Here is a 56,628-nt window from a genome sequence, read left to right as displayed (position 1 = left end):
ACAGCACTCATCGACTCGTGCAGCCGCCGTAGAGATCATCGAATCTGGTGGGCCAGCCGTGGAACTCATGATGCGGCTGTGCGCAGACCTCGCAGTGCGCCTCGTTGATGATCCGATCGTCCGGGCCGGCATCACGTTGACAACTGATACGTCGACCCTGGACACGCCGCTGCAGGATCCATACCGGGACTGGATGGGAACGTTCGAAGAACTCGCTTCGCAGGCTGAGCGGGCGGGGGAGACCAAGACTCGCGTGAAGCCCGACGCGTTGGCGCGTTTCATCATCCCTGCATTCACCGGCGTGCAGCTCGTATCTGAGACGTTCAGCGAACGAAAAGACTTACTCGAACGAGTGCATGAAATGTGGCAGGTGCTTCTCGCGGCCATTGTGGCTCCCGACGCACTTGATGACTGGCTCGCCGTGGCCGAGTCGGTGTTCACCGCACCTCAGTCTTCAACCGTCTGAGCATCGCGCTGGCAGTCAACGCAACCTGTCCCGCCTGAATGATCTCGAACCGCCCGTGGTCCCCACTGATCTGCGCGACGACTTCTGCAGGTTGGTCGAACTCGACCACCTTCTGGAAGCTGCCTTCGAAACCGAACAGGTCGACCTCAGGGCACATGGTTGCGACCTGAGCGACTTGCTTGCAGGCCTCGATCAGGGCCGTCCCAGGGATGTGGTCCAGCAGGTGATCGTAGAAGATCGGATGGCCTCGATCGACGTCGATTTCGAAGCTTCGACCTGTCTGGACGATCAGTACATCGTTTGCGCTCGCTCGACTTACTGTTGACGCTTGGACGAGTGGCCCGCGCCGGTCAAGCGGCGGTGTCGCGCCTGCTCCTGCTCCACGTGTTCGCCAATAGGCGGTGCTGCCGACAACCAACGCGTCTCCGTGGCCGGAGGCGCCAACACTGTGCAAATGGCTCAGCTCGATGTCGAGGCGCGCGCTGCGGAGTTCACCTCGCGCCGAGCGACGAATCGAGCTGCCCGCGACGCGGGCCACGAGCTCCAACGCGGAGCCGTCCGCAGCCAGCGGGACGTTCTTCCGCAAATCAAGGCCGAGACCAGTCATGAGGAACTTCATGTCCAGCGGCACCCCGTACGCAACGTGGCACACGAGGATCGTGATCTGCCGGATCGATTCCGCGACGGCTGCTGAGTCAGGAGGACTTGTTGAGAAGAATGCGTGACGACGGGGCCACTGGAGCGCGACTTCGAACCGGTCCTCATCGATGTGGGCCAAGTCAGTTGGGAAGACCTCGCTTGTCGATTGTCGATGAACGAGAGCTCGAGAAACGGGGCGCTCGAAGGACAGCACGCGTGACTCCAGGGCTCAATCAATGAAGCGAAGACCCGCTTCACCGGAGGAGGATATCATGCCGGTCGACCGGTTTCTCCACGCGAAGGAGCATCCCGGAGGCCAGAGGCCAAGCATTCGATCGTCGACGTGGCGTCACTCGGAACGCGCCAACGCGCGTGCGAATCAGATGGATAGCGCCGAGGGTATTGCTAAATACCGGTCGCACGGTATTGTTTGAGGCACATCCTCAGGCGTTGAGCTAAGGCCCACCGCGACACACGGTGCGGACGAGGTGTTGGATCGACGATGGCGCCGGTGGGGGAACCGGCACCATCGTCGATCCGTTTCTGTAACCGACCAGACACGCCGTGGAACTTCCCCCTGTGGAATGTTGAGTCTCCATTGGAGGTCGGCGTCACATCTCAGAGTGGAGAAGGAATGAAGTCAGTAGCTATTGCGGCAATGCCGGGCAAGAAACGGACGACGGTGGCCGCGGGTGTTGTGGCGCTGGCCCTGGCACTTGGAATGAGCTTGGCCGGTGCTGGCCCAGCGGAAGCCGTGTGTGTTTGGACCGGAACCAAAGGCTCGACCTGGACAGGTAGCAACCCGAACGGGTGTTCCAGTTCCTCCTACGGGCAGGCTCGCGTCTGGCGGTACATTGGCACGTCGCCCTCTGCCTACGACAGTCCGATCAAGAACAACTCATACGCCTACGTGTCGAACTCGAACGGGTCTGACGCTGGCCATGCGCATCGAGCCGGAACATCCTGCGGAATCGGCGGAACCTGCATGGATGGTTGGTCGAGTTTTTGAGCAACCGAATCTGGCACGCCCCGGCGGCACTGACGCTCGGGGCGTGCCTGCTATTGTCCGGCTGTTCCAGCCCTGCTGAAGCTGACGGTCCTTACTCTGATGCCGCGCGCGAGGCACTGGATCGAGCATCGAGCGACTTCGAGCGCGGGGTTTTTTCAGACCTGAACGTCACCCGGGCAGAGTATGAAGAAGCAGTTGACCGATATGTCCGATGCATCGAGGACGCCGGCGCTGAGGTCAAACCTGTGGACCAGGGCGGTTACTACATCTACGCGGTTGGTGGCGACACTGGGAGATACGACGCTGTGGCCGATAAGTGCTCGACCGGGACTCGCGCCCTCATCGAGCCGCTGTATCTGAATATGATTACCAACCCCGATGCTGAGGATTTTGAAGACATCGTGGTTGCGTGCTTCGAGCGCCATGGCGGCATCGATGAAACAATCTCGGGCGACGACCTTGAGCGTTACCTTCAGGCCTCCACCGACGGTGACCCTCTGCCGTTTGAGGTCGACCCGGACGTCTTCGATAGCTGCATGAGCAACCCTCAGAACTAACTTTCGCCAGGTGACGTCGATGAAGAAGAGACCTCGGTCCCCGGGAAGTGGCAGCTGGACGCCCAGCGCATTGATCGCCGTCACCGCCCTGGCGGTGGGCCTCTGCGTCGGCAGCTTGCTCGTCCCTCCGCTGCTGCCAACATCGCTGGGCTCTCCTGCGACGCCCACGACGTTGAAGATCTCCGAGTCGTCGTATCCCGATGAGCGGCAGGTCGCTCTCGAACTCACGCGCTCCTCCCCTGCGCCGCTCGCGAGCCCGCGTGGCGGGACTCTCACAAGCTATGCCTGTAGCCCAGGTGCCGAGATCACGAGTGGCACGGTGCTTGCGGCGCTCGACGAGCGCCCGATCATGGTCCTTGGAACTAGCGCACCACTCTGGAGGACGTTGGTTGGCGGAGAGCAAGGAGAAGACGTGAGGGGGGTACAAGAATCGCTGGCGGCCCTCGGCTACGCCATCGATGTCACAGGTACCTTCGACTGGCAGACACGGGTCGCCACCGAGGAGTTCTACAAGGACAGAGGAGTGCCGTCAGACGACGGAGTTCTTGATGTTGAAACCACTATCTGGATGCCCAATTACGCCGCCAATATCGAATCCTGTCCGGCCACGATTGGCGGATTTGTCGCAGCGGCTGTTCCTCTCGCTACCCTGCACAACGAGATCACGTCGGTCCGCGTGGCGCCGATACCGAAGGACCTCGTCCCAGGGGCACGCCACCTCACGGTTGGCGAGACCACGCTTGAGCTAGGGGACGCAGGAACAGCGTCGCCGGACAATGGCGACTTCACTGCGTTTGCAGCCGAGCCGGCGGTCATCGAGTATCTGTCGAGCGACAGCGACCTTGTACTGACCGGGGTGCTCACGCTCGCCGATCCAGTCCGCGTTCTCACAGTGCCTGCTTCGAGCATTTTCGGAGTAGGTGAGGCGCAATGCGTCTCGGACGGAGAAGACCTTTACCACGTGAGAATCGTGGCTTCCAGACTGGGCAGCACACTCGTGGAACCCAACGACCCCAGCCAAGTGCCGCTGCACGTCTTGGTAGACGCACCTCCGGGACAACAGTGCGAATAGAGCTCGCCGCCATCGGGCATCAGTTCGCCGATCAATGGCTCTTCCAGGGGCTCTCGCTGACGTTCGAGGCCGACAGGCTCTATGCGCTGGTCGGTCCGTCTGGTTCCGGCAAGTCGACGCTCCTCTCGATCATCGCGAGCATGATCTCCCCCACTGAGGGGTCGATCACGTTCGAGCGCGTCGACGAAGTCTTCTGGGTTTTCCAAACTGCGAATGGTGTGCCCGCGCGATCCGCCGCAGATCATGTCGCGCTTCCATTGCTTGCGCAGGGCATGGACCGGACAGTTGCCGACCCAATCGCACACGACATCCTGCATCGGTTTGGTCTCGGAGCGACCGCCGACCGTCCATTCAAATCTCTGTCCGGAGGCGAGGCGCAGCGCCTGATGCTGGCCCGAGCGATGGCGCGGGATCCGCAATGCCTCCTTATCGATGAGCCCACAGCTCAACTCGATCGCACGAGTGCCGCCTCGGTAACCACGACGCTCATCAACCTTCGCTCCTCGAGCCGCATCACGATCGTCGCGACGCACGACCAGTCGGTCATCGATGCGTGCGATTCCGTCATCGACCTCACGCCCCAGACATGAAGCTGCGAGCCATCGCGTCGGAGGCCGGAAGGAACGTCCGCTCGGGTGCGACCCGGGCGGTGACCTGGGCGTTAATCGTTCTCCTCATAGGCCTGGGGACTCTTCTTGCCGATACATATCAGGCCGTCCGAATCGTGCAATCCGCGTATGCGTTCAACGCAAGCGGCGCCTCCGTTCTCACATTGCAGACTGATGGAACCGTTGACCCAGGCCGTTGCCTTGCACTGGAGACGGTGGAGGGCGTCGAGTCGGCGATGGCCCTGCGTTTCACTGAGACCACCCTCCGTCCGATGGCACTCCCCGAAGGTCCCCTGCCAATCGTCGAAATCGCGGGCGACCCGGTTGCATTTCTCGATGGCAGTCCGGATCCGGTCAACGTCTCTGGAATCTTGCTCTCCACCGAGGTGGCCGAGCAACTCGGGATGGAAGGTGCCGACGCGCTTGAGCTCGAGTCTGGAGAGCGGGTCGCAATCCGCGGCACCTACCCATTCGCCGACGACGGACGAGACGGACGGCTAGCGAGTAGCGCGCTTTCGGTCGTGCCACCGGCGGGCCACTTCGACGAATGCTGGATCCGAGTCTGGCCTTACGAATACGCAGCGGTGGACTTGCTTGCATTTACGGCCGACCCTGCGCCCGAAGGCGCGAGCCTGCCGCAAGCCGCGCAGTTGAACATGACCCTCGGCACCGCTCCGGAGTTCCAACAAGAATTCTCGCACCGAATCACACGCATGGCGGCAGCCCTTGGCCCGCTCGCAATTGCTCTAGTCGGCTTCGCTGCGCTATGGGCGAGGCGACTAGAGCTAAGCACCGCAATGCAACTCGGCGTCCGCAAACGAGAACTCGTTCTGCAGATGCAACTCGAGACGCTCACGTGGGCTGCACCCGTCTGCTGGTTGCTCCTCGCTGGAGGCTTTGTGCTGCTCAACCACGCAGTCCTATCGGAGGACCAGCCAGCGCTCTTCGCGGGCCTTGCCAGCCAGGTGGGCGCAGCCTTGATCTGCGCACTCAGCGGTGCCGCGGCTGGCGTTCTTTGTGTGCGTCCGACTCTTCAGTACCGATATCTAAAAGCTCGGTAGCGCCGCCCATGATCGTGCACCGAATACCGGCGGGCACGTGTAGTCCGCTTAGCGTTCGCGTTTCATGGGATCTGAGGCGGCTCCGAACGCTCACAACGGTATCGCCGGGAATGTCCTCGGGCTCGAGCTGTTGCCCAGTCGTAAATTCACCATGCTCGCCAAGCGTGCTGCAGCACATCAACACGCGGTCGACATCTGGGTGTTCATCAGACTGAACGACAGATGGGTAGGCTCACCGCAGCGAACGCTTGGGCTTGCTGACCGACGAGGCGGCGGACTTCGCATGACGCCTGGATCGCCGCCTGCTCGATCGTCGCAACGGCGATGTCGAGCTCATCGAAGGTAGGCGCGGACACGGAGACGAGCCCGGTCACACGCAGCACACCGTGGCCGGCGGTGAGGTCGGCTTCCTGTTGCAGGACGTCGCCGTACTCCGCCGTGGCGGAGGCATCCTCGATCTGACCGATGCGGCTGCGCTGGTGGGCGTCGCTGATGAGTTCGGTCTTCTTCTTGCGAATGTCGCGGGCGGCTTGGTCGGCGCGCACCGGGATGTAGTGCAGGGCAAGTGTGCGGAGCACGCCGTTCGTGAAGACGATGGGCGCAAGGAAGCCGGGATAGACCTGCGAGCGGGGCCACTCGCTGATCCAGAGCACGGCGTGGTACGCGGAGTCGGTTCGGAGGCGATCCCAGGTCTCAGTGACAGCGACCGGGCCGGCGGTGGCGAGGTCCCGGCCGACATCCGGGTGGCGGTCGAGCTCCACGGCCATCGCGGGGTCGTAGGCGGTGCGCAAGGCGACGGCGAGCTCCGCAGCGGTGAGCCATCCGCTGACGATGAGGTCGGCGGTGCGCAGCGCGCTCGAGAGTGCGGTCATCTCTTGTCGTAGGACGGCGGCAGCGCCGCGCATGCCGCCGCCGTTCGCGCGGACCTGCCTCGCGGCGGCGGTCAGATCGAGCGCGAGGCTAATGGTCGTCGCGTGTCGCTCGCCAGCCGGCCCCGCTCGTTCGATGAGGTCACGATAGGTGTTCGCGGCCCATGAGTCGTCGTCGGTGCCGTGGCGTTCCCACCACTCGGCGAGGCCGGTACCGGAGTCGGGGAGCGTTCGTTCGCTGACCTGGATGCGTGCAATTCGTCCCGACCGGCAGGCGCCCGCGAGGACGCGCCCCCATCCCTGCACCCGTCGGTGCTGCTCGCCGGGGTCGATGAGCGCGAACGCCGGGTGGGAGATCGCCAAGATCGCCGTGAGCGTCTGCTCGTGTGGGTCGTGGATCATCACGGCGCCCGATTCGGGATCGTGCCATTCGCGGAGTGCGGCCGCGTCGCCGGGCAGCGCGAGTGTGCCGACCGGGCGGGGGCGGAGGATCCGACGCCGGTAGGTGAGCTGGCCGCGCGCGGCGCGATGCATCCACTTCGTCGTGATCGGCACCCATTCCACGAGCTTTCGGCCGCCGAGTGGGAAAACAGCGATGAGTGCTGCAGAGCCCCAGATCGGTGACGTCCATGCGACGCCAGATGCGCCGGCTGTGTAGAGCGCGCTCACGAGTACCAGGATCGCGATTCCGAGCGCGACGAGCTGCGGTGCCGACATCCCCATCAGGATGCCGCGCTTGGTCAGACGCGAGAACTGGACAGGCGCGAGCCTGGTGTCGGTCGGGGCTGTGGCGGTGTGCATGGTCAGGCGTCCTTTCGTGCAGTTGGCGGTGGCACGGGCACGCTCGGTTCGGGTGGTCGCGGGCGCATTGCAGTTGATGGTGCAGGGGGCGCATGCCCGTTCGCTAGGCTGGATTTCAGGCGGAATCGAATCGGGGTTGGATGGTTCAGCAGGAACGTGCGCGCGTCACGCGTGAGAACATCATGCTCGGCGCTGCGGATGTGATCAGGCGTGTTGGCTACGCGAACGCAACGCTCGGGGATATCGGAGAAGCGGCAGGCGTCACCAAAGGCGCCCTCTACTTTCACTTTCAGTCCAAAGAGGACATTGCTCGGGCGCTTATCGACGAGCAACACGCGACCACCCGTGCAGCTGCGATCGAGATCATTGAGTCGGGTGGGCCAGCCGTCGAGCTGATGATGCGGCTTTGCGCGGACCTCGTGGTTCGCCTGATCGATGACCCGATCGTTCGTGCAGGAATCCGACTGACCACGGACAGCTCGACGTTCGACGCGCCGATACAGGATCCGTACAAAGATTGGATGACTACGTTCGAGCAACTCGCGGCGCAGGCGGCGGGTGCCGGCGAAACCAGAGCTCGAGTGGAGCCGGCGATCCTGGCCCGATTCATCATCCCAGCCTTCACAGGCGTGCAACTCGTCTCTGAAACCTTCAGCGAACGTAAGGACCTTCTCGAACGGGTGCACGAGATGTGGCAAGTGCTTCTCGCCGCGATCGTCCCGCCTGACACCCTCGACGATTGGTTCGAGGCGGCTGATCGCATCTTCATCGTGCACGCAACTGCGGTGCGTTGAGCGCCGCACTCGCGACCAACGCGACCCGCCTGTCCTGAGTGATAGTGCACGTTGCCAGGTTCTGCTCGACGTGGACTCGGACCTGCGCGGGCTCGTCGAACTCCACGACCCGTTGAAAGTCGCCGTCGAACGCACATAGATCAGCGTCGGGCCGCCCCGTTGCGACCTGAACCGCTTGCTTGCACGCCTCGATTAGGGCGGTCCCTGGAACATGGTCAAGTAGGTGGTCGAAGAAGATCGGGTGCCCGCGATCGACGTCGATCTCGAGGCCGCGTTCCGTTTGCAGAAGCAGCACGTCGTTCGGGCTGGACCGACCGACCGCCGACGCCGCGATAAGCGGGGCACGCCGGGTTGGCCGCGGCTCAGCCTCGACGGCAGCTCCACGCGTTCGGTTGTAGGCGCCCATGCTGAGCAGCAACGCATCCCATGCCCGGTCGCGACGACTCCATGTTCGCCATGCAGTTCGAGATCGAATCTGCCGCCCCGGAGATCGCCACGAGCAGTGCGCCGGATCGATCCTCCCGTCACATGGGCCACGAGTTCCAAGGCAACGCCGTCCGCGGGCTCGGGTAGTCCATCACGCAGTTTGAACCCCAAACCGGTCATGAGGAACTTCATGTCGAGCGGCACGTTGTATCCGACATGGCAGACAAGGATCGTGATCTGACGGACGGATTCCGCGACGAGAGCGGAATCGACTGGGTGCGTCCGGAAAAACCCATGTCGGCGGGGCCACTGAATCGCTACATCAAACCGGTCCTCGGCGATCATCACCAAATCCGTTGGAAAGACCTCACTCGTCGATTGCCGGTGTACGAGAGCGCGGGTTACAGGGCGCTCGAAGGACAGCACACATGACTCCACAGTTTGAAAGACGAAGCGTCGCCCGCCTCACTCGAGGACCATATCATGCCGGTTGACCGGTTTGTGTCGTTCCCATATGCTCTCGCGTTGGAAGGGCCAAGGTGGCCTCGAGAGGACGACATGAAACTTGCGATGAATGTCCGGCGACGTCTGGTTGCCGCTGCAGCGGTGGCTGCGCTTGGAGCGGCAGTGCTAACCGGAGGCGCGTTGGCGAGTCCGTCTGAGTCGGCCCAAGCGGGCACGTGCTACAACACGCAGCGCGATGCGACGTACAACAAGCCCGGGTGCTTTACTGTCAGGCACTGGGTTACCCGCACCTCCACAGGAACGACCCGAACCTACGGGGCCTGGGTGGGCATTGGCGGTACCAGCGCAGTGATCAGCTATGTGGACTGGAAGTCCTCGGGTACGCAGGTCTCATAGTGCGAAGACGCATTATCGTCGCCGTCGTCCTCCTCGCGGTCCTCACCGGGTGCTCCCCGCAGGCCACGATCGGGGGCGGCGGCGCCGTGCCCCAACTCGATGACCCCGGATGGCAGGACAACTTCGCCGCCCTGCGCGAAGCCGCAACCACGGATCTTGAACTCCAGATCCTGGAAGACGGCCAGATCACGGACGAAGAACGTGTCGCTCAGGAGGACGCATTCGTGTCCTGCACGGCGGCCGCTGGCTTTACGGTCACCGAGTTCACCAGCGAGGGCGGGTACACGATCGACGGGCCGTTCTCTGATGATGGTCCTCCGGCGCTCACAGCATGCGAAGGACCGTTCAATCGCATTTCCGGGACATATTGGCAGGTGAAACGCAATCCAGCGGGGGAGGACGAGATTCAACTCATGCTTGCGTGCCTCATCCGCGCCGGCGTCATTGATCACGACTTCACTGCGGCGGACTACATGGCGGGTCTCGGTGAATCCCCACTCTCAATCTCATCGCCCGAGTTCAGCAGGTGCAACGCCGAGCCAACGACGGCGTTCAAGCAATGAGCAAGGCTGGATGGCCCGTCCTTAGCGTCCTCGTCATCGGGGCGGCAGCTCTTGGTGCTTGTATCGCTTTCCTCGTCCTTCCGGTCCCCAAGCCAGCAGCGGTTGGCTCGCCAGCAATGCTCGGCACGATTGAGGTCGTGAACCGTGGTTTCACGGACGAGCGGCCAGTCACGCTTCATGCGTTCCCGGCGGAACCGACCATCCTCACCTCGCCAGCGTCGGGACGGATCACAGCCACCACCTGCCGAAAAGATTCGACCATCACCTCTGGCTCAGCACCGTTCTCGGTGAACGGGCGTGCGATTGTGGCTCTCAAGACCGCCGTACCCCTGTGGAGGGAGCTCGCTGTTGGCGATTCCGGATCTGACGTGCGGGCGCTGCAGGAAGAACTCCAGAGGCTTGGGTTCTCCGTCGCTGCCGACGGAACGCTCGGAAACACCGGTATCGGTGCGGTCAACACGCTGCGCGGTGCACCAGAGGACGACACATCCTCGCTCCTTGCTGCCGACGTGCTTTGGATCCCAGACGTGACGAACCAAGTATTGGAGTGCTCCGGAGAACTCGGGCGTTTCGTTGCTGCGGGGGATCCGCTCGCAACCCTTCGGTCGGGCGACGGATCAGCAGCCGTCGTGGATTCGCCTTCGAACCTCATTCCTGGTCCCCGTGCTCTTCGAATCGGAGAGGTGTCGGCCCCAGTGAGTGACGACGGTCGCGTGACAGACGAAAAGCTCTTAAGGGCAATCTCGGAGGCTGCAGGCGCGGTCGATCCCGACGCGAGCGGTGCACGCGCAGTCGTGGCTGCGTCACTTCTTCTCGAGCCGGTGACGGTCGGGGTGGTGCCAGCTAGTGCGCTCGTAGCTATCGAAGGTGATCGCGCTTGCGTCGTCGGGCCAGATGGACCAGCGCAGGTCCGGCTCGTGTCCTCGCAACTCGGTGAGACATATGTCTTGCCCTCTTTACATGGCGAACTCCCCGCTCGAGTTGAGATTCAGCCGGACCAGACCACCACATGCGGTTGACACTCAACGAGGTCACCCATGAATTCTCGCCTGGCCGTGCGCTCTTTCGACCGGTGACTGGCACCTTCGTGGCGGGCGAGACCGTGGCCCTCATGGGTCCGTCCGGCGCCGGGAAGTCAACACTGCTGGCGATTATGGGCGGCCTTGTGGTGCCTTCCGGTGGGTCGGTTGCCCGCGACGGCGAAGGCAGGGCATGTTGGGTCACTCAGAACCCGCACGGAGTCTCCGCACGGCTTGCTCGCGACCACGTCGTGCTTCCGCTTCTCGCGCGGGGATCGAGCCGGCGCGAGGCCGAGGTGCGTTCCGATCGCATCCTGGATGAGTTCGGGCTTTCCGATATCGGCGATCAGCCATTCAGTACGCTTTCAGGAGGACAGGCGCAGCGTCTTATGCTCGCCCGCGGCGTAGCCGCCAACCCTGCCCTTCTGCTCGTCGATGAACCGACGGCGCAACTTGACCAAGAGACTGCTGCCGAAGTCGAGCACTCTCTACAGCGTCTCGCCGACCGCGGAATACTCGTCTTCGTCGCCACGCATAGCGCGAGCACACAGGCAGCATGCCAACGCGGAGTGCACTTGGAGCGGGTGTCGTCGAATGTCTGAACCGGGAATGCGCGTACGTGAGATCGCAACGGAGGCCTGGCGGAACGTCTGGACAGGAGCGAGTCGGACGGCACTCCTCGGAGGCATGCTCGCCGTCTTCGCGGTGAGTTTGGTGATCGCTGACGGGATTGCCATTCGAGCATCACTTGATGATGCATACGCGTATCGACAATCTGGCGCGTCCACCAAGACCATCACCGCGGTCGGCGCGATCGACTCGCGCGAATGTGGCGCTATCGCAGTTGCTGAGGGAGTTCGCGGGGCCGGCGCAATCCGAAAGGCGAGTGATCCTCTTCGGCCCCTCGCCCTGCCCGCTGGGTCCATACCGGTGTACGAGGTCACATCGTCGTTCGCCGCTTTGGTCGCCGCCCCGACCGAAGCAACTGGAATCTACTTGGCGGCATCCGTCGCCCAGCGTCTCGGGGTAGGTGTCGGCGATGAGATCCCGCTGACAGTTGGATCGGCGCACATCGCCGGAATCTACAACTGGCCGGACGATGGGCGACGCTCAGACCTCGGATACGCTGCCTTGCTGCCGGTAACGGCCGATGGTGTATTCGACGAGTGTTGGGCGGAAGCATGGCCAGAACCGCCGGCCCTCCCAACTGCGCTCCGAGCGACTGTGATGCCAGAACGGGTCGACTCGTCGAACTCCCCGGAGGGAGGCGCGGTCAACAAGACCTTCGGAACGCAGTTTCGCGGTGAGGAGCGATACGAGGCACGGGTTACAAGCTTCGCGCCGTACTTTGCGGTTCTGGTTTCTGCGCTTCTCACCGCCTTCGCCATTTGGCTGCGTCGGCTTGAACTCGCCGCGGCACTCCATGTCGGTGTCAGGAGAGTAGATCTCCTCGCGACGATCCTGATCGAGATTGCGATGCTACTCGTGGTTCCGATCACGCTAGGCTCTGCGGCCGCGGCAGGCTTTGCCCGCGCCGATCCGGACGAATTCACTCCGCTCCTACTCATTGGCCTTCGCCCGCTCGTCGGGATCATTGTTGGCACGACCGTAGGAGCTACCGTCGCCACACTGTCCATCCACGAAAGGAATCTGCTGCGCTACTTCGCCCGACGTTGAGCGGGTGTCAGCGAAGGCCGGTCACGCGGGACCATAGGTGGAAGCAATCATGGCCGAAGGGTGACTTGGGTTCAGATGCTGTGTTCGGGGACCGGGACTTGAACCGTCAACGTTTATCCAACGTTTATTCGATCCGAGCCCTGTCGAGCTGCGTCGAGGCTTCGCGAGTAGTGTGGAACTCGTAATTTCAGGATCGGCGAGAAATCCCCGGTCAGGTCGAGATCAGTCGAGCAGCCACCGAGATTCGAAATCCGATGGAGTAGCCCCTGGCGAGTCCATCGGTCACGGGTTCAAGTCCCGTCCGCCCTACTTCGTGGATTCACGATCTGATCAGGGATTTGCCGACCCCTCCCATTGCGTCAGATTGCTGGCGTCGTTCTGCTGTTCGTGCTGGACTTCGAGCTGATCAGGTGTTTCTCGGCCGAGTGTGTCCAGAATGCCGATGTTTCGAGCTCAAATCTCGATGGCGTTGGAAACACCTGCTGATCAGGGTGTTTACCGACTCGCGTGGCTCGCGAGTGCCGCGATTCCGTTTATTCGGCGCAAATGAGGCTCCGTGGACGGGGTGCTCGTGCATTCTGGGTTCATCTCGGAGTATCTCGGCTGAGCTGGACATGGTGGCCAGTTCCCGCGAGCTGGCGGTCTGTTCCAAGCGCAACTTGTCGGTGTTGGTCGTTCCATACTTAGCTTCTTTGCTGATGAAGCGCTGCCCGAATTGGCAGCATTCACTTACCCGCCCGCATAGGGATCGGCATGCGGTGCTCAAGGTCTGAACTGGTCGAGCGCGGTGCTGAAGGCGTCGGCGTCGGCGCGGGTCTCGTCAGTAATGAGTAGGGCGTGCGGTCCGATGACTCTGGTGAACGATCCGCGGCATGGGATCGTCACGATTTTCGTGAGACCGTGTCGCCATGCGGTGATGAGCGCGTCAAGGGAGCGGCGCTCGGGTTGCTCCTCTGCCGAGGTGGGAAGACCGGCCGTCCGTCTGCGGAACTGTGAGGCCACAGGGGAACACGCTCAGAATCGCATCATCTTCAAGCAACTCCTGCAGTCGGGTGCGATCGGTTTCATGCAGATCGACGCCGCCCGGGTCGGGGGAGTGAACGAGAACATCGCCAATCTTCTCCTCGCCGCGAAGTTCGGCGTTCCGGTCTGCCCGCACGCCGGCGGCGTCGGCCTCTGCGAGTTGGTGCAGCATCTCTCGATGTTCGACTTCGTCGCAGTTTCGGGATCACGCGAGGGACGCGTGATCGAATATGTCGACCATCTCCATGAACACTTCGCCGTACCCGTCGTGATTGAGGACGGGTCCTACCAGGCGCCACTCGCGCCCGGTTCAGGAGCGGAGATGCTCGCCGCATCGATCGCTGCGTACACGTGGACGGGGAGCCCCGAGCCGATGGCGGCCGCCTGACATCGATACGGATGGCGTTGAGCGAGTTTGCTCATTCCACTCGGGCGTGAGGGTCTGAATTCCTTCGCAGTGAAACGTACTCATTCACCTCGCCGAATCTCGATGCGGCCGTGGAACCGGCGCAACATGCGGGTGGACTATGGGCGTGCGGTCGTTCCATGGTCCATTGGCGGATCGTGGAGACCACCGCGGTGGCGTCGAGTGAGGCCATGAGTGCAGGTCAGCTTTCTGTCGAGTCCGTACCGCCGTTGTGGGAGGGGCCGGGTTCACTGGCCATGCGTGGAAACCCGCGCTCGCACGGTAGTGACTATGCTCGGAACTGAGTATGATCAGATTCTTCTCCCGGAAGGAGCCCCGGATGGCGGTTTCTCCTCCTGCTGCGACGACTCCGGTGGGGCGACGAGAGCGGAACAAGCAGGCCAAGCTCGAGCGGATCATCGCTGCCGCGAGCGGACTGTTCGCCGAGTACGGTGTCGACGAGGTCACCACGCAGCAGATCGCCGACGAGGCCGACATCGGAGCCGGCACGCTGTTCCTGTATGCCAAGACCAAGGGCGAGTTGCTGCTCATGGTCCAGAACGCGCACTATGCCGAAGCGCTCGGGGAGGGGCGGGTCGCGGCGGATGCCGAGGCCGATACCCTCGACGCGCTGATGGCCATCGTCAGGCCGATCGTGTCGTGCAATCGTGCACACGTCGAGAACGGCCGCACGTACCTGCGCGAGATGCTCTTCGGCGACCCTACCGAACCTCATCATGCGGAGGCGCTCACCATCGTCGGTGAGACCGAGACGGCAATGGCCGGCGTCCTTCGGCGCGACACGACGTTCAGCCCGGCGGACGCGGCCACGCTGGCCAGGATGGTGTCCTCCGCGATGTTCCTGACGATGGCCGCGACCGTCAACGTCTCCCTTGCCGAGTCGGCGGTCGTCACCGACATCCGCGATCAGGTCCGTCTCCTCCTGCGTTGACCGCTCGGAGCCCTTCGATCGTCTCGGCGAGGGATGACGCGTGCTCTCGGCCCCGCGCTACCAGGTGTTGATGTGGACGACGTCGTCGAGCGGGCCGCGCGGCGCTGGTCTGAAGTCCACGCCCATGGAGTACGCGACGGGCAGGAGGACGCCCTGGTGCACGGTCGAGGGGATGCCGAGCGCTTCGGCCACCTCGCGTTCGTACCGCAGGTGGAGGGTGGTCCAGGCCGAGCCGAGACCACGCGCGCGCAGGGCGAGGGCGAGGTTCCATGCTGCGGGAAGGACCGATCCCCAGAGCCCTGCCTGGTTGCCGGTCGGGAGTTCGGTCTCGCCGGTGTCGATGGCGCCGATGATGAGGACCGGTACCTGCGCCAGGATGTCGGCGAGGTAGTCCGAGCTCGAGATGATCTTCGCGCGCTCCGCGGAGGGGGCCGAGGGTTGTTGAGACGCGTAGGCGCGGTACGAGGCCGCGTAGTGCTCGGCGACGATCCTGCGCCGTTCGGGATCGGTGATCACGATCCAGTGCCACTTCTGACGGTTTCCGCCTGAGGGTGCCTGAAGTGCGACGCCGAGGGCCTCCTTCACGAGTTCGATGGGCACCGGGCGTTCGAGGTCGAGACGCTTGCGCACGGCACGGGTGGTAGTCAGTAGCTCATCGGGGTTCAGGGGGAGGAGTTCGGTCATAACGTGCCCTCTCGTCGAGTCGGCGTCGGTAGCGGCCGAGTGTCATTCTCCTGCCGTGGTTGATGCGGAGAGGTGGCCACGTAACGGAGAGACCTCGGACTACCCAATGCGCAGCATTTCTCGCTGAGGTCGTGTGCGCTCGCTGTGCACCGAGCGGAGGCGGCTCGAATGATCCGTCGACTGCCATCCGATCGCGGTGCCATCTCGGCGATGGCGGGCTACCCGACGACGATGACGGTCTTTCCGCGGGAGCCTCCTTCTGCAAGTGATTGCAGGGCCCGCCCCGTCTGCGTGAACGGAAACGTCCTGTCGACGATCGGACGGATCGCCCCGGCATCCACGAGTCCGGCGATCTGACGGAGCTGATCGCCGCTCGCCTCCATGAGAAGGAAGTCGTAGCTCACGCCGAGCTCTTTCGCTCGCGCGCGGATCTTTCGGCTGAGTGCAGCGATCGCGAGCCTCAGGGCCGGGTTCAAGCCCGCCTGCTTCGCGAAGGCCGGTGTCGGCGGCCCGGAGATCCCGATCGCCATCCCGCCGCGCTTCAGCACTCGGAGCGACCGCTCCAGATTCTGGCCGCCGAGGCTGTCGAGCACGAGGTCGTACCCGGAAAGCTCCTCTTCGAAGTCTTGGGATCGGTAGTCGATCACGACGTCTGCGCCGAGGTCGCGCACGAAGGCCGCGTTCGAGGCGGATGCGGTCGTCGCGACGTGGGCACCGAGGTGCTTGGCGAGTTGGATCGCGATGGTCCCGACGCCGCCGGCACCTGCGTGGATGAGGACTCTCTGTCCGGGCTGTACGTTGCCCCTGACGACGAGCGCCTGCCATGCCGTCAGTGCTACGAGTGGGAGCGACGCGGCCTCGATGGCGCTGATCGTGGTCGGCTGGAAAGCGACGTCGTCTTCGTGGACGGCGATGCGCTCGGCGAACGTGCCGATCCGGTGATCACGCGGACGCGCGTACACCTGGTCACCCGGCTTGAAGTCGCCGACGCTTGAGCCCACCTGAATCACGGTGCCGGCGAGGTCGTGCCCGAGCGTGAGCGGAAGGGAGTAGGGGAGGATCTGCTTGAACTCGCCGGTTCGGATCTTCTCATCCAGTTGGTTGACCCCCGCCGCCAGGACCTTCACGAGGACGTCGTGCTCGCCAACGATGGGTTCTGCGATGTCCGCCACGTGGAGGTCCTGCTTGTACTTCTCGAAGATGAACGCTCTCATACGGTGGACTCCCTAACGCGACTGGAATGCAACCCGCTCTCGCGAGGGGTATTGGTCGAGCAAGAATGACGCTGCTCAATTATGAGTGTACTCATAAAAGCCTGGCGTGGCCCGGCGTCGTCCTGCTGGCGTCGGCCCTCATTGCGCTGCCCCTCGGGTTCGTGGCAGGTCCGGGCATGGAGCGAGCGTCGAGTTCGGAGCGAGCGGAGGGATACTCGACGAGCAGTCGGGGGTTCATGGCGTATGCAGAAGTCGATCCACGGTCTGGTCGTGTGATCACGCTCCCTGGTGAGCCATTGCTCGAGGATGATGAGCGACCGGCGCGGCGCCGGCTACTCGACGAGCTTGCCGGCCACCGAGACCTCCTCGCGCATGAGGGCCGCGATCTCGGAGGGGATGGGCGGGATGGACTCGCGGGTGACTCCGGCGGACGGCGACCAGACGAGGTTCACCTGCAGCGCGGCATCCGTCTCGGGGAAGTCGCTGCGGTTGTGGCAGCCGCGGGTCTCGCGGCGCTCGAGTGCGGCCTCGAGGGTGGCACGGGCGGCGAGCGCGGCGGACTTGAGGTCGAAGGCGTGCGCCAGGTCCTGGTAGCCGGCGATGTCGGGGTGCACACCGACATCCGCCATGCGCGCCTCGATCGCGTCGAGCTCGGCGAGGCCGGCCAGCAGGCCCTGCTCGTCGCGGACCACGCCGGCGTGCTCGGTCATGGTGTTGCGGATGGCGCGCTGCAGGGCTCGCACGTTCTCGGTGCCGTCGCCGGCGAGCAGCGTGGCGATCTCGTCTCGCGCGGTCTGGACTGCGGCCGCCGACCGCTGCTGCGCCGGAAGCGCGCGCGAGTAGTCGATCGCGGCCTGGCCGACGATGCGTCCGAACACGAGCAGCTCGATGAGCGAGTTCCCGCCGAGGCGGTTCGCGCCGTGCAGGCCCGACGAGGCCTCGCCGATCGCGTACAGGCCGGGCACGTCGGTGCCGTGGTCCTCGGGGCGCACCCACACGCCGCCCATCGAGTAGTGCGCGGTCGGCGCGATCTCGATCGGCTCCTTCGTGATGTCGAGCATCTGGAGCTCGAGCATGGTCTGGTACACACGGGGGAGGCGCTGCATGATCGTCTCGCGGGGCAGGTGCGAGACATCCAGCCAGACGCCGCCGTTGGGCGTTCCGCGCCCCTCCTTGATCTCGGTGTAGCAGGCGAGGGCGACCCGGTCGCGGGTCGAGAGCTCGAGCCGCTCGGGGTCGTACCGGTGCATGAAACGCTCGCCGAGGCCGTTGGTGAGGATGCCGCCCTCGCCGCGGGCCGCCTCGGAGATGAGCGTGCCGGCCGCGTTCTCGGGCTCGATGATGCCCGAGGGGTGGAACTGCACGAGTTCGGGGTCGCGCACCCGACCACCCGCCTCGACGGCCAGGCGCCACGAGTCGCCGGTGTTCTCGTCGCGTCGCGACGACGTGCGGCGCCAGATGCGGTTGTGGCCGCCCGCGGCGAGGATGACCGCGTCGGCGTGGATGAGGTAGCGCGTGCCGTCCTCGACGTCGAAGCCGTAGGCGCCGAACACCGCGCCCTCGTCGTTCACGAGGATGCGCGTGACGTAGACCGTGTCGAGGATCGGCACGTCGAGCTGCGCGGCGCGGTTGATGAGCGTGCGCTGGATCTCGAGGCCCGTGTAGTCGCCCGCGAACGCCGTGCGCCGATACGTGTGCGCGCCGAAGAAACGCTGCGAGATGCGGCCGTCGTCCTCACGGGCGAACGGCATGCCGTAGCGCTCGAGGTCGTCGATGCCGCGGGCGGCACCCGAGGTCACGATCTCGACCGTGTGCGGGTTGGCGAGCAGGTAGCTCTCCTTCAGCGTGTCGGCGGCGTGCTGCTGCCAACTGTCGTCGGCGTCCATCGTGGCGAGGGCGGCGTTGATGCCGCCGGCCGCGAGCGAGGTGTGCGCGTCGGACTTGGGCCGCTTGCCGAGAGCGAGCACGTCGACGCCCGCCTCCGCGAGCTCGATGGCGGCGCGCAGGCCCGATCCGCCGGTGCCGATGACGAGCACGGTCGTGGAGATCTGGCGTTCTGGGGTGTTCGAGGGGGTCGGGGAGGTCATGCGTGCAACGCTAGGCACCGGCATCCGATTACTCCAATGCATCTAACTCATGAGAACGATGCGCGTACGCTATAGATGTGAACCTCGAACAACTGCGCAGCTTCGTCGAGGTGGCCCGGTTCGGCAACTTCACCCGAGCCGCCGAGGAGCTGTACCTCGCCCAGCCCTCGCTCAGTCGCCAGATCGCCGCGCTCGAGCACGATCTCGGTGCCGAGCTGTTCCACCGCGCGCGCGGGCGCAGCACCCTCACGGTCGCGGGGGAGTCGCTGCTGCCGCTCGCGCGCCGCATGCTCAGCGACGCCGAGTCCGTCAGGCGGGAGCTCGCCGAACTCGCGGGCCTCGAGCGCGGTCGGGTGCGGCTCGGGGCCACGCCCACCCTCTGCATCAGCCTCGTCGCCGAGGTGTTGAGCGTGTTCCACGCCGAGCATCCGGCGATCGAACTGCACCTCTCGGAGCACGGGTCGCGACGGCTGCTCGACGAACTCGCGAGCGGCGAACTCGACCTCGCGCTCATCACGACGTCGGATGCCTCGACCACCGAGCGCTTCACGGTGACGCCGCTGCTCGTCGAGGAGCTCGTGGTGATCTCCTCGGCCACCGCGCCGCCCGTCGCCGCCGGCGACACCGTCTCGCTCGACGAGGTGGCGGTGTTGCCGCAGGTCGTCTTCAGCTCGAGCTACGACCTGCGCAGCACGACGGACGCGGCGTTCCGTGCATCGGGGCTCACTCCCGAGGTCGTGCTCGAGGGTGCGGAGATGGACGCCGTGCTGCGCTTCGTCGAGCGCGGCCTCGGCGTCGCGATCGTGCCCGCGATGGTGCTGATCGACCGGCCCGGACTGCGGTCGGTGCGGCTCGAGGTGCCGAGGAACGACGCGTCGGAGGTCACCGGGTCCGCGCTCTCGCGCACGATCAGCGTCGCCCGACCCGCGGATGTCGCGCCGACCGCGGCCGTCGAGGTGATGCGCCGCACGATCACCGCGAGCGCCACCACGTTCGCCGCCCGCGCGGGTGCCACGATGCGACTCGCGCGACCTGCGGAGTGAGCGGCGGCCCCGCAGAAGGGCTTGGTGACGTCAGCCGTTCTTGCTGAGGAGCGCGACGAGCGCTTCAGCGAGTTCTCGGTCGATGTTCGCGGGCACGGGTCCGGCCCCTGTCCACCCGGCATCCTTTCGGGCGATCGCTGCGAGGCTGCGGGCTTGCAGTGACAGCCCGAGATCCATGGCCTGGATCGGATTGCCGCCGGCCGCGGTGAGATTGATCATCCGAGTGCTGTGGAGCGTGATGATCTCCCGGCTGTCCGCCAGTCGATGCAGGACTCGGGCGTCGGGGTCGCCTCCCGCGGGAGACAGGTTGATCGTGTGCCGGGTCTCGCGCAGCAGCGCCTCGGAGTCAAGCTCGAGGCCCTCGTGTCCGACTCCGGCGATGATGACGCCGTCGGCCAGGAACGGCAACTGCGCAGCACCGATGACGTTGCGCGCCCCGGTCGCGAGGAACAGCAGTTCGGTGGTCGGGAGCACCGTCTCGAGGGTGCCGACCGTGTGGCCCCGCATGATCGCCTCGAGCGCCCGGAACGGGTCGGTGTCCACGACGCTCACGGTCGCGCCCAGACCGCGGAGCGTGTCGGCCACTCCCTTGCCGCATGGTCCGTAGCCGACCACGGTGGCGCGGGCTCCCGGCACCATCGAGTTCGTCGCGTTCATGAATCCCTGGACGATGCTCTGCCCGACGCCGTGCTCGTTCTCGACGATGAGTTTCCGTCGGCTGTCGTTGATCACGATCACGGGGAAGTCCGGCGCCGTGGGAAGGGAACGGATGGCGATTCCACCCGTCGTCGTCTCTTCCGTGGCGCCGAGGAAGGCCTCGGATCTGGGTGCACCTCTGGTGAGCCTGGCGATCAGCTCGCCGCCGTTGTCCATGATGAGGTCGGGAGTGGCCGCGAGGAGTTCGTCGAGATTCCGGTCGTGGGTGTCGGCATCATCGGCGCGATCGCCGATCACGGTCACACCCAGTTCCTGCAGAGCCCGGGCGGTCTCGGGAACGGTCGTGCCGACGTTGCCGGTGAGCGTGACGCGTGCGCCCTGGTCGAGCAGCCAACGGCAGAGCACCGCTGTCTTCGGTTCGATGTGGATGCAGATGCCCACATGCAGACCGTCGAAGACGGGGGAGTCGCGCCGGATGCTGTCGGCCAGCAGGGGCATGGAACGGGTGGCCCAGTCGATCGCCGGGTGGCCGGTCGGAGCAAGGGTGGGAGGGCGCATCGGAGACCTTTCAGAGCTGATGCCGGCGTGTGCCGACCCCGTGATCGCCGCCGAGCGCTGACGTCGGCGACGATGCGGACACCTCCATCGTCGGTGGTGGCCACCGGTTCGACCAAACACCCCGTGCACGGACGCGACGCGGTCACGAACCAGGTCTCCGGCCCTTCCTGTCGTCGATGAGTGAACTCTGCGCGAGAACGCGAGCGAAGAGCGGCACCGACCGCGCGAGCCGCGTCGCGGGATATCACACGGCCATGCCATGGACAATCCGGTGACGGGGGATCGGCTGCTGCGTAGCCTCGGAGCATGCCAGTGAAGCAGAGCAGTGCGAGCACGTCATCCGCGACCCGTAACAAGCGCCGCCCGGCCCGCGGGGCCGGTCTCACCGACGAGCAGAACGCCGAGAGCGGATTCAGCGCGTCGAAGGGCCTGAGCGAGAATCTGCAGAAGGTGCTCGTCGACCTGATCGAACTCGCCTCCCAGGGCAAGCAGGCGCATTGGAACGTCGTCGGAACGAATTTCCGCGACACCCACCGCCAACTCGACGAGATCATCGATTCCGCACGTGAGTTCAGCGATACCGTCGCCGAGCGGATGCGTGCGCTCCACGCGCTTCCCGACGGGCGCAGCGACACGGTTGCCGAGACCACGACGCTTCCCGAGTTCCCGTCTGGCGAACTCGACACCACGGCGGTCGTCGATCTGGTCACCGAACGCCTCGAGGCGACCGTCTCGACCTGTCGCGACGTGCACGACGCGGTCGACGAGGAGGACCCCACCAGCGCGGACATCCTGCATGCGATCCTCGAGAAGCTCGAGCAGTACGCGTGGATGGTCAGTGCGGAGAACCGCGTCGCCCGAACGGCGTGAACGAGTCCGCCCCCGCGCGGCCTCAGAGAGGGATCACGATGACGGAGCACAGTGAAGAATCCGAGACGGTGCGGGACACCCCGGTGATGGAGCAGAACGACCGGACGATCGACGAGGCGCTCGACGGCATCGTCGTGCAGACGCGGGCCGACCTCACGCAAAGTCCTGGCCTGCAGGCGCGCGAACTGCTTCGCCAGCGCCTGGAGGATGCCGGGATCAGCGTCGGCGAAGACCGCCTCGAAGAGCTTGTCCGCCGCGCAGCATCGGCGGCCGACTCGCCCAACGCCGGTCCGCCTCGCGTCGAATCGGCGACATCGATCGAAGGAGGGGCACATGCCCGACACCGAGAAGACCCCCGCTGAACGAATCATCGAACTCGCCCGCGGCATCCCCTACGGATGGCTGACGACCATCAACGGCGAAGGTCGACTCGTCTCGCGGCCCATGGCGCCTCGCGAGGTGACGGATGCCGGTGAGCTCTGGTACTTCGCCGAGCGCGACTCGCGCGACGTCAGCGAGATCACCGCGAACCGGACCGTGGGGGTGACCCTGAACTCCGGATCGACGTTCGTCTCGTTCGCCGGCACCGCCGAGATCGTCGACGATCACGCGAAGAAGGACGAGCTGTGGGACGCGGCGGTCGAGGCCTGGTTGCCCGACGGCCCCCAGAGTCCGAACGCCGTCCTTATCCGCGTCACCGCGGAATCCGGCGAGTTCTGGGACACCCCGGGCGGGCGCATCGCGACCCTGATCAGCTTCGTGAAGGCGAAGATCACCGGCGAGCGCTACGACGGCGGCGAGAACGAGACCGTCAGCCTCTGACCACGTCGATCGAGGCTGCGTGATGTCGAGCGAGACGCCCGCGACCCCGAGCGCCCCGGACGCCCGCACGGACGCGCACGGAAGTTCGGATGGGCGACGGATGCCGAGGTCGGGTCGGGCGCACCATCTTCGTGGGCACGGGCGGCTCGCGTCTGCCTATCGCATCGTGTTCAGTACGGCCAGCATGCGGGCGTGCGTCTCTGCGTCGGCGGCGGCGATCAGGCCGTGTGCGCCGGTATGCAGGTCGCCGCCCGTCAGATTGGTCACGCGCGCACCGGCCGCACGACACAATGCGATGCCGGCGGACCAGTGCACACTGCTTCGAAGGTCTCCACCGGTGATGTACCCGGCGTGTTGCCCGGTGGCGACCCAGGAGAGCGCCAGCGTGGTCGAGAGACACCTCGGGCTGAACTGTTCGCGGAACGTCGCGTCGAAGAGCAGTCGGTCGGCGATCGATCCGGGGTAGTGGCTCTCGAGGTTGACCGTGACGATGCGCGACGTCGGGGCCGGTGCGATGGGAACGTCCACGTCGGACTCCTGGCCCCGCGAAGGACCATCTCGCCGCCGTGCTTCGATGCCGTCGGTCCAGAACGTCTGTCCGGCCGCAGGGTCTGCGATCGCGGCTGCTGATGTCACGCCATCGATCTCGAGGCTGACGTTGACGGCGTACAGCGGCACGCCCGCGGCGTGGTTCAGGGTGCCGCAGATGGGATCGACCAGCCATCGACGGGGGCGGTCGTTGCTTCCTCCGAACTCCTCGCCGAGAACTCCGTCGTCCGGTCGATGCTTCGCGAGCACCGCACGGATCGCGCGCTCTGCCTCAACGTCCGCGTCCGTGGTGAAGTCGACTCCGGTGTCTCTGATGCGGTGCGACTCGGTGCCGAACCGTGCGCGGGCGACCGCCGCGCCTGCCTGGGCCGCGTGCACCGCGACTTCCGCATCGGAGAACACAGCAATTCCCTCTGAGTCAGCGACGCACCGGATAGCGCAGGTGCAGCACCCGCTCGCCCTGGACCACCGCGACCGGGTCCTCCAGCAGGTGCTGCCCTTCGGCCGACCCGAAGTAGCGCTTGCCCGAGCCGAGCACGACGGGGGCGACATCCATTCGCACCTCATCGACGAGGCCGGCGGCGAGCACCTGGCCGCCCACGTCGCCGGCGGCGACCTCGACGATGCGGTCGCCCGCGAGCTCCTGCGCCAGGGTCATGGCCGCCTCGACGCCGTCGACGAAGTGGAACGGCGCCTCCGGGTTCCAGCCCTCGGGTTTCGGCCGGTGCGTCACGACGACCACGTGGTCGACCCCGCCGGGAGGTTCGCCGTCCCAGCCGTCGGTCAGGTCGAAGACGTGGCGGCCGACGATGGTCGCCCCGATCTGGTCCCAGTACGGCCGGGTGTGGTCGTACGACGCCTGCGAGACCTTCAGGAAGCCGCTCTCGTCCAACGGCACGTCACCGCTGGTCAACCAGTCGAAGAGTGGCCCGGGCTGGTCGTCCTCATCTGCGATGAAGCCGTCGACCGAGACCGAGCTGTACAGGACCACCTTGCCCACGAGGCTCTCCTCCGATTCAGGGTGCCGGCTCTGCGCGTCACGGGCACCTCGACGTGACCGACGCTACATCGCGACCGCTGAGGTGTCGAAGGGCTTGAGGAGAGGTGGCCGTCGAGTGGCGGATGACCGTCGAACGAGATGCCGGCCCTGGCGCGACATCCCCGACCGCTAGTGTTTGGCCGATCCAGTGCCCGGACTGGACGTATCCGTCGAAGGAGCAGGAATGCGCGGGTCGCTCTCGCCGGTGACCGCCGGGTTCCTCTCGGACGCGGCTCCGGCACTGCGAGATCCGTCGAATCCCATGCACCCGGAACGGTGGACGTCGCGTTCGAGACGAGTCGTCGTGCTCGCTGCGCAGGCCGGGAGCCGTCGTGGACGCATCGGCACCGAGGCGTTGCTGCTGTCGCTCGCCTTCGACGATGGCATCGGTGGCCGTGCGCTGGCGGCCAGGGGAGTGGAGCCGGCCGACCTGCTCGTGGCCGCCGAAGCGCTCGCGCCCGACACGAACGCCGGCGGCACCGAGCCGACGTTCGCACCGATGACCGCTCGTGCCCTCCTGACGGCAGTGGCCTATGCGGGCGGCGCGGCGGTCACGACCGGGCATCTCCTGCTGGGGCTCTTGGACGAACCCGACTCCGTCGCGGTGTCCATCCTGGCGGCGCTGGGCGTTCGCACTCGGGCGCTCAAGCGCGCCGTCGTCACCGCGACCGAGGTGCACGGGGTGACCGACGACGAGCGGCGTTCCGGGAGCGGCGAGGTCGTCGAGCGCGTCGACCTCCGAGTGCCGCATCCGGCGCCCCTGGTCTGGTCGCTCGTGCACCCGGTCCGGAATGCGCCCCTCCTGTCGGAGTCCATCGTGCACGGCGCGGTCGTCTCGGAGGCCGACGGCGTCCTGATCGAGGAGGTCCGGCATCGAACGCCGTCCGGCGAGGTCACGCATCGATACGAGAGCGTCGTCGAGGTACCCGGCCGACGCGAGCGGACCCGGGTGCTCGCGCCGACCGATCTGCTGCCGACGGTCGCCGTGAACGAGCTGACGCCGATGGGCGAGGAGACGCACTGGCGGTGCGAGCTGCTGATGGAGGGCGACTACGCTCGGTGGCCTCTAGCCGCCTCCCTGATCGCCGGGTGGAGTGCGCAGACCCGCGGCCGGATGCACCGTGCGCGCGACCTGTTGGACGCCGGCTGGATGCCGGGCGGCCCGACGCCGGAACGGCCGCGCGATGCCCGCTGACCCGTACCAGCTCGTCCTCGTCGGTGCGCTCGGAGTGGCCCTGATCGTGGTTCCCGGCCTGTTGCACCGCATGCTGGAGGCCGCGAAACCCGCGCTGTTCGCGATCGCATCCGAGCGGATGCCGCGGCTGGTCGCGCGTGAGACGCTGACCGTGCTGGCATCGGCCGTCGTCGTCGGCGGACTCCTGCTGGTCTGGGGCGGGCTCGTCCCCGACTATCTGGAGGCCGCCGGAAAGATTGCCGTCGTCAGCTGGGCGCGGAGCGCACTCGCCGAGGGGTCCGGACGGCAACCCGGGATCGTGGTCCTGCTCGCGCTGACGGCGGTGCTCGCGATCCTCGCCCAGTACGTGCTGTTCCGGGCGTTCGGGCGTCGCCGCAGAAGGATGCTCGCCGACCGCATCGGCCTCACCACCGGGCGGGCCGAGCGATTCGTCCACGCCACCTCCGCGATCCTGGCGGGCGGCATCGGCGAGGAGTTCATCTTCCGCGCCGTGCTGCCGGCCGCCGTCTACGCCTTCACCGGGAGCCTCACCGTCGCGATCCTGGCTCCCTGGCTCCTCTTCGCGCTCGCGCACATCGACCAGCGGTGGACGGGCATCACGAACGCGGCGCTCATCGGACTCGCGTGCACCGTGGTCTACCTCGCGACCGAACGACTCGAGTTCGCGATCGCGGTGCACGTCGTCGCGAACATCCTCGCCGTGCTCGTCGCGCCCGAGGTCTTCCTCGCGCTTCGGAGGCGAACGGTCCGTCGCGCCCTCCGGTCGGGTGCGCCGGCCCATCGCGAGGGTTGATACGCTCGAGCCCCGCGCCTTCCCATCCGAAAGCACACCGCCGTGTCCGATCGTTCCCTCTGGCGTTTCGACGCGAACGTCCTCGCCTCGGTCGCCGATGCGAGCGACGCGACTGGGGGCGACGATGCCGCGGGGTGACGATGATCGCCGGGTGGCGCAGTAGCTCTTCGCGATCGCCGATGCCTTCGACCGCGGCGACGAACTGACGCTCAGCGAGGTCGCCGAACGTGCGTGGCTGCCCCTGTCGACCGCGCATCGCCTGCTCGGGGAATGGACCGAATGGGGCCGACGCGCTCGCGGCACTGCGCCCGATCCTGCGTCGAGACCCCGAGGCGACGGTCACCGCGGGCAACTCGAGCGGACAGAACGACGCCGCGGCCGCGTGCATCGTCACGACGCCGGCTCGCGCCGCCGAGCTCGGGCTCGTGCCGATACCCAGGCTCGTCTCGTGGGCGGTCGCGGGCGACGACCCGCTGCGCTTCGGCGTCGCGCCCGTTCCCGCCGCGAACCTCGCCATTCGGCGCGCCGGCATCCGGTTCGACCATCTGGACGTCATCGAGCTGAACGAGGCCTTCGCCGTGCAGGTGCTCGCGACCCTCGCGCACGAACTCCCGGCGCTCGACGGATCGCTCGCCCTCGAGACCATGTGCATCGGCGGCGGCCAGGCGATCGCGGCGGTGTTCGAACGGGTGTGAATGAGTCCGTGGCATCCGCGGCTCCGGTCTGCACGGACTGCGTTTCGTGTGCATGAGAGCATGCACGACCGGTGGCGCCGACTGAACCTGTGAGCAGGTACATGTTGGGCGCCCATACTCCGAAAATGAAGCTCATTCACGAAATCCCGGCACCGTCCGAAGCCAGGTCCTGATGGTCTCCTCGCAGGTTTCCGGCGACGAACCGTTCGGAGTCACGCACGTCCTGGTCAACGAGTTGCCTGCGACGCTCGGCACACCGGACGAACCCGAGCGCTACAGCGTCTCGGCGGTCTTCACCCGCCGCCCGACACCGGCCGAGTTGCAGTTGCTCGGTGCCCCGGCCGTGGAGGCGCAACTGCACGACGCAGGCTACCCGCAGGTCGTTCTGAAACCAGTGGATCGCCGCCTCGTCATCGAACACACGAATCTCGCTGAACTCGCCGGCGGTCTCGCCTCGCTCGTCGGGGAGATCCTGCTCGACATCGGCACGCGTGCGAACGAGCACCAGCGCGAACTGGACGCCACGTCCGCCGCCCAGGCACGCGATGAGGCGCAACGGGCCGGGATCATCCTGGAGGCTGCGAAGCGCATCGACTTCCGGCCCGGAGACACGAGGTTCCGACCGGAACACTCCCACTACGAATAGACCAGCGCTCCGAACCGGCCTGCCAGGCGTCGATTCAGCGTCGGCGAAGCATCCCCGACCAGTCGGTCCGTGCGGTCAGTCCGCCAGGGTCACGGTCGTCGTGTACTGCGTGCGGCCACGCAGGTAGTCGACCGTGATGGTGTCGCCTGCGGCGCTCGTGAGCTGGATGTGCGTCAGCACGTCGAGGCTCGTCGCCGGCTGGCCGTTGATCGAGGTGATGACATCGCCCGGTCGGATCCCGGCAGCGTCCGCAGGACCCCGGCTCGTCACCGCCTGGACGAAGAGCCCGTTGGGCACGCCGTAGTGCGCCGCCACGGCGTGGGGGATCGGGATGAGGTCGGCGCCGATGTTCGGGTACGTCACCTCTCCGTGCTCGATGAGCTGGTGGGCGATCGGCACGGCGACCGACTGCGGAACGGCGAATCCGATGCCGACGCTGCCGGTGCTGATCTGTCCGCTCGCACCCGGGACCGTCGCGATCGCGGTGTTCACCCCGATGAGCCGTCCGCGGCAGTCGACGAGCGCACCGCCCGAGTTGCCCGGATTGATCGACGCATCGGTCTGGATCGCCCCGACCAGGATGGCGTTCCGGTCGTCGTCGCTCGGCACGGGCACGGTGCGGCCGAGCGCGCTGACGATTCCGGCGGTCACGGTACTGGAGAGGCCGAGCGGTGCGCCGAGCGCGACGACCGGCTGACCGACGGACAGCGAGCCCGAATCGCCTTCGTCGATCACCGGGAGATCCTCGTCGCTGTCGACCTTGATCACGGCGAGGTCGGTCTTCGGATCACGGCCGACGATGCGAGCCGGCAACAACTGACCGTCGCTGAACCTGGCGGCGACACGTCCCGACGCGACGGCGGGCGAGACCACGTGGTTGTTGGTGAGGATGTACCCATCGCTCGTGATGATCTGGCCGCTCCCGTTGCTCGAGCCATCGCGCGATTCGACGACGATCGTCACGATGGTGGGCAGCACGCGGTCCGCCACGGACTTCGCGTCGCAGGACCCGTTGCCGCTGCTCAGCGCGATCGCGGTGATCGTTCCGGCGATGAAGCCTCCGGCGAGGAGGAGCAGCGCGACTCCGGCAGCGGCGCTGGCGATCACCCAGCGGGGGAGGTTCGGCCATCCGCCGGCAGGCGCGACGGCGGGTGAGTCGTCGCCGGTCGCCGGTGGAGCGCTCGCGTCCTCTGCGGGCTCGATGGTGCTCTGCGGCTCGCCCGAGTCGCCCTCTTGCGCCATCGTCCCCCCCAATGATCCTCGTCAGGCTAACAGCGCGAGGGGTCGCGATCGGTCATGAACACTCCGGACGCACTGCGGTCAGTCGTGCGGCAGGAACGGCTCGTGGTGGTAGCCCGTGTCGTCGAGGATCACGACCGTCGACTCGGGCACCTCGAGGAACGCACCCGGAAGGTCGTTGAGCGGTTCGGAGACCACCACGTGTGCACGATCGCCGAACGACGAGAGCCGTTCGGCGTCGGGGTACATCTCACGGAGCGTCGGGATGTCGGCTGAGTGGAACAGCGAACGACTGCGGCCCTGCGTCGAGTACCGGAACGCCCAGAGCGTGATGCCGTCGGAGACCGCGACGGTGCCCTGCATCGGGAACCGCACACCGGCGGCCTCACCGGTCTCCTCGACGAATCGGATGGCCTTGCGCATGCCGCCCACCGGGTCGTCCTGCAGGCCGAAGGTCAGCGCCAGATGGAAGAGCACCTCGGAGTCGGTGGTGCCGCGGATGCTCGGATAGAGCGCAGGGTCGACCGCGAACGTGAGGTCGCGCTTGAGCCGGCCGAACTGGGCGATCGAGCCGTTGTGCATGAACAGCCAGCGGTCGTGGCGGAACGGGTGGCAGTTGGTCTGCTGGATCGGCGGGCCGGCGGCCGCCCTGACGTGGCTGAAGAACAGCGGGCTCTCGACGGCCTGGGTGAGTTCTCGGAGGTTCTCGTCGTTCCAGGCCGGTTCCGTGCTGTGGAACAGGTGGGGCGTCGACCCCTGTGCCGCGCTGGCGGGGTACCACCCGAATCCGAAGCCGTCGCCGTTGACGGTCTCCGCGCCGAGCGGCGAGTCCAGCGACTGGGCGACGAGCGAATGCTGCGCGTCGAGCACCAGGATCGACGGTTGGAGCGGTTCGCCTGAGTAGGCCAGCCAACGACACATCTCGCGACCCCCTGAACGTCATCGTCGGGTCGCGACGCTCGCGCCGAGCGCCGCGTTCACGGCAATCGTAGACCTCGGCAGGATGAGCGTCGCGCGCGGTGCCCCAGAGAAAGGTGGAGCCGCCCAACGGGGCGGCTCCATTTCGACGTCCGACCGGACGCCGCGATCGCGTCGGTCAGTCCGCCGTCTCGCCGTCGCCGTCTCCCTGCGGGCCCTCGTTCTGCTGGGTGGAGTCGTCGGCGCTCTCGCCGTCGCCGTCACCCTGGTCGGAGTTGGGGCTCACGTCGACCACGGTGAAGTGGTCGTCGAGCCTGACATCGACGGATCCGCCGGAATCCAGCTTCAGTTCGATCTCGTAGGCCGCCTCGTCGCCGCCGGCCTCGGATTCGGTCACCGTGCCCGCACCGGCCGCGGCGATGGCCGCTGCGGTCGCTTGGTCGAGCGCCGTGCCCGTGATCGCGGTCGAGGAATCCTCGTGCGAATCACTCTCGTCGCCGGTGCCGCCGGTGACGGCGACGGCCGCCACGGTTCCTCCTGCGACGAGCAGTGCGCCTGCTGCGGCCGCGGTGATGACGATCAGTCGTCTCCTCATGAGTGTCTGTCCTTTCTCGAGGTGCCCCCAGTGTCGGCCGCGGGCACTGAAGCGACGCTGAAGCGGAGCTTCGACCTCGATGGGGCCGGACTCAGCCGTCTTCGGCCACGGGCAGCTCGACGACGAATCGCGCACCGCCGAGCACCGGGTCGCGGTCGAGCCGAACACTGCCGCCGTGGGCCCGCGCGATCTCGTCGACGATGGCCAGTCCGAGTCCCGTGCCTCCGTCGTGCCGTGCACGGGCTTCGTCGAGACGCACGAACCGGTGCATGACCCGCTCACGGTCGGCCACGGCTATGCCGGGCCCGTCGTCGGCGACCGTCACGGTCGCGAGCCCCGCCGAGGCCGCTGCCGACAGCGCCACCCGCGCGTCGGCGTGCCCGCGCGCGTTGTCGACGAGATTGCGCACCACCTGGGCGAGCAGGGCCTCGTCTCCCCGAACCCGCACGGCCCCGATGCCCGTGGTGTCCACCACGAGCGTCGTCGTGGTGCGGAGCCTGGCCGCCTCGTCGAGCAGCAGGTCGTCGAGATCGACGTCGCGGCGCTCGACCTCGAGCGCCGCCTCGTCGGCGCGCGCGAGCAGCAGCATGCCCCTGACCAGGGCTTCGAGTCGTGCTCCCTCTTCGAGCACGGTGGCGGAGAGTTCGGCAGGCGGCACGCGGTCGGGGTGGGTGAGGGCGAGCTCGGCGTGCTGGCGAAGCACCGCGAGCGGCGACTTCAGCTCGTGCGAGGCATCCGAGATGAACCGCCGCTGCGAGATCTGGGCGAGGTCCAATCGGGTGAGCATCGCGTTGAGCGTGCGCGACAGGCGATCGATCTCGTCGCCGGTTCCGGGTTCGTCGACCCGCCGGTTCAAGCTCGCCGCGGTCACGTCGCCGACCTGCCGGCGCATCCGTTCGACGGGTGCGAGTGCACGCCCCACGCTGAGCCAACCGACCACGCCGACGAGTGCGACCAGCAGCGGGATGCCGACGGCCAGCGCCATGGTCATGATGCCCACCGTGGCATCGACGTCGGTGGTCTCCCGGCCGGCGATCACGAAGGTTCCGCCGTCGGCCTCCTCGACCGCGACGACGTACGACGTGCCGTCGACCTGGACGATCTCGGCGGGATCCTCGACCGAGGTGACGGGATGCGACGGCGCCCCTTCGCTCCGCGAGACCACGGTGCCGCTCGAGTCGACCACCTGCAGGAGCCGGTCGTCGTCGAGCTCTCCGAGCGAGCCGGTCCCGCTCTCCTCGAGCTGGGAGGCGACCGCCGAGGCGTCCTGGCCGGCGCCGTCGAGGAGCCCGTCGTAGAGCGACGCGCGCACGACGGCCCAGAGCGCGACGGCCCCGAGCACGAGCGCCGCGGCGACGACGGAGGTCGCGAACGCCGTGACCCGAAGTCTGACGCCGGCGCGGCGCCGGTTCGGCTCAGGGGCGGTCATCATGCAGCCGATACCCGGCACCACGAAGGGTCTCGATGCTCGCACGCCCGAACGGCCGGTCGATCTTGTTGCGCAGGTGGCGGATGTAGACCTCGACGATGTTCGGGTCGCCGTCGAACTCGAAGTCCCAGACGCCGTCGAGGATCGCGCGTTTTCCGAGGACCTCGCCGGGTCGGCGGAACAGGAACTCGAGCACCGCGAACTCGCGCGCCGTCAGGTCGATGCTCGCGCCGCCTCGTTCGACCCGGCGGGTCGCCGGGTCCAACGAGAGGTCGCCGACTCGGAGCACCGGCGGGCGCGGCGAGGTGCCGCGCCTGATCAGGGCGTGGAGTCGTGCGACGAGGATCGCGAAGGCGTACGGCTTCGTGAGGAAGTCGTCGGCACCCGTCTCGAGCGCCTCGACCTGGTCGAAGACGCCGTCCTTCGCCGTGAGCACGAGCACGGGAGTCCAGTTGTCCTGCTCGCGGAGCCGTCGACAGACCTCGAAACCGCTGTACCCCGGCAGCATGAGGTCGAGCAGGATGGCCGCGTACGGCTGCTGCTCGGCGAGCCACAGCCCGTCGACGCCGTTCGCGGCGATGTCGACCGCGAACCCCTCGGCCTCCAGGCCGCGCTTCATGCCGTCGGCGAGCCGGGTCTCGTCCTCGACGATCAACAGGCGCATGCAGCCTCCTCTCCGTGGTCCAAGCGTTCAGCGTGCCGCTGAAGCCCAGCTGAAGGCCAGCTGGAGACGGGCCGATGCTCGGATCATATGGACGCGTCGGCCCGCGCGGCAACCGGCACCGCGCGGGGTCCGTACACCCAGTAGCGGTACGCGACGAAGCGGAACGCGGAACCGAGCGCGAGTCCGACCACGTTCGCCGAGACGTTGTCGGCGATCGGCGAGGTGAGGTGCAGCAGGTAGTGCGACAGCCCGAGGCATCCGATCGCGAGCAGGCTGCCGCCGATGCTGACGAGCCCGAACTCGATCGCCTCACGCAGCCAATCGGGTCGGCGGCGGTCGCGGAACGTGAGCCACCGGTTGCCGACCCAGTTCGCGGCGATCGCAACGATCGTGGAGGCGACCTTGGCGTACAGCGGGCCACCGTGCACGGCGTGCGCCGACAGCACCGTCAGGCTCAGCAGGTTGAACAGCCCGACATCCAGCAGGAAGCCCGCGCCGCCGACGAGCCCGAACTGGACCAGTTCGGGCACGAGGCGCTCACCGCGCATGGCGGGACTCCTCATCGACCGGAGGTCTCGCTCATGGCTGCTCCCTGGTCAGTTCGTAGACGGTCGTGCGGTGCACCGGGAGTGCCCGGCGCACGACGTATCCGAGCGAGCGAACGGCATCGACCTCGGTCCGATCGGCTCCGCTCTCGACCACCCAGACGGTGTCGTGCTGCCGGATCGCATTCGCGATCGCATCGACCGGGGCGACGCGATCCCAGAGCGAGGTTCGCCCCCCATAGGGCTTCACGAGCGCGAGGTCCGCGAGGCCCGCGAACCGCTCCGGGTAGAGGTCGATCGAGAGGCGCGGCCTGCGAGACGGCTTGACTGACGGGTCGAAGACGATGCCGTCGCCGGATGTCGCATGCGCCGCCACGACCTCCGCGGTCTGCCGGAGATCCGCGCCTCCGTCCTTCGCGTACGGCCCGCGTTGGGCCGCGTACTGCGGTGCCGCCACGGCGACCAGGACGACCGTCGCTGCGATGCGCCCGACCGTGCGCCAGCGGCCGTCCCGAGCGACGGATGCCGCGCGGTCGATGCCGAGCGCGATCAGCAGGGCCACGGCCGGGGCGCAGAACGACGGGTAGCGGAGGTTGTACATGGGGGAGACCCAGGCGTTCCCCGCGAGGATCAGCAGCGTCGGAGCGGCGAACCACGTCAGCACGAGCGCGAATGAACTGAAGTGGCGTCGGCGGTCGGACCAGAACCCGGCGACCAGCGCGACGACGATGAACGCCCAGGCGAAGCATGCGAAGACCGGGGTCGCGAACCACTGGCCCACGAGGACCGATGCCGGGGTGGCGTAGTCGCGTTCGGCGAGGAAGCGGATCTGTGCGCGTTGGTCGAGCGCCGCGGCCACGATGGGTGCGGCGAGCAGCGCGGCGAGCGTCACCGCCTCGAGCCACCTGCGCACGACGGCACGGTCGGCGCGGCAGGCGAGGAGGAACACGAGCTGCGCGACCAGCAGCAGTGCCAGGTACAGGAAGACGTAGACCGCCCCGGCCGCGGCGACGCCGAAGAGCAGCCAGATCCGGCGACGGGTCTCTCCGCGCCGCACGAGTGCGACGAACCACGCGGTCAGCCAGACGGCCGCGGCCATCGCGAAGGCGTAGGAGCGTGCCTCCACTCCCATGCGCGTCACCTCGGGGAGGATCGCGAACACCAGGCCCGCGAGCACGCCGAGCCGCCGGTCGTACAGCCGTCCGCCGAGCACGACCGTGCCCGCTGCGGCCATGCCGACGGCCATGGCGCTCGGCAGGCGCACGACCGCCTCGGACGTGCCGAACAGGCCCGTCCAGACGTGGAGGAACAGGTAGTAGGTTCCGTGGACGGCGTCGATGTGCCCGAGCAGGGCGAAGAGGCTCGGCAGGCTGCGCGAGGCCGAGAGCACGCTCGCGGCCTCGTCGCCCCAGTACGACGGGATGCCGGCCCCGGCCACGGCGATCAGCCCCGCGAGGAGCCCGACGGCCGGCGCGGCAAGACGTCGCCGGTTCGGTGCGGGTGGCGCAGTCGGGTGCGCGGCCGGGTCCGCGCTCGCAGCCGCGCTTGGAGCCGCGGCGGCCTGAGCAGGGCTGAGCGTGCTCGTCATGGTGGACTCGATTCCGAACCGGTGTCTGTTCAGGGTGGGAGCCCAGGATGTGTGAGCGGTGTCGGAAGCGGGCCGATCTCTGAGGGTTCGTACAGAGTCGCATCCGAGGGCGATCTCTCTGAGAACACGTTCAGGGAAGCCGGCGCCCGCCACAGGTTCGCCTCAGGCACGGCCGGAACGGTGAGCGCATGACAACCGACACCGCACCCGTCACCGTCGAATCGACGCGCATCAGCGACCTGCTGTACAGCAAGGTGCCGCAGATCACCCTCGCCTTCTGGATCATCAAGGTCTTCTCGACGACGGTCGGGGAGACCGCGGCCGACTACCTGAACGCCACGCTCGGGTTCGGCCTGACCGCGACCTCGATCGTCACGGGCGCGCTGTTCCTCGTCGCACTCGGCGCGCAGTTCTGGACGCGTCGGTACGTCCCGGCCGTGTACTGGATCACGGTCGTGCTCATCAGCGTCGTCGGCACGCTCATCACCGACAACCTGACGGATGCCGCGGGCGTGCCGCTCGGGCTCTCGACGCTCGTCTTCTCGGCGCTCCTGGCCGTGACCTTCGTGGTCTGGTACGCGCGGGAACGCACGCTCTCGATCCACTCCATCGTCACGCGTCGACGCGAGGCGTACTACTGGCTGGCGATCCTCTTCACGTTCGCGCTCGGCACGGCGGCGGGCGACCTCGTGTCCGAGGCGCTGGGACTCGGCTACCTGGTCGCCTCGATCCTCTTCGCGGTCCTCATCGCGGCCGTCGCACTGGCGTACTCCGTCTTCCGCGCGAGCGCGGTGGTCTGCTTCTGGATCGCGTACGTGCTCACCCGGCCGTTGGGAGCCTCGCTCGGCGATCTCGCCTCGCAGCCCGTGGCCGACGGCGGACTGGGTCTGGGCACGACCGTGACGAGCGCCGTGTTCCTGATCGTGATCGTCGGATTGGTGATCTTCATGAGCATCCGCATCGCGGCGGACCGGCGTGCGCTGGTCGACGAGGATCCCCGACTCGCGACCCCGTGACCGAGCAGGGCCGGTTCTAGGATGGGGGGCACCCGTTCGAGAGGGGTTGAGCGATGCGCATCCTCGTCGTCGACGATGAAACGGAGATGACCGAACTCCTCGCCCGTGGTCTGGCGACCGAGGGCCATCACGTGACGCAGGCGCACGACGGCATCGCCGCGATGGGCTCCGTCCGCGACGGGCGGTTCGATCTCGCCGTCGTCGACCTCATGCTCCCGGGCATGTCGGGTCTCGAGCTCTGCCGCAGGGTCAAGGAGTTCGACTCGACGATCGCCGTCATCCTGCTGACGGCACGGCACGCGGTCGACGATCGGGTCCGAGGTCTGGATTCGGGCGCCGACGACTACATGGTCAAGCCGTTCGATCTCGCCGAGCTGTCCGCGCGCATCCGGGCGGTCCGGCGCCGTGACACCCTCCATGCGCCGGTGCGTCTCGAGGTGGGCGGCCTCGCGCTCGACCTGCACCGCCATCGCGTGCGGGCCGGCGAGCAGGAGATCCCAATGAGTCGCACCGAGTTCGACGTGCTCTGGAGCCTGGCCGCCAAGCCGAACGAGGTCCGATCCCGCGCCGCGATCCTCGAGGAGGTCTGGGACACTCCGGCGCACATCGACTCCAATGTCGTCGACCAGTACGTCAGCTACCTGCGGCGCAAGCTCGACCGGGTCGACGCCCGCGTGCGCATCGCGACGGTGCGCGGCGTCGGATTCCGACTCGACACGGTGCCGGCGCCGGCGTGATGCGCGGGCGACGCGGCATCCGTGCCCGGATCGCGGGCGGCAGCCTCCTCATCGCGATCCTCATCTCGGTCGCGGCCGGCATCGTCATCAACTCGCAGATCGAGCGCATCGTGCGCGAGGGGACGACCGCCGTGCTGCGCAGCGACAGCGCCCCGTACGTCGTGGCACTCGAGACCGAGCCGTCCGAGCCGTTCGACGCGCCGGGCCCGTCGCAACTCGTCGCCGTCGTCGCCCCCGACGGGTCGACACCGGTGGATTCGCTTCCGTCCCCGCTGTCCGACATGCTCCCGCAGCTCACGACGCTCGAGCGGACGAGCGAAGCCGACGCCGACGGCACCCCGTACCTCGTCAAGGCGACGCAGTTGCAGGTCGGTGCCGACGAGTGGACGGTCGTCGCCGCCCGTCATGCCGAGGCCGAGAACACGATCCTCACGCAGATGCGGTTGTTGCTGATCGTCGGTCTCGCCGTCATCTCGGCGGGCACCGCGGTGGCGGCCTGGCTGCTGACCTCGATCTCGCTCGCGCCGGTGGAGCGCCTCCGTACGGCCGCAGAGGAGCTGAGCGAGTCCTCGACGACGGAGCTGCTGCCCGTCGGCGAGACGAACGACGAGATCGCCGAACTCGCTCGAACGCTCAACGACCTGGTCGAACGGCTGCGCGCCTCGGCCGCGAGGGAGCGCCAGTTCGTCGCCGATGCCAGTCATGAACTGCGCACCCCGCTCGCGCTCGTTAACACGCAGCTCCAGGTGGCGATCGCCGAATCCGCGTCGGTCGACCAGATGCTCTCCGATGTGCGGGGTGCCCAGCGCAACGTCATGCGGCTCTCCCGCCTGGTCTCGTCGTTGCTCGAGCTCTCCGAGATCGATGCGGTCGGTCGTGCGGGTGCGTCGTCGGCGCCCGAGCTCGAGCGCGAGACGGCCGACGCCGTCGAACGGGCCCGAGTCGTGGGCGCCGACGTGGTGGTCTCGTACCGGAGCTTCAACGGCCCCTGGCCGAGCGGACTCCGCTACGGCGTCCGCGCCGAGGACTTCGGTCGACTCGTCGACAACCTCGCGAACAACTCCCTCCGCGCGGTGCGTGACGAGGGCAGCGTAGAGATCTCGTTGCGGCTCGACGGCGGCGACCTGACGCTTTCGGTCGCCGACACCGGCGGCGGGCTCGATCCCGCGTTCGCTCCGACTGCGCTCGACCGGTTCAGCAGAGCCGACGCATCCAGGGTTGGAAGCAACGGCGTCGGACTCGGGCTCGCCATCGTCGACGCGATCGTGAAGAGCGCCGGGGGAGACATCCGACTCGACAATCGCCCGGGCGAAGGACTCACGGTCGTCGTGGTCCTGCCGCCGATCGCCGGCGCAAGCGAGTAGCCGCGGTCGGACGGTGCGGCGGCGGCCCGTGCTCCGGTCCGCTCTCGCCCTCCCCCGTTCGGGGGCCGCCGCCCGGAAGCTCGGAGAGTAGCGTTGACGCGCTCGACCGCGTCGGGCCGTCCGGCGCCCCCGGCGAGCGTCTTCGCTCGCCGTGACAGGTGTCGGGCGTGCGCACGCGGTGAGGGGCAGCACATGGCCGGCGTCGATCCGAATCTGCTCGCGGCGATGGGGCGCGTCTTCGCGCGGGCCGAACGGGTCGAACTGCCGTTCGGCGAGGTGCTCGAGATCGGCGGGCAGGCCGCACCGGCGGAGTCGTTGCCGCGGGTCGCCGTCTTCAGGCCCGAAGACCTGCTCCGCATCGAGTTCCGGTTCATCGGGCTCGACCGGGTCGATGTCGACGGCCGACCGCATCTCGTGCGCCGGACGCCCGAGCGGCCCGCGTTCCTCGTCGCGGACGTGGGGCCGCAGCATCTGCTCGAGCGGGCGTTCTTCGACGCGGCCGGGCCGGAGAGCACGTTCAAGACCGAGGCGCCGGTGTCACCGGTGGAGCAGAAGCGCGTCAAGCTCCCCGGCGGCTCCGAACCTCCGACGTATCCCGTCGAGGCGCGCATCGCGAGGAGCAGCCGCATCGCGTACACGGTGACGACCGAACGCGTGCCCTACACCGAGGCAGGGCTCCTGCACGCCATGCGCGTCCTTCCGCTCAGCGTCGTGCCGCACGCCGAGGGCGCTCCGGCGATCATCCGCTGGTTCGACCTGGCCGAGCAGTTGGGTGCGATCACCTCGGTCGTCGACCGCGTGAGCGAGGTCGGCGTCGCCGCCCGTCGACGGTTCGGGCGTCGTGCGGGAGCGGAGCGGGCTCGTGGGGTGGTCGTCCTGCCGCCTGCTCGTCGCGCGGCCGCCGTCGGCAGGATCATCGACGCGGGAGTCGCGCTCACCGACCTCTCCGAGGTCGCCAGGCTCCGGCGCACGGCGGCCGAGCTCGAGACCCGGTTCGGCGCGACGTCCGCCGTGTCGGCCGTGACGACCGACGTGCGTGCGGGCGTCGAACTCGGGCCGCGCTTCCCGCTCGACCTGCGGCCGCCGATCCCGCGAGAGCCGGCCTCGACCGAGACCGCACTCGAACTGCCGTGGCGGCTGCAGCTCAGTCCGCCGTCGCGCGGGGCGTTCACCCATGCGCTCGACCCCGTCGATCACGACGGTCGCGTCGAACTCTGGCACTCCAGGCTCGCCTCCCGAACGGATGCCGCAGCCGACCTCGATCCGCAGGCCGCGCCTCCGGTCGACGAGCAGCAGGCGGCCGGTCGCACCGTGCGCGCAGTCTGGACGCGCGACTTCACCGACGGCAACGGCCCGGCCCAGGGCGCTGCCGCATTCCCCGAGGAGGACTTCGGGGATCAGGCTGCCGCGCCGCCGGCCGAGCGGCTGCGGCCGTTCCGGGCGACGCTGTCGGTGCGCGACCGCATGCAGCTCGTGCACCTGACCTCGAACCATCGATGGCCGCGGTACAAGCCGGCGCCTGCGGCGGTCGAGCATCTCATGCTCACGTCCGCCGGCGGGTGGCTCGCCCTCGAGGCGCACTTCGACCCGCTGCGCGCCGACGGGCTCTCGATCGAGGAGTGGCGGCATCGCGCGACGCTCGGTCGCGACCACTACGTCAAGGTCGTCTATCAGGGCGTGCTGCTGCCGTTCGGGCACCGGGCCTCGCTCGTGAAGATCACCGAGCGCCGGGTCAAGGACGACGGTCGGGCGACGCTCTACCAGCGGCTGTTCGTCATCGTGCGCCAGCCCGAGCGCCGATTCCTCGCTTCGGGGAAGGCCACGTTCGACAACCGGATGCCGTTCCGCTGGGTGCGCATCCTGACCGCGTCGACGCCACCGCTCGCCGCCCCGGTGAAGCTCTCGTCGGGTATCCCGGGAGCGCCGCCGGCCAAGGGCCAGATCTTCGTGCCGGAGGTCGCCTCCGTCGACGGGGCCGTCGGCGGTTCGCCCGTGCCGGGGCAGGTGCCGTTCCGGTTCCGGTTCCTCGCGAACGACATCTCGAACCGGCTCGTCGAGTGGGAGGGCCCGCTCGTGTTCGTCGAGAAGACCGTCTTCACCGATCCGGCGGGCCGCGACATGGCGCGCATCGCGGCGAACCTCGCGAACACGACGTACGACCTCGGCGGGCAGCGGGTCGCGTACGCCCCGCCGCTCGACCCCGACGACACGACGCTGGCGACCACCGACATCCGCTTCGATGCCGAGTTCGACACGGCGACGAGCGACCGCGCCGTGAACTTCGTGCTGCCCGTCATGCGGGTCGCCCGGGCGCCGGTGCCGGCGATGTCGGCGTTCACCGGGCAGACCGAACCGCTGGCGCTGACCTACGCGACCGCCTACCGGACTGCGGGCGTCGGCACCGGTCCCGCGCACACGGGCAACGAGGGTGGCCTCTTCCTCCAGCTCGCGAAGGCGGACGGCGCGCCCATCGCTCCGGGCGACGTGCCGACCATGGGGTTCTCGACGCAGTCGCAGAAGTCCGGCGGATTCGTGAGTCCGAGCGTCGAGGTGTCCGCGCTCGCACGACGGGTCGGACCGGTCGGCGGAGACCTCGCCGCGCTCGCGTCCGACGCCGCGGGCTTCGACGTCGGCGGCATGTTCGGGCTCGATGCGGCGAAGCTGTTCGGCATCCTGCCGCTCTCCGACCTGCTGCCCGCGACCGGCAGCCCGCTGCCTGCGTTCGTCACCCAGGCCGTCAACGCGGTCGTCGGACTCGGGCAGTCGGTGAACGAAGCCCGCGCCTTCCTCACGCAGCAGGCCGGCGCACTCCCCGCGCAGGGTGCGGCCGTGCAGCAGGCCGCCGCCGACCTCCTGGCCCGAGGCGAGGACTTCACCGACGCGCTCGCACTCGTGGCGCAGCCGCCCAACCCGCCGCAGGACTTCGCCGGCATCCTCGCCGGCATCGGCACGGCCGCGAAGACCCTCGCCGACGCGCTCGGCGCGACCGGTGCCGACCTGCCGATTCCGCGCCCCGACCTCGAGCGTGCGCTCGGACTGCTCCGCCGGCTCGCCGACCTGGTGGCCCAGGCCGGACCCCTCGCCGACCAGATCCAGGCCTTCGCCACGGGTGCGCTCCTGCCCGAACAGGTGAGCGCCAGGCTCGACTGGTCGACCGAACTCGTGCCGTGGGCGCCCGGCGGCGTGACCCCGCCGGTCTTCCAACCCGAGGGCGACCGGATGCTGCGCCTCGTCGCCGAGGTGCAGGCGCCGCTCCACGGGGGAGTGCCCGAGTCGCTCGTCTCGTGCTCGCTGCCGCCGTTCACCGTGACGCTGCTCGGCAGCACGCAGTTCATCGCCATCCACGTCACCGTCATGGAGTTCTCGGTCGCGCCGGGGCGCAAGACCGACGTGAACGTCGAACTCGCCGACGGCAAGGAGGGGCGCCCCCAGGGCATCGAGTTCCTCGGCCCGCTGGCGTTCGTCGAGACGCTGAAGGAGATCATCCCGTTCGACGGGTTCAGCGACCCGCCCTACCTCGACGTCGCCGCCAGCGGGCTCAAGGCCGGGTTCGACCTCGAGATCCCCGATCTCGCCGTCGGCGTCTTCGCCCTCACGAACATCCACGTCGGCGCCGAGCTCTCCGTGCCGTTCATCGGCGAATCCCTCGAGTTCCGGTTCTTCTTCGCGACCCGTGAGAACCCGTTCCGGTTGCAGGTCGCGTTCTTCGCCGGGGGCGGCTTCTTCGCCATCACGATCTCCCCGAAGGGCCTCAAGGTCATCGAGGCGGCGTTCGAGTTCGGTGCCGCCGTCGAGATGAGCTTCGTCGTGGCATCCGGAAGCCTGTCGGTCATGGCGGGCATCTACTTCCGCCTCGAGATCGACGGCGACACCCAGAGCGTGCAGCTCACCGGCTACTTCCGCGCCCGCGGGGAGGTCGACGTGCTCGGGCTGATCTCCGCATCGATCGAGCTCTACCTCGAGCTCAGCTACCGGTCGATCTCCGGTCCCGAACCCGGGCCGGGCGACGACAGCGCGAAGGCCGTCGGCAAGGCGTCGATCTCGATCGAGGTGTCGGTGTGCTTCCTCTCGTTCTCGGTCTCGGTGAGCTGCGAGAAGCAGTTCGCCGGCTCCGGCGGCGATCCCACCTTCCTGGACACCATGGGTCCGTACACCGACGAGGTCGGGGCCGCCCGCGACCCGTGGGCCGAGTACTGCGGCGCGTTCGCCGCCGAAGCGGGAGCCTGACATGGTCACCGAGCGTGCGGTCTTCACCGCCATCCCCGCCGGCAGGCTCCCCGAGAACGGACAACTGAAGGTGACCGTCTTCGTCACGCCGAAGCTGTCGACCGACGAGCCCCCCGGCACGGGCGTGCTCGTCGAACTGCCCGCCTTCGAGGCGTTCGCCAACTGGCCCAAGGCCGTGGCCGAAGCGCGATGGGTCTTCGACGTCGCGGGCATCGGCCAGGTCGACGGGATGCCGCTCGACGATCCCGTCCCGCCCGACCCCGACCTCTGGGAGCGACTGTTCGGTCGCACGGCCGTCGGCGAAGCCCCGTTCCAGCACTTCGAGCAGGCCGTCGTGCACTCCTACCCCGTCGCCGAGGTCGCGGCCGCCGTCACCGACCTGTACGCGACGATCGCGGTCACGAGCCCGTCGTCGTTCCCGGCGATCACCCGCGGCCCACTGGCCGGCAAGATCCGCGAGCTCCAGTCGCCGCGGAGCATCCTCGAGCGGTGGGAGCAGGGCCATCGCCGGGAGATCAAGCGATACCTCGCCGACCTGCGTGCGGGATCCGACCAGCAGGGCAGATTCCTTCGCATCGACAGCGTGCCGCCGGCCCAACGACCGGCCGTCGCGCTCGCCGCGGCCCGGGCGTTCTACGACCGCACCGACGACCCGTGGGACGAGGCGACGTCCACCGCGAAGCCGCCGGAGCCCGTCGCGCCCGAGTTCCACAGCTTCGTCGCCCGATGCGCCGACTTCCCCGAACTGCTGAGGCGGCTCGGGCTCGCCGTCGACCTCTGGATTCCCGATGACGGCGGCATCCTCGAGCAGACGACGATCCAGGTCGTGGCCGCCGGAGCCGGCGGCCCGCTCGTCGACGGACTCGTCGCTGGCGCCGACGCCCGCCCCATCACGAACGCCCACTACTCCGACCGGGTGTGGGCGCCGTCCTCGCGCGTCGAACTCCCGGACATCGTCGACGGCAGCCTCGTCATCGACGAAACCCGCCGATTCGGGCTCGACCAGCTCGACCCCGACGGCGCGGCGCTCAAGGTCGCCAACCTCCTCGATGGGCTGGTGCGCACCGACCGCGACCTGAACGACAGTGCGGCCCGCAACAACCAGGCGCCCTCGATGACCGACGACGCCTCGTCGCTTCCCGCGCTGCGCTCCACCGGCCTCATCGTCGTGCGCCAGGAACGATCGGCCGCGCTGGTCGAGCAGTTCGACCGATCCGCCGATCACGAGCAGCAGCGCACGGCCGGGGCATCCGCCGTGCTGCACGCCGCCGACGTGACGCGGGGGTGGCGCGTCGACATCCGCGACGAGAGCGCCGACCCGCGCGAGTGTCGGTCGCTGCACCGGCGCGAGGGCGACTACGAACTCGTCGAGCCCGGCGCGCCAGCCGGGCCACGGCAACCGCTCCCCGTGCAGCCGAAGCCCGACGAGGGCTATCTGAAGGCGGCGAGCACGTCGAGCAACGAGGCCGACCCCACCGCCGACCAATGGCTCCACGAGACGCTCGCCGGGTGGGACGGCTGGTCGCTCGCGGTGAAGCGCCCGGGAAAGGTCGTCGACGAGACGCACCCCGTCGACCCCGAGGAGAACCCGCCCGACGTCGCCGACACCGGGTTCCCGCTCGCCGCACGGTTCCGGGTGCTGCCCGGCTCGCTGCCGCGGCTGCGGTTCGGACGGCAGTACCGGGTGCGCATCCGCGCCGTCGACCTGTCGGGCGGGTCGATTCCCGACGACCAGCTCGACGAGGCGCACGAACGCGACCTGCCGCGCACCTACCAGCGCTGGGAACCGGTGCCCTCGCCTGCGGTCGTGCCGCTGACCGAGTACACCGAGGGCGAATCGCTCATGCGGATGGTGATCCGGTCGACCCTCGACGTGCCGGTCGCCGACTACGTCGCGCTCGCGCGCGTGCGGGACCTGCCCGGGCACGAGACATCCGGAGACCTCGGCGTCGTCTACCGGGTCGAGAACGAGCGAAACCTCGCCGCGCCGATCGGCAGCGTGCAGCTCGCCGAGACGCACGGACGGTTCGACGCCGCGCTCGCCGGCGACCCGGCGGCCGTCGCCGCGCAGTTCGCGATCGCGGGCCGCGAGGCGGGCAGCTACCTCACGCTGCCCGGCGCGCGAGCGGTGAACCCCTCCGGCCCGCCGACCGTGCTCGACGGCACGAAGGAGCAGGTGCTGCCCGACGGCCAGTACGTCGTGCATGCGAACCGCGCTCTGACGCTCCCGTACCTGCCCGACCCGGTCGCGCGCGGCATCTCCTTCACGAGCCTGCCGGGCGACGTGGCGGGCGGGGGTGCCGGCGACGCCGGCGACGCGGGCGGCGAGGTGGTCGGCGCGCCGGCGACTCGGTTGCTCCGCTGGCCGGGCGATTCGGATGCCGCGGCGACCTGGTTCGACCGGCAGCCGGTGCTCCTGCGCATCGTCGAGGGCGCCGACCTTCCCGCGTTCGACGCCGCGGCGCGCACGCTCACGGTGTCGCTTCCGAAGGCGACCATGCAGACGGTGCGGCTGAGCTCCTTCCTCGACCTGCCCGACATCGAGCTCATGCGGATCTGGCATCTGATCGACGAGCACCAGGCGCCGGCCACGCCCGCCCAGCTCGAGACCGTTCGCCGTGGCCTGCACTGGATGATCAGCCCGTTCGCCGACCTCACACTCGTGCACGCCGTCGAGATGCCGCTCGAACCGCCCGAGATCCGGCTCTCGGCCGGCACGCCGCGCGATCTCGGCGCGACGTTCTCGCTCCTGCCGGGTGTCGTGCACAACCACGCCGCCAGCACCGGGCGTCTCGACATCACGGCCGCATGGAACGACCCCGTCGACGACATCCTCGAACCCGCACCGCGCGAGGAGGGCAAGCAGGCCCACGTGACCGATTTCCTGCTGGAGCCGAGCGAGGTCGACGCGCAGCTCTGGCCGGTGAACGGCCCGGCCGCCGGGCCGTTCGGACCGCGCCACGCCGCACGCCACGAGTTCGGCGACACCCGGCACCGCTGGGTCGACTACACGCCGACCGCGACGACCCGGTTCCGCGAATACTTCCCGCCCCAGATCACCGACCAGCCAGAACTCATCACCTCGACCGGGCCGACGCTGCGCGTCGACGTGCCCTCCAGCGCCCGCCCGGCGCCGCCTGAGGTTCGCTATCTCATGCCCTACTGGGAGTGGCGCACCGAACGACTCGACGTCGACGGCACGTTCGGCGTGCGGCGGGTGCGGACGGCCGGCGGCCTCCGCGTCTACCTCGGCCGGCCGTGGTTCTCGAGCGGACCGGATGAGCTGCTCGGGGTCGTCCTCGCGCGGCAGCCGTGGATCACCTGGCCGATCGACGTCGAGCGCGGTGTGCTGGGCGACGTCGCATCGCGCGCCCTCGCCGATGCCTGGGCCGAGCAGGTGCTCGAACGCCGGGGCGGCGTCGGCGGCGAACCCGACGCGGCGCCGGCGGCCCGGTTCCAGGCGCATGTGGCGTCGGTGGCGGCGGAGTTGCGTCGGGCCGGTCCTCGACCGCGTGCCGCCAGGGCCCGCGGTGCCTTCGACCGGTTCCTCGTCGAATCCGAACTGCAGACGGTCGCCCGTCGTGCGCTCGACCCCGACTTGATCTCCGCGATCGAGACGGATGTCGCGAGCGGGCTCGTCACCGAGTTCCTCCCGTTGTTCTCCTCGACCGGGCCCGAGGGGCGTCGGTTCACGAGTTCGTGGGGCGCCGACCCGGTGTTCGCCGGCGAGCCGGTGCCGTATGGGCCGTTCGCGCATCACCTTCCGCGCCGTACCGCCGTCGGCACCGTGCGGCTCGCCGAGGTCGACGACCGGGTCACGGTCGTCGGCCATCAGCCCGAGTTCGATGCCGAGCGGCGACTGTGGTTCTGCGACATCGCGCTCGAGTCCGGAGACGCGTACACGCCGATGGTGCAGCTCGCCCTCGCCCGTTACCAGCCCCACTCGCTCGCGGGCGTCGAGCTGTCGCCCGTCGTGAAGGCCGACTTCGTGCAACCGCTGCCGCGACGTGACGCGACGTTCGTCGCCACGCCCGACGGACTCGCCGTCGTCATCACCCTCGCCGGTCCCGTCGGCGTGCCGGAGCACGCGCGCGAACTGCCGAACCTCGCTGCGGAGATCCGGGCGTCGCGGCGAGTCGAGGCCTGGGTCGAGCGGCTGCGGGCGGATGCCCCGACCGACCTGGACTGGGAACGGATCGGCGAGCCCGTCGAGCTCGATGTGCGGCTCGGACTGGGCGCCCTGCGCGCCGAGCGGTTCGGGGCGGTCGAGTGGGCGGGCGCGGTGTCGGTGCCCGAGCGCGCACCCGGCGATCGCGTTCGCGTGCGCCTCGCCGAGTACGAGTTGCACGAGGGCGACTCCATCGGACTGCCGCCCTTCATGCTCCTCCAGCGCCTCCGCGGCCGCCGCATCGTCTACGGCGACTCGGTGGAGCTGCCGTCGGCCTGAGGAGGTCGTCGGCGGCCACGCGTGTGCATGCGCGCACACGCAGGGTGCGGAACTGAACATGGCAGGTGAATCAGTCGTCAGGTACCGTGCGATCCAGCACGACGACGTGCCACATCGCTGCCATCGAAGGAGATGCCGATGCACCACAGGTCCATCCGAGCGCGGATCACCGCGACACTCGCCGCCGCCCTTCTCATCACGGGCGGCGTCTTCGCCCTCAGTCCCGCCGCGCAGGCGATCACCTGCCCGCCCGGCTTCGAGACCCTTCCGGGCTGCACGAACACCGGTGGAGGCGGCGGGGGAGGCACCGGCGGGTCGACGACGACCGGCACCTGGACCACCGAGACGATCGCCGGCATGAGCGTGCGGCTCTACACGCCGACCACCGCGGCCGCCCTGCCCGCCGGTCGTGCGCTCATGGTGAGCCTCCACGGCTGCGCGCAGAAGGCGTCCGACCTCCAGACGGCCGGCAACTGGGCGGCCGCCGCCGACGCCTACGGCATGGTCGTCGCGCTGCCCGACGCGCCGAACGGCGGCGTGGTCCTCGGCTGCTGGGACTACTACGACTCGAACCACTCCCGCACCGCACCGTCGCGGCACGACGACAACCTGCTCGACCTCGCGAGCGCGCTCCGTTCGCGTACCGGGCTCGGCATCGACGGGAACCAGGTCTACGTGTCCGGTCTGTCCTCGGGCGGCGGCGAGACGATGGTCATGGGATGCCTCGCACCCGACGTGTTCGCCGGCATCGGCATCAACGCCGGGCCGACCGTGGGCACCACGTCGGGCCAGATCGGCAGCGTCGCCGTCTCGAAGGCGCAGGGCGTCTCGACCTGCCGCACGTTCGCCGGATCGACCTCGAGTGCGTTCTCGACCCAGGTGGCCTCGGTGGTCTACGGCAGCAACGACTCGACGGTCGCCACCGGGTACAACACGCTGAACGGGCAGATCATGGCCGAGCTCTACGGTGCGGGAACGTCGTCGACCTTCAGCCTCGCCGGGCTCGCGGGCGCGAACACGAACGGCTCAGGCACGCTGTACTCGGATGCCGCGGGCCCACGCGTGTCGATCGTGCAGAACACCGGGCTCGGGCACAACTGGCCGGCCGGCGCAGGTGCCGGCGGCACCTACATCTCCGCGAACAGCGTCGACTACCCGGCCTACGTGACGTCGTTCTTCTTCGCCAACAACCGTCGCGTCGACCGCACGGGCACGCCGACTCCGACCCCGACGCCGACCCCGACGCCGACCCCCACCCCGACGCCGACCCCGACGCCCGATCCGTCGTGCATCACCGCGACGAACGCCGAGCACAAGGCGGCCGGCCGCGCGACGTCGTACGGCGTGAATCCGTACAACCCCTACTACGCGCTCGGAACCCTCGACTACCTCGGCCAGGGCGACGCGACGGTCACGACACTCCGGGCGACCGCGCCGGGCACGTACACGAAGGTCGCCGCCTGCGGTTGATCCCGAGGAATCCAGGTAAGGCGTCCCCCTCCGGCCGCACGCCGCCGCAGATCGGCGTGCGGCCGTTCGGATAGCCTCGAGACATGAGTCGCACCGTCTGGACCGTGCTCGGCGTCATCGCCGCGGTCGTCATCGCCTGGGTCCTCGTCGATGTCGTGTTCAGCGTCGTGTGGTTCCTGGTGAAGGCCGTGATCGTGGCGCTGGTCGCCGTCGTCGTCTTCTTCGTGCTGCGCTCGCTCGTGCAGCGCGGCGAGCGAGGCGGTTCGGCGGGGCGCTGAGGCGACGCCCACCGGGCCGGCCGTCGGGCAGTCCGCGCCATCGGGCATGCGGATGCCGCGTGCGGCCGCCTGCCGTCGTGCGGCCGCCTCTCGGGTCAGGCCTCTTCTTCCTCGGGAATGGCGAGTCCGCGCGAGAACACGCTGTGGCGCAGCTGGGTGTCCATGGCCGCCGCGATGTCGGTGACGTCGACGTCCCCGAGGTCGGCGGGCATCCAGTCGGGCACGGAGTCCTGGTGCAGCGAACCGGTGTTCTGCTCGACGAGGGCCTGCACGCCGGTGAAGAGGTCGGGCTGGGTCGTGAACCAGCGGGCGAGTCGCAGCTCTCGCTCGAGGGCCTCGCGGAGGGTCTCCCCGTCGCGTGCGGCCCGCACCGAGCGCAGGGTCGCGACGAGCGCCGTCGGCGAGAGGCGCAGCAGCGTGTCGGCGGCTGCAGCCGCGTTCGCCGCGGCCTCGGGGTCGGCGGAGTCGGCCGCGCGCAGCCCGGCGACCTCGTCGCCGTTCGAGAACGCCCAGAGTCGTTCGAGGATCGCCTCGACGCTCTCCGCGGCGTAGCAGGCGTCGATCCAGTCGCGGTGGTCGAGCACCGACGACGGGCCGGGGTCGACCGCGAACCGGCGGACCTTCTCGTCGGGTGCGGCCGCGTCATCCGCATCGAGCAGTGCCTCGGCGACGTCGCCGACGTTCTCGGCGGGCACCATCACGTCGGCGAAGCCGAGGGCGATCGCGTCGGCGGCGCGGAGATCGACCGAGTTCAGCGCCAGGTAGGTGCCGATCTCGCCGGGGGTGCGCGCGAGCCGCCACGTCGCGCCGCCGTCGGGGGCGAAGCCGTAGCCGGTCTCGGGCTGTCCGAGCTTCACGCGGTCGGTCACGACGCGGGTGGAGACGTGCCCGGCGAGGGAGATTCCGCCGCCCATCGTCATGCCGTGCATGATCGACACGATCGGCTTGGGGTACTCGGCGAGCTTCGCGATGAGGCGGTACTCGTCGCGGAAGAAGACGGCGCCGATCGTCATGCCTTCGGCCGCGCGCGCCATGATCTCACGGAAGTCGCCGCCGGCGCAGAATCCGTAGTCGCCGATGCCGTCGAGGAGCACGGCGGTGACCGTCGCATCGTCGGCCCAGGCGTCGAGCGCCTCGGTCATGGCGTGCATCATCTCGAGGTCGATGGCATTGACCGACTCGGGTCGATTGAGACTGAGACGGCCGAGGTGTCCGTCGATGACGGCGTTGACAGGCGAATGCACCTCCCCACGCTAACGGGTGTCGGGCGGTCGAGATGAATCGTGGGCCGTTGCCCGGGCGCGTCGGAAGGCGCGGTTCCGGCGCCGATCACCGGTGTCGGGTCGATCGCCTGATGCCCGCGGCGTACTCGTCGAGGGCATCGAGGATGCCGCTATGCTGCCAGACCCGATTGCGTGCGCGTCCGGATCGCTCGACGAGGATGCCGCGGTCGACGAGGGTCTCGATCGTCCGCTTCGCGGTCACGTCGTTGTACCCGAGCTGCTGCGTCAGGTATCGGCTGTTCACGATCGGCTGGGCGATCAGGCGGGGGAGCAGCGTCCAGGCGCGGGAGACCGAGCGGACGCCCGCGAGCTTCTCGCGGGATTCCTCCAACTGCTCCGAGAGCGCGTCGACGAGCGTGCGGCCGGATGTCGCGGCGAACCGCGAGGCGTCCGCGAAGCTGTGCGCGATCGGGCCGGCATCCCCGGCCCGGAAGGCGCGGAGCGCGTCGAAGTAGCGCACGACGTCGGTGAGGAGTCCGGCGGACAGCGGCACGGTCGTGTGCGTCGAGAGGCCCTTGCCCCGCAGGAGCGCCTGCGCGAGGGCACGGCCGGTGCGGCCGTTGCCGTCGACGAACGGGTGGATCGACTCGAACTGCGCGTGGGCGACGGCGATCTGGAGCAACGCGGGCAGGTCGACGCGGCCGGCGAAGGCGACGAGATCCAGGATCGCGCCGGGAACCTGGCCGGGCTGCGGAGCGATGTAGTCGGCGCCTCGTGGGCCGGCATTGTCTCGGCCGCCGATCCAGACGAGCTCGTCGCGGAAGCGTCCGGCCTGATCTTCGAATCCGGGCTGACGACTGAGCAGCTCGCGGTGCATCGAGAGGATGCTGGTCGCATCCAGCCGCTCCGAGAGGGCGAGCGCGGCCTCCATCGCGCGGACGTTGCCGATGACGGTCGCTGCGTTCGCCCGGTCGCCCTCGTCGATCTCGGCGAGGGCGAGTTGCCGTGCCGACGCGGTGAGCTGTTCGATCTGGCTGCTCGAGGCGCTCTCGGTGCGCAGCAGGATCGCCGACATCGGGCCGAGCGCGGGGTGCTCGGCACCGAGCTTGATGAGCGCGTAGCGGTCGAAGTCGGCCAGGGCGAGTGCGGCCTCCTCGATGTCGGCGATGTCGATGGCCGAGAGGCGGGGAGACCAGTGCTCGATCGCGGCGGTGCGTGCCGACTCGTAGCGCCCGGTCTGCCGCAGCACCTCGGCGTTGGAGAAGCCCGCGGGATTCCGCGGCCTCCAGTCGTGGGGCTCGGTCGTGACCGCCGGGATCGCGATTCCGGCGGCGGTATCGACTCGTCGCTCATCTGCAGCCATGGCGACAGTTTACTAACAGATAGGGTGCTATGTGTAAGTAAATTGAGGACGAAGCGACAGAGCGAGAGCGGATGCCGGGTCGCGGGTGGCGATGCCCAGGCGAAACGAATGGCGTGGTCGGCCGTGCCCGACGCGCGCCGCGACCCGCGGGCACCTGGCACGCGGGGTGCGTACGACGAAGCGCCGGGTGCGAGGCATCCGGCGCTTCGTCGTACGGGGACTGCGCTACTTGGCCGCGTCGGCGCTCTTCACGAGCTTGCCGCCCGCGAGACCCGAGAGGATCGCGCTGACGTCGAGACCGGTGAGCGACTTGACGACCTCGGTGCCCTCGCCGAGCACCTGGCCGACGGTCTTCGTGACCGCGCTCGCGCCGTCGGTCGAGACGACCGTGAGCGTGTCGATGTTCGAGATCGGTTCGGCCGCGGCGCGGACGATCTCGGGCAGGCGCGAGATGATCTCCTGCGCGAGGGCCGCCTCGCCGTACTTCTGCAGGGCCAGCGCCTTGGCATCGGTCGCCGTCGCCTCGGCGAGACCCTCGGCCTCGATCGCGGCGGCGCGAGCCTCGCCCTCGGCGCGCACACCGGCCGCGAGGGCGACCTTACGGTCGCGCTCGGCCTCACCCGCGAAGCGGACGGACGTGGCGGCCGCCTCGGCGTCCTGCACGGCGGCGACCTTGTTCGCCTCGGCGATCTTGGTGCGCTTGAAGGCCTCGGCCTCGGTGCTCGCATTGGCCGCGTCGCGCTTGGCGGTGGCTCGCTGCACCTCGGCGTAGGCCTCGGCCTCGGCGGGCTTGCGGATCTCGATGTCGAGGCGCTCCTGGGTGACGAGCGCCTGCTCCTGCAGCGCGTCGCGCTCCTGCACGGCGACGAGCTTGTCCTGCTCGGCCGTCGCGAGCTGGCCGGCGGCATCGGCCTCGGCGTTCGCGCGGTCGGTCTCGGCCTTGATGATGGCCTGCTTCAGGCTCAGGGCCTTCTGGCGCTCGGCGATCTGCTCGGCGGCCTCGATGCGGGCGAACTCGCTCGCGCGTGCCGCCTCGGCCTCGCTGACCTCGGCGACCTGGCGCGCGCGGGCGGCCTCGGCACGACCGAGGTTGGCGAGGTAGTCGCTGCCGGGGGTCGAGATGTCGGAGATGTTCAGCAGGTCGACCTGCAGGCCCTGCTCGACGAGGTCGGTCTTCGTCTCGGCGACGACCCGGTCGGACAGGCTCTTGCGGTCGGAGATGATCTGCTCGATGGTCATGTCGCCGACGATCGAGCGGAGCGAGCCCTCGAGCGACTCCTTGATGATCTCGGTGAGCAGCTCCTGCTGCGAGAGGAAGCGCTGCGCGGCACGGCGCACGCCGTCTTCGGTGCCGCTCACCTTGAAGTTGATCGAGGCCTTGATCGCGATCTTGATGCGGTTCTTGTCGACGCCCTCGACGGTGATGCCGATCTGGCGCTGCTCGAGCGAGATCGAGAAGCCCTGCTGCAGGATCGGCCAGACGAACGTGCGCCCGCCGATCACGACGCGCTGGCCGGTGTTCGACTCGGCGTTGTTGCGACCGGCGCCGCGGCCGACGATCACGAGGGCCTCGTTCGGCGGGACGCGGCGGATGCGACGCGCGATGAAGACCAGCAGGGAGAGCAGGGCGATGACGATCGCGATGATCGAGATCACCTGGATCATGGTCGTGTCCAGCGGCAAGATGGTGCCTTTCGGGTTGGCGGGTGGGGCGGGTGGTGCAGCCGGCCTGAGGCACCGCGGCCGATCGGGGCGGATCGGGCGGGGCGTCAGCCGGGTCGGGTCAGTTCGCGGCGACCTTGACGCGCGTGCCGACGTGCTCGACGACGACGACGCGGCTGCCCTCGGCGATCGGCTCGTCGGAGTAGGCCAGTCGGCGTTCGATCTCGCCGGGGCCGTCGAGGCTCACCTCGCCGCCGGAGGTGGAGACGTCCGACCGCGCGACGCCCGAGAGGCCGATGGCCGAGGCGGGCACGCCGTCGGAGGAGTTCGTGAGGTTGCGCACGACGAGCGCCGAGAGCGCGTAGGCGACGATGCCGAGCACGATGGCGAGCACGTAGGCCCAGACGAGGTCGAGGCCGGTCGTGGCGATGAGCGCGCCGGAGGCGCCGAAGACGACGAGCCCGACCGAGAGCGCCGTGCCGGAGATCGCCCCGTCGCCGACGTCGAAGTGGTCGAGGATGTCCCCGAGCACCAGCGAGATGAGGAGGAGCACGAGGCCCACTCCGCCGACGATGAGGAACGGGAGGAGCATCCGCTGGCCCTTCTGCGCGCGCGAGACCGCACGGGAGCGCACGGGTCCGCCAACTCTACCGGGCAAGCGGAGACGATGCTCCGGCTCTCCACATGCCGGCCGTCCATCGCGCCGGCCGAGGTCGTGCCGCGACCGTCTCGCGGCACGACCCGGTCACGATGCGACCGACCCCGTCACGGCGATCGCGTCGACCGCCGCGTCTCCCCGCAGTCGCCGCATGCGCTCGACGACCTCGTCGACGATCGAAGCCGTGAGCGAACGGCATACGATGCTGTTCGCGCCGATCGACTCGAGCCCGCCGGCGCGGATGCGGATGACCTCCCAGCCGACCTCGGCGAGCGCCTCGTCCTTCTCGAGGTCGGAGGCCTCCTTCAGCCCGAGGTGCGCTCGTCGCGAACGGCCCGGGTCGTCGTACTCGATCGCGATGCGGAGTTGCGGCACGAGGATGTCGGGCCAGACCTCGCTGCGTCCGAAGAAGGTCCGGGCGATGTGCACGGCGTTCACGCGATGGTGCAGGCGGATGCGCTCGCCCAGCATCGCTCGGAGCCGCTGCTCGGTCATCGAGGTGCGGGTGCGGAGCCCGGGCTTCATGAACGCGAGCCCGGCTTCGCGCATGGCGGCCGGCGCCGCGGCGTTCGCGCGGCACTTCGCACAGCCGGTGCCGGTGAGCACCTCGTTCACGGTGGCGGGGTAGCGGTCGTGCCCACGAGGGCACTGCCACTGGTACTCGGCTCCGAGGCGGGTCTCGACGGCGAGCGCGGCGCGCTGCGGGGGAGCGACCTTGCGCAGCAGCTCGGCGCGCGAACGGTGCGTCTCGGCGATGAGCATGCAGAGCGGGCACGGGCGGCGCAGGGCGAGCGCGCCGGGGTCGGCGGGATCGGCACCGTGTCCGCAGTGGAAGCTCACGGCGACCACGGGCACTCCTTCGGTCGGGGCATGCGATGATCATGCTCCGGACCTCCGACATCCGTGACCGGCGCATGTCGGTGCCCGGCAGGAGAATGGAGGCATGCAGATCGCCGTGGGCGTCGGCGACGGCGGTCGCGTGCAGTTCGTCGACCCCGACCGGCCGGGCGCGCCCCTCGCCGAGGCCGAGCACGCGGCATCCGCCCCGATGTTCGAGCGCCTCGAGCGCGAGCACGGCCCGCGCTGGGTGTGGGCCGACACCCGGCAGTGGTACCCGGCGCTGCTCGCGAGCGGGGTCCGGCTCGCGCGGTGCCACGATCTGCGCCTGTGCGGGGCGATCCTCGACCACTCGACGTTCACGGCCGACGCCCGCGCTCATGGCGCGCCCACGGCGCCGGCGTGGCTGCCGCCCGGCCCGACGATGGCCGAGGCGGCGTTCGAGCCGTCACCTGCGGCGCAGCGCCATGAGCCGCTGTTCGATCTCGACGGGTTCGACGACGCGCGCGGGTCCGTCGCCGGTGGCGACGGCGCCGAATCGGTCCCCTCCGAGCGGGCGGATGCCCCGGGCGGGCGCCCGTCGGCGGCATCCGTCGCCGACGAGTACCGCCGGCAGCTCGGGCTCATCGAGGCCGCCGGCGCCCCGGCCGCCCTGCGCCTCCTGACCGCCGCCGAGTCCGCCGGGGCGCTCATCGGCGCCGAGATGCGGGCCGCGGGCCTGCCGTGGAGTCGACGCGTGCACGAGTCCGTGCTCGAGGCCGAGCTCGGGCCCCGCCCGGCGTCGGGGCGCAAGCCCGCGCGCATGGAGCAGACTGCCGCGATCGTGCGTGCCGAACTCGGGGCGCCGGCGCTCAACCTCGACTCGCAGGTCGACGTGCTGCGCGCGTTGCGCACGGCGGGCGTGCAGACCTCGTCCACCTCGAAGTGGGAACTCCAGGAGCACGAGCACCCGGCCATCGAGCCGCTGCTGGCCTACAAGAAGCTCGCGAGGCTCCTGAGCGCGAACGGCTGGGTCTGGATCGAGGAATGGGTGCGCGACGACCGGTTCCGCCCCGAGTATGTGCCGGGCGGCACCGCGACCGGCCGCTGGGCGACCTCCGGCGGCGGCGCGCTGCAACTGCCGAAGCTCGTGCGCAGCGCGGTGGTCGCCGACCCCGGGTGGACCCTCGTCGTCGCCGACGCGGCCCAACTCGAGCCGCGCGTGCTCACGGGCATGTCCCGCGACGAGGCCATGGAGCGTGCGGGTCACGGGCGCGACCTCTACCGCGGACTCGTCGACTCGGGCGTCGTGGCGACGCGCGACGAGGCGAAGATCGCGATCCTCGGCGCCATGTACGGCGCGACGACCGGTGACAGCGGCCGGCTCGTGCCGCGGCTCGCGCGTGCCTTCCCGAAGGCCATGCGGCTCGTCGACGCAGCCGCCCGCGACGGCGAGCGCGGCCTGCAGGTCACCACGCTCCTCGGGCGTTCGTCACCGCTGCCGCCCGCCGAGTGGCGCGCCACCCAGGCGAGTGCCAGCCAGCCCGATGCGAGCGCCGCCGACGAGCGCCGGGCCCGGTCCTCGGCGCGCGACTGGGGTCGGTTCACCCGCAACTTCGTCGTGCAGGGCAGCGCCGCCGAGTGGGCGTTGTGCTGGATGGCCGACCTGAGGGCGCGGCTGCACGCGCTCGGCGTCGCCGACACGGAGACGTCGGCGCGGCGGCCGGCCGCGGCATCCGGACCCGTCTTCGATCGCGCACCGCACCTCGTGTACTTCCTCCACGACGAGATCATCGTGCACACGCCGGTCGAGCACGCCGAGGCGGTCGCCGACGCCGTGCGCGCGTCGGCCGTCACGGCGGGTCGGCTGCTCTTCGGCGGGTTCCCGATCGAGTTCCCGCTCGATCTCGCGGTCGTCGAGAGCTACGCGTCGGCCGACGCCTGAGCCGGCGTCGCGGCGCCCTCGACCGCGGGCGCCTCGACCAGCGGCGTCGCCGCCCTGCCGGGCCGACGGCCACGCCGCGGGCGGGTCGCGTTCGGCTCGAAGGCGAGCCCGCCGTGCTCGACGATCGGCCCCGCGTCCGCGAGCCAGGCGAGCGCGCCCTCGGCTCTGGCCAGGTCCGCGGATGCCGCGAGTCGGGCGAGCCCGGCCATCGCCGCCGCGCCGGGTGCCGTGGCCGGCGTACTCCGCGTCGGCTCCGTTCCTGCTGCCGCGGCCGGTTCGCCGTCGGCCACCGGCCCGGAATCCGCGGCCTGCCCCCGCGCGAGGTCGCGACGCTCCCGCCAGCGACGTGCTTCGGCGTCGACCACCGAGGCCGCGTCGACGCCGGGCAGCGACGCGGCGACGAGCACGCGGTCGACCGTCTCGTCCCACGGGTCGGCGCCCGCGGCATCCGCCCCGGCGAGCCATGCCTCGGCCGCGAGGCGACCGGCCTCGGTCAGGCGGTGCAGGGGGAGTCCGTCGTCGGTCGTGCCGGCGGGTTCGACGAGTCGCTGCTTGGTCAGGCGTTCGATCGTCGCGTAGGTCTGCCCGACGTTCACGGTGCGCCGGCCGCCGGTGCGCTCGGCGAGTCCGCCGTGCAGGGCGAATCCGTAGGCCGGACCCATCGTGAGCAGGGCGAGCACTGCATCGCGCACGGCCATGACGCCTCCTTCGGCGGACGGGACTTCGGAACGACTCGGAACGGGATCCCGAACTCGGGCGACGGAGCGAAGTCGACGAGCACGGAACGTT

49 protein-coding genes and 3 pseudogenes (1 of these 52 running past the window's edge) are annotated in these 56,628 nt (G+C 68.7%); 28 read left to right on the top strand and 24 right to left on the bottom strand.

What is annotated here, in order from left to right; translation table 11 throughout:
* Positions 1 to 466: the 3' portion of a ScbR family autoregulator-binding transcription factor gene (locus tag GQR16_RS04650; protein WP_157413972.1), read on the top strand. It extends 188 nt beyond the left edge of the window; the window shows 466 of its 654 coding nt (coding positions 189-654); the start codon falls outside the window, past its left edge; its stop codon occupies positions 464 to 466.
* On the opposite strand, the gene GQR16_RS04645 is transcribed toward GQR16_RS04650, so the two are convergent.
* Positions 438 to 1,319, bottom strand: a complete 882-nt coding sequence (locus tag GQR16_RS04645) for a ScbA/BarX family gamma-butyrolactone biosynthesis protein (RefSeq protein WP_157413971.1) — start codon at positions 1,317 to 1,319, stop codon at positions 438 to 440. The two genes, GQR16_RS04650 and GQR16_RS04645, sit on opposite strands and share 29 nt — an antisense overlap.
* Positions 1,320 to 2,269: 950 nt before the next feature.
* The gene (locus tag GQR16_RS19565; protein WP_170298410.1) at positions 2,270 to 2,899 is read right to left on the bottom strand and encodes a hypothetical protein; all 630 of its coding nucleotides are present in this window, start codon (positions 2,897 to 2,899) and stop codon (positions 2,270 to 2,272) included.
* Positions 2,900 to 2,990: 91 nt separating this feature from the next.
* On the opposite strand from GQR16_RS19565, the gene GQR16_RS04635 reads away from it, so the two are divergent.
* The 3 genes from GQR16_RS04635 to GQR16_RS04625 are packed head-to-tail and all read left to right on the top strand — an operon-like array spanning position 2,991 to position 5,412.
* Entirely contained in the window at positions 2,991 to 3,743 is a 753-nt protein-coding gene (locus tag GQR16_RS04635) for a peptidoglycan-binding domain-containing protein (RefSeq protein WP_170298409.1), read from the top strand.
* On the top strand, positions 3,734 to 4,333 hold the full coding sequence (locus GQR16_RS04630) for an ABC transporter ATP-binding protein (RefSeq protein WP_157413968.1): 600 nt from the start codon (positions 3,734 to 3,736) through the stop codon (positions 4,331 to 4,333). The genes GQR16_RS04635 and GQR16_RS04630 overlap by 10 nt, the downstream gene beginning before the upstream one ends.
* Entirely contained in the window at positions 4,330 to 5,412 is a 1,083-nt protein-coding gene (locus GQR16_RS04625) for a hypothetical protein (RefSeq protein ID WP_157413967.1), read from the top strand. Before GQR16_RS04630 ends, GQR16_RS04625 begins: the two co-directional genes overlap by 4 nt.
* A 206-nt stretch (positions 5,413 to 5,618) precedes the next feature.
* Here the strand turns inward: GQR16_RS04625 and GQR16_RS04620 are convergent, their stop codons facing one another.
* Complete coding sequence (locus tag GQR16_RS04620) at positions 5,619 to 7,082, bottom strand: SCO6880 family protein (protein WP_157413966.1); 1,464 nt, start codon at positions 7,080 to 7,082, stop codon at positions 5,619 to 5,621.
* Between the two features lie 140 nt (positions 7,083 to 7,222).
* Here GQR16_RS04620 and GQR16_RS04615 point away from each other — a divergent pair, with 140 nt between their 5' ends.
* Positions 7,223 to 7,876: a ScbR family autoregulator-binding transcription factor gene (locus tag GQR16_RS04615; protein WP_157413965.1), complete on the top strand. Its 654-nt coding sequence runs from the start codon at positions 7,223 to 7,225 to the stop codon at positions 7,874 to 7,876.
* On the opposite strand, the gene GQR16_RS20165 is transcribed toward GQR16_RS04615, so the two are convergent.
* Positions 7,848 to 8,282 carry an AfsA-related hotdog domain-containing protein gene (locus GQR16_RS20165; protein ID WP_157413964.1) on the bottom strand — a complete coding sequence of 145 codons (435 nt, stop codon included), beginning with the start codon at positions 8,280 to 8,282 and terminating at the stop codon, positions 7,848 to 7,850. The genes GQR16_RS04615 and GQR16_RS20165 overlap by 29 nt on opposite strands.
* A 68-nt stretch (positions 8,283 to 8,350) precedes the next feature.
* Positions 8,351 to 8,647: pseudogene (locus GQR16_RS20160) on the bottom strand (AfsA-related hotdog domain-containing protein); the annotation flags it as partial.
* A gap of 602 nt (positions 8,648 to 9,249) precedes the next feature.
* Here GQR16_RS20160 and GQR16_RS04600 point away from each other — a divergent pair.
* The 6 genes and pseudogenes from GQR16_RS04600 to GQR16_RS04575 all read left to right on the top strand — a co-directional run bounded on the left by GQR16_RS04600 (position 9,250) and on the right by GQR16_RS04575 (position 14,803).
* Entirely contained in the window at positions 9,250 to 9,726 is a 477-nt protein-coding gene (locus tag GQR16_RS04600) for a hypothetical protein (RefSeq protein WP_157413962.1), read from the top strand.
* A 116-nt stretch (positions 9,727 to 9,842) separates the two neighbouring features.
* Positions 9,843 to 10,745, top strand: a complete 903-nt coding sequence (locus GQR16_RS04595) for a peptidoglycan-binding domain-containing protein (RefSeq protein ID WP_157413961.1) — start codon at positions 9,843 to 9,845, stop codon at positions 10,743 to 10,745.
* Positions 10,736 to 11,347: an ATP-binding cassette domain-containing protein gene (locus GQR16_RS04590; protein ID WP_157413960.1), complete on the top strand. Its 612-nt coding sequence runs from the start codon at positions 10,736 to 10,738 to the stop codon at positions 11,345 to 11,347. Before GQR16_RS04595 ends, GQR16_RS04590 begins: the two co-directional genes overlap by 10 nt.
* 85 nt (positions 11,348 to 11,432) lie before the next feature.
* On the top strand, positions 11,433 to 12,422 hold the full coding sequence (locus GQR16_RS04585; RefSeq protein WP_157413959.1) for a hypothetical protein: 990 nt from the start codon (positions 11,433 to 11,435) through the stop codon (positions 12,420 to 12,422).
* Between the two features lie 997 nt (positions 12,423 to 13,419).
* Positions 13,420 to 13,833, top strand: a pseudogene (locus GQR16_RS04580) (enolase C-terminal domain-like protein); the annotation flags it as partial.
* 358 nt (positions 13,834 to 14,191) lie between these two features.
* Positions 14,192 to 14,803, top strand: a complete 612-nt coding sequence (locus tag GQR16_RS04575) for a TetR/AcrR family transcriptional regulator (RefSeq protein WP_157413958.1) — start codon at positions 14,192 to 14,194, stop codon at positions 14,801 to 14,803.
* 57 nt (positions 14,804 to 14,860) lie between these two features.
* On the opposite strand, the gene GQR16_RS04570 is transcribed toward GQR16_RS04575, so the two are convergent.
* The 3 genes from GQR16_RS04570 to GQR16_RS04560 all read right to left on the bottom strand — a co-directional run bounded on the left by GQR16_RS04570 (position 14,861) and on the right by GQR16_RS04560 (position 18,788).
* Positions 14,861 to 15,487, bottom strand: coding sequence for a nitroreductase family protein (locus GQR16_RS04570; RefSeq protein ID WP_157413957.1), 627 nt, complete (start codon positions 15,485 to 15,487; stop codon positions 14,861 to 14,863).
* A gap of 218 nt (positions 15,488 to 15,705) precedes the next feature.
* Entirely contained in the window at positions 15,706 to 16,701 is a 996-nt protein-coding gene (locus tag GQR16_RS04565; protein WP_157413956.1) for an NADP-dependent oxidoreductase, read from the bottom strand.
* A gap of 332 nt (positions 16,702 to 17,033) precedes the next feature.
* Positions 17,034 to 18,788: an L-aspartate oxidase gene (locus tag GQR16_RS04560; protein ID WP_157413955.1), complete on the bottom strand. Its 1,755-nt coding sequence runs from the start codon at positions 18,786 to 18,788 to the stop codon at positions 17,034 to 17,036.
* 77 nt (positions 18,789 to 18,865) lie between these two features.
* On the opposite strand from GQR16_RS04560, the gene GQR16_RS04555 reads away from it, so the two are divergent.
* Entirely contained in the window at positions 18,866 to 19,831 is a 966-nt protein-coding gene (locus GQR16_RS04555) for a LysR family transcriptional regulator (RefSeq protein WP_157413954.1), read from the top strand.
* Positions 19,832 to 19,861: 30 nt separating this feature from the next.
* On the opposite strand, the gene GQR16_RS04550 is transcribed toward GQR16_RS04555, so the two are convergent.
* Positions 19,862 to 21,046, bottom strand: a complete 1,185-nt coding sequence (locus GQR16_RS04550) for an adenosylhomocysteinase (RefSeq protein WP_157413953.1) — start codon at positions 21,044 to 21,046, stop codon at positions 19,862 to 19,864.
* A 306-nt stretch (positions 21,047 to 21,352) separates the two neighbouring features.
* On the opposite strand from GQR16_RS04550, the gene GQR16_RS04545 reads away from it, so the two are divergent.
* The 3 genes from GQR16_RS04545 to GQR16_RS04535 are packed head-to-tail and all read left to right on the top strand — an operon-like array spanning position 21,353 to position 22,738.
* On the top strand, positions 21,353 to 21,916 hold the full coding sequence (locus tag GQR16_RS04545; RefSeq protein ID WP_157413952.1) for a Dps family protein: 564 nt from the start codon (positions 21,353 to 21,355) through the stop codon (positions 21,914 to 21,916).
* Between the two features lie 38 nt (positions 21,917 to 21,954).
* A complete protein-coding gene (locus GQR16_RS04540) occupies positions 21,955 to 22,278 on the top strand; it encodes a hypothetical protein (protein ID WP_157413951.1) in 324 nt (107 codons plus the stop codon).
* Positions 22,250 to 22,738 carry a pyridoxamine 5'-phosphate oxidase family protein gene (locus GQR16_RS04535; RefSeq protein WP_157413950.1) on the top strand — a complete coding sequence of 163 codons (489 nt, stop codon included), beginning with the start codon at positions 22,250 to 22,252 and terminating at the stop codon, positions 22,736 to 22,738. The genes GQR16_RS04540 and GQR16_RS04535 overlap by 29 nt, the downstream gene beginning before the upstream one ends.
* 156 nt (positions 22,739 to 22,894) lie before the next feature.
* Here GQR16_RS04535 and GQR16_RS04530 read toward each other — a convergent pair whose 3' ends face one another.
* Positions 22,895 to 23,689 (bottom strand): inositol monophosphatase family protein, encoded by a 795-nt coding sequence (locus GQR16_RS04530; RefSeq protein WP_157413949.1) that lies wholly within the window; start codon positions 23,687 to 23,689, stop codon positions 22,895 to 22,897.
* 16 nt (positions 23,690 to 23,705) lie between these two features.
* On the bottom strand, positions 23,706 to 24,287 hold the full coding sequence (locus GQR16_RS04525) for a dihydrofolate reductase family protein (protein WP_157413948.1): 582 nt from the start codon (positions 24,285 to 24,287) through the stop codon (positions 23,706 to 23,708).
* A gap of 343 nt (positions 24,288 to 24,630) precedes the next feature.
* On the opposite strand from GQR16_RS04525, the gene GQR16_RS04520 reads away from it, so the two are divergent.
* The 5 genes and pseudogenes from GQR16_RS04520 to GQR16_RS04500 all read left to right on the top strand — a co-directional run bounded on the left by GQR16_RS04520 (position 24,631) and on the right by GQR16_RS04500 (position 27,655).
* The gene (locus GQR16_RS04520; protein ID WP_170298406.1) at positions 24,631 to 25,521 is read left to right on the top strand and encodes a Clp protease N-terminal domain-containing protein; all 891 of its coding nucleotides are present in this window, start codon (positions 24,631 to 24,633) and stop codon (positions 25,519 to 25,521) included.
* Positions 25,511 to 26,314, top strand: coding sequence for a CPBP family intramembrane glutamic endopeptidase (locus tag GQR16_RS04515; protein WP_157413946.1), 804 nt, complete (start codon positions 25,511 to 25,513; stop codon positions 26,312 to 26,314). Before GQR16_RS04520 ends, GQR16_RS04515 begins: the two co-directional genes overlap by 11 nt.
* Positions 26,315 to 26,486: 172 nt before the next feature.
* A pseudogene (locus tag GQR16_RS20155) lies at positions 26,487 to 26,546 on the top strand (hypothetical protein); the annotation flags it as partial.
* Entirely contained in the window at positions 26,542 to 27,009 is a 468-nt protein-coding gene (locus GQR16_RS04505; protein ID WP_157413945.1) for an acetyl-CoA C-acetyltransferase, read from the top strand. The pseudogene GQR16_RS20155 and the gene GQR16_RS04505, both read left to right, overlap by 5 nt.
* Before the next feature lie 172 nt (positions 27,010 to 27,181).
* Positions 27,182 to 27,655, top strand: coding sequence for a hypothetical protein (locus tag GQR16_RS04500; RefSeq protein WP_157413944.1), 474 nt, complete (start codon positions 27,182 to 27,184; stop codon positions 27,653 to 27,655).
* A gap of 75 nt (positions 27,656 to 27,730) precedes the next feature.
* Here GQR16_RS04500 and GQR16_RS04495 read toward each other — a convergent pair whose 3' ends face one another.
* From GQR16_RS04495 to GQR16_RS04465, 7 genes are all read right to left on the bottom strand, one after another.
* Entirely contained in the window at positions 27,731 to 28,897 is a 1,167-nt protein-coding gene (locus tag GQR16_RS04495; protein WP_157413943.1) for a S1C family serine protease, read from the bottom strand.
* A gap of 78 nt (positions 28,898 to 28,975) precedes the next feature.
* Positions 28,976 to 29,815 (bottom strand): class II glutamine amidotransferase, encoded by an 840-nt coding sequence (locus tag GQR16_RS04490; protein WP_157413942.1) that lies wholly within the window; start codon positions 29,813 to 29,815, stop codon positions 28,976 to 28,978.
* A 175-nt stretch (positions 29,816 to 29,990) separates the two neighbouring features.
* A complete protein-coding gene (locus tag GQR16_RS04485; RefSeq protein WP_157413941.1) occupies positions 29,991 to 30,407 on the bottom strand; it encodes a PepSY domain-containing protein in 417 nt (138 codons plus the stop codon).
* A gap of 91 nt (positions 30,408 to 30,498) precedes the next feature.
* Positions 30,499 to 31,836 carry a sensor histidine kinase gene (locus tag GQR16_RS04480; RefSeq protein ID WP_170298405.1) on the bottom strand — a complete coding sequence of 446 codons (1,338 nt, stop codon included), beginning with the start codon at positions 31,834 to 31,836 and terminating at the stop codon, positions 30,499 to 30,501.
* Positions 31,823 to 32,500 (bottom strand): response regulator transcription factor, encoded by a 678-nt coding sequence (locus tag GQR16_RS04475; RefSeq protein WP_157413939.1) that lies wholly within the window; start codon positions 32,498 to 32,500, stop codon positions 31,823 to 31,825. The genes GQR16_RS04480 and GQR16_RS04475 overlap by 14 nt, the downstream gene beginning before the upstream one ends.
* A gap of 83 nt (positions 32,501 to 32,583) precedes the next feature.
* Complete coding sequence (locus GQR16_RS04470) at positions 32,584 to 33,048, bottom strand: GtrA family protein (RefSeq protein WP_157413938.1); 465 nt, start codon at positions 33,046 to 33,048, stop codon at positions 32,584 to 32,586.
* A 31-nt stretch (positions 33,049 to 33,079) separates the two neighbouring features.
* Positions 33,080 to 34,633 (bottom strand): glycosyltransferase family 39 protein, encoded by a 1,554-nt coding sequence (locus GQR16_RS04465; protein ID WP_157413937.1) that lies wholly within the window; start codon positions 34,631 to 34,633, stop codon positions 33,080 to 33,082.
* 188 nt (positions 34,634 to 34,821) lie between these two features.
* Here GQR16_RS04465 and GQR16_RS04460 point away from each other — a divergent pair, with 188 nt between their 5' ends.
* From GQR16_RS04460 to GQR16_RS04430, 7 genes are all read left to right on the top strand, one after another.
* Positions 34,822 to 35,649 (top strand): COG4705 family protein, encoded by an 828-nt coding sequence (locus tag GQR16_RS04460; RefSeq protein WP_157413936.1) that lies wholly within the window; start codon positions 34,822 to 34,824, stop codon positions 35,647 to 35,649.
* 53 nt (positions 35,650 to 35,702) lie between these two features.
* Positions 35,703 to 36,386 (top strand): response regulator transcription factor, encoded by a 684-nt coding sequence (locus GQR16_RS04455; protein ID WP_157413935.1) that lies wholly within the window; start codon positions 35,703 to 35,705, stop codon positions 36,384 to 36,386.
* Complete coding sequence (locus GQR16_RS04450; RefSeq protein WP_157413934.1) at positions 36,386 to 37,750, top strand: sensor histidine kinase; 1,365 nt, start codon at positions 36,386 to 36,388, stop codon at positions 37,748 to 37,750. The genes GQR16_RS04455 and GQR16_RS04450 overlap by 1 nt, the downstream gene beginning before the upstream one ends.
* Before the next feature lie 192 nt (positions 37,751 to 37,942).
* The gene (locus GQR16_RS04445; protein ID WP_157413933.1) at positions 37,943 to 41,977 is read left to right on the top strand and encodes a hypothetical protein; all 4,035 of its coding nucleotides are present in this window, start codon (positions 37,943 to 37,945) and stop codon (positions 41,975 to 41,977) included.
* A gap of 1 nt (position 41,978) precedes the next feature.
* Positions 41,979 to 46,424 carry a hypothetical protein gene (locus GQR16_RS04440; protein WP_157413932.1) on the top strand — a complete coding sequence of 1,482 codons (4,446 nt, stop codon included), beginning with the start codon at positions 41,979 to 41,981 and terminating at the stop codon, positions 46,422 to 46,424.
* A gap of 138 nt (positions 46,425 to 46,562) precedes the next feature.
* Entirely contained in the window at positions 46,563 to 47,894 is a 1,332-nt protein-coding gene (locus GQR16_RS04435) for an extracellular catalytic domain type 1 short-chain-length polyhydroxyalkanoate depolymerase (RefSeq protein ID WP_246200487.1), read from the top strand.
* An 83-nt stretch (positions 47,895 to 47,977) separates the two neighbouring features.
* Complete coding sequence (locus GQR16_RS04430) at positions 47,978 to 48,172, top strand: hypothetical protein (RefSeq protein ID WP_157413931.1); 195 nt, start codon at positions 47,978 to 47,980, stop codon at positions 48,170 to 48,172.
* Positions 48,173 to 48,267: 95 nt separating this feature from the next.
* On the opposite strand, the gene GQR16_RS04425 is transcribed toward GQR16_RS04430, so the two are convergent.
* The 5 genes from GQR16_RS04425 to GQR16_RS04405 all read right to left on the bottom strand — a co-directional run bounded on the left by GQR16_RS04425 (position 48,268) and on the right by GQR16_RS04405 (position 53,927).
* On the bottom strand, positions 48,268 to 49,416 hold the full coding sequence (locus tag GQR16_RS04425) for an enoyl-CoA hydratase/isomerase family protein (protein ID WP_157413930.1): 1,149 nt from the start codon (positions 49,414 to 49,416) through the stop codon (positions 48,268 to 48,270).
* Positions 49,417 to 49,501: 85 nt separating this feature from the next.
* Positions 49,502 to 50,758 carry a Fic family protein gene (locus GQR16_RS20045; protein ID WP_157413929.1) on the bottom strand — a complete coding sequence of 419 codons (1,257 nt, stop codon included), beginning with the start codon at positions 50,756 to 50,758 and terminating at the stop codon, positions 49,502 to 49,504.
* Between the two features lie 225 nt (positions 50,759 to 50,983).
* Complete coding sequence (locus GQR16_RS04415) at positions 50,984 to 52,423, bottom strand: flotillin family protein (RefSeq protein WP_157414007.1); 1,440 nt, start codon at positions 52,421 to 52,423, stop codon at positions 50,984 to 50,986.
* A 118-nt stretch (positions 52,424 to 52,541) separates the two neighbouring features.
* The gene (locus GQR16_RS04410; RefSeq protein ID WP_246200485.1) at positions 52,542 to 53,054 is read right to left on the bottom strand and encodes an NfeD family protein; all 513 of its coding nucleotides are present in this window, start codon (positions 53,052 to 53,054) and stop codon (positions 52,542 to 52,544) included.
* Positions 53,055 to 53,165: 111 nt separating this feature from the next.
* Positions 53,166 to 53,927 carry a hypothetical protein gene (locus GQR16_RS04405; protein WP_157413928.1) on the bottom strand — a complete coding sequence of 254 codons (762 nt, stop codon included), beginning with the start codon at positions 53,925 to 53,927 and terminating at the stop codon, positions 53,166 to 53,168.
* Between the two features lie 94 nt (positions 53,928 to 54,021).
* On the opposite strand from GQR16_RS04405, the gene GQR16_RS04400 reads away from it, so the two are divergent.
* A complete protein-coding gene (locus GQR16_RS04400) occupies positions 54,022 to 55,839 on the top strand; it encodes a bifunctional 3'-5' exonuclease/DNA polymerase (RefSeq protein WP_157413927.1) in 1,818 nt (605 codons plus the stop codon).
* Here the strand turns inward: GQR16_RS04400 and GQR16_RS04395 are convergent.
* Positions 55,818 to 56,537: a PadR family transcriptional regulator gene (locus tag GQR16_RS04395; RefSeq protein ID WP_170298404.1), complete on the bottom strand. Its 720-nt coding sequence runs from the start codon at positions 56,535 to 56,537 to the stop codon at positions 55,818 to 55,820. The two genes, GQR16_RS04400 and GQR16_RS04395, sit on opposite strands and share 22 nt — an antisense overlap.
* Positions 56,538 to 56,628 lie beyond the last annotated feature (91 nt).

Source organism: Agromyces allii (genome assembly GCF_009749385.1).
GTDB lineage: Bacteria > Actinomycetota > Actinomycetes > Actinomycetales > Microbacteriaceae > Agromyces > Agromyces allii.
The sequence above is the reverse complement of the archived record's forward strand: the minus strand, read 5'-3'. Positions and strand labels throughout refer to the sequence as shown.

What these genes read in the sequence shown, in the direction of transcription:
- GQR16_RS04490 (WP_157413942.1), bottom strand. Translation starts at nt 29,815, where the DNA reads ATGTGTCGTTGGCTGGCCTACTCAGGCGAACCGCTCCAACCGTCGATC.
- GQR16_RS04435 (WP_246200487.1), top strand. Translation starts at nt 46,563, where the DNA reads ATGCACCACAGGTCCATCCGAGCGCGGATCACCGCGACACTCGCCGCC.
- GQR16_RS20165 (WP_157413964.1), bottom strand. Translation starts at nt 8,282, where the DNA reads ATGGGCGCCTACAACCGAACGCGTGGAGCTGCCGTCGAGGCTGAGCCG.
- GQR16_RS04575 (WP_157413958.1), top strand. Translation starts at nt 14,192, where the DNA reads ATGGCGGTTTCTCCTCCTGCTGCGACGACTCCGGTGGGGCGACGAGAG.
- GQR16_RS04565 (WP_157413956.1), bottom strand. Translation starts at nt 16,701, where the DNA reads ATGAGAGCGTTCATCTTCGAGAAGTACAAGCAGGACCTCCACGTGGCG.
- GQR16_RS04615 (WP_157413965.1), top strand. Translation starts at nt 7,223, where the DNA reads ATGGTTCAGCAGGAACGTGCGCGCGTCACGCGTGAGAACATCATGCTC.
- GQR16_RS04495 (WP_157413943.1), bottom strand. Translation starts at nt 28,897, where the DNA reads ATGGCGCAAGAGGGCGACTCGGGCGAGCCGCAGAGCACCATCGAGCCC.
- GQR16_RS04480 (WP_170298405.1), bottom strand. Translation starts at nt 31,836, where the DNA reads ATGACCGCCCCTGAGCCGAACCGGCGCCGCGCCGGCGTCAGACTTCGG.
- GQR16_RS04415 (WP_157414007.1), bottom strand. Translation starts at nt 52,423, where the DNA reads ATGATCCAGGTGATCTCGATCATCGCGATCGTCATCGCCCTGCTCTCC.
- GQR16_RS04430 (WP_157413931.1), top strand. Translation starts at nt 47,978, where the DNA reads ATGAGTCGCACCGTCTGGACCGTGCTCGGCGTCATCGCCGCGGTCGTC.
- GQR16_RS04535 (WP_157413950.1), top strand. Translation starts at nt 22,250, where the DNA reads ATGCCCGACACCGAGAAGACCCCCGCTGAACGAATCATCGAACTCGCC.
- GQR16_RS04450 (WP_157413934.1), top strand. Translation starts at nt 36,386, where the DNA reads ATGCGCGGGCGACGCGGCATCCGTGCCCGGATCGCGGGCGGCAGCCTC.
- GQR16_RS04585 (WP_157413959.1), top strand. Translation starts at nt 11,433, where the DNA reads ATGCTCGCCGTCTTCGCGGTGAGTTTGGTGATCGCTGACGGGATTGCC.
- GQR16_RS04455 (WP_157413935.1), top strand. Translation starts at nt 35,703, where the DNA reads ATGCGCATCCTCGTCGTCGACGATGAAACGGAGATGACCGAACTCCTC.
- GQR16_RS04545 (WP_157413952.1), top strand. Translation starts at nt 21,353, where the DNA reads ATGCCAGTGAAGCAGAGCAGTGCGAGCACGTCATCCGCGACCCGTAAC.
- GQR16_RS04590 (WP_157413960.1), top strand. Translation starts at nt 10,736, where the DNA reads ATGCGGTTGACACTCAACGAGGTCACCCATGAATTCTCGCCTGGCCGT.
- GQR16_RS04460 (WP_157413936.1), top strand. Translation starts at nt 34,822, where the DNA reads ATGACAACCGACACCGCACCCGTCACCGTCGAATCGACGCGCATCAGC.
- GQR16_RS04395 (WP_170298404.1), bottom strand. Translation starts at nt 56,537, where the DNA reads ATGGCCGTGCGCGATGCAGTGCTCGCCCTGCTCACGATGGGTCCGGCC.
- GQR16_RS04540 (WP_157413951.1), top strand. Translation starts at nt 21,955, where the DNA reads ATGACGGAGCACAGTGAAGAATCCGAGACGGTGCGGGACACCCCGGTG.
- GQR16_RS04550 (WP_157413953.1), bottom strand. Translation starts at nt 21,046, where the DNA reads ATGCGCCCTCCCACCCTTGCTCCGACCGGCCACCCGGCGATCGACTGG.
- GQR16_RS04465 (WP_157413937.1), bottom strand. Translation starts at nt 34,633, where the DNA reads ATGACGAGCACGCTCAGCCCTGCTCAGGCCGCCGCGGCTCCAAGCGCG.
- GQR16_RS04560 (WP_157413955.1), bottom strand. Translation starts at nt 18,788, where the DNA reads ATGACCTCCCCGACCCCCTCGAACACCCCAGAACGCCAGATCTCCACG.
- GQR16_RS04475 (WP_157413939.1), bottom strand. Translation starts at nt 32,500, where the DNA reads ATGCGCCTGTTGATCGTCGAGGACGAGACCCGGCTCGCCGACGGCATG.
- GQR16_RS04500 (WP_157413944.1), top strand. Translation starts at nt 27,182, where the DNA reads ATGGTCTCCTCGCAGGTTTCCGGCGACGAACCGTTCGGAGTCACGCAC.
- GQR16_RS20045 (WP_157413929.1), bottom strand. Translation starts at nt 50,758, where the DNA reads ATGGCTGCAGATGAGCGACGAGTCGATACCGCCGCCGGAATCGCGATC.
- GQR16_RS04445 (WP_157413933.1), top strand. Translation starts at nt 37,943, where the DNA reads ATGGCCGGCGTCGATCCGAATCTGCTCGCGGCGATGGGGCGCGTCTTC.
- GQR16_RS04620 (WP_157413966.1), bottom strand. Translation starts at nt 7,082, where the DNA reads ATGCACACCGCCACAGCCCCGACCGACACCAGGCTCGCGCCTGTCCAG.
- GQR16_RS04625 (WP_157413967.1), top strand. Translation starts at nt 4,330, where the DNA reads ATGAAGCTGCGAGCCATCGCGTCGGAGGCCGGAAGGAACGTCCGCTCG.
- GQR16_RS04595 (WP_157413961.1), top strand. Translation starts at nt 9,843, where the DNA reads ATGCTCGGCACGATTGAGGTCGTGAACCGTGGTTTCACGGACGAGCGG.
- GQR16_RS04485 (WP_157413941.1), bottom strand. Translation starts at nt 30,407, where the DNA reads ATGAGGAGACGACTGATCGTCATCACCGCGGCCGCAGCAGGCGCACTG.
- GQR16_RS04440 (WP_157413932.1), top strand. Translation starts at nt 41,979, where the DNA reads ATGGTCACCGAGCGTGCGGTCTTCACCGCCATCCCCGCCGGCAGGCTC.
- GQR16_RS04470 (WP_157413938.1), bottom strand. Translation starts at nt 33,048, where the DNA reads ATGCGCGGTGAGCGCCTCGTGCCCGAACTGGTCCAGTTCGGGCTCGTC.
- GQR16_RS04515 (WP_157413946.1), top strand. Translation starts at nt 25,511, where the DNA reads ATGCCCGCTGACCCGTACCAGCTCGTCCTCGTCGGTGCGCTCGGAGTG.
- GQR16_RS04400 (WP_157413927.1), top strand. Translation starts at nt 54,022, where the DNA reads ATGCAGATCGCCGTGGGCGTCGGCGACGGCGGTCGCGTGCAGTTCGTC.
- GQR16_RS04570 (WP_157413957.1), bottom strand. Translation starts at nt 15,487, where the DNA reads ATGACCGAACTCCTCCCCCTGAACCCCGATGAGCTACTGACTACCACC.